53 protein-coding genes and 2 riboswitches (2 of these 55 cut by a window edge) are annotated in these 57,671 nt (G+C 58.0%); of the genes, 23 read left to right on the top strand and 30 right to left on the bottom strand.

The features are described 5' to 3' along the window. A protein-coding gene (locus KO499_RS06415; RefSeq protein WP_215982867.1) for a metallophosphoesterase crosses the window boundary here: on the top strand, positions 1-799 show its 3' portion. 176 nt of this gene lie to the left of the window's left edge; only the last 799 of its 975 coding nucleotides appear in the window; its start codon lies beyond the left edge, outside the window; its stop codon occupies positions 797-799. On the opposite strand, the gene KO499_RS06410 is transcribed toward KO499_RS06415, so the two are convergent. The 11 genes from KO499_RS06410 to pqqA form a co-directional block, all read right to left on the bottom strand. Further along, on the bottom strand, positions 796-1,272 hold the full coding sequence (locus tag KO499_RS06410; RefSeq protein ID WP_228339838.1) for a CDP-archaeol synthase: 477 nt from the start codon (positions 1,270-1,272) through the stop codon (positions 796-798). The two genes, KO499_RS06415 and KO499_RS06410, sit on opposite strands and share 4 nt — an antisense overlap. A gap of 33 nt (positions 1,273-1,305) precedes the next feature. Continuing rightward, on the bottom strand, positions 1,306-2,682 hold the full coding sequence (locus tag KO499_RS06405) for a class II fumarate hydratase (RefSeq protein WP_215982865.1): 1,377 nt from the start codon (positions 2,680-2,682) through the stop codon (positions 1,306-1,308). A 66-nt stretch (positions 2,683-2,748) separates the two neighbouring features. Next, on the bottom strand, positions 2,749-3,033 hold the full coding sequence (locus KO499_RS06400; RefSeq protein ID WP_215982864.1) for a hypothetical protein: 285 nt from the start codon (positions 3,031-3,033) through the stop codon (positions 2,749-2,751). Between the two features lie 93 nt (positions 3,034-3,126). Continuing rightward, entirely contained in the window at positions 3,127-4,893 is a 1,767-nt protein-coding gene (locus KO499_RS06395) for a NahK/ErcS family hybrid sensor histidine kinase/response regulator (RefSeq protein ID WP_215982863.1), read from the bottom strand. Further along, positions 4,877-6,040, bottom strand: a complete 1,164-nt coding sequence (gene ercA, locus KO499_RS06390) for an alcohol dehydrogenase-like regulatory protein ErcA (RefSeq protein ID WP_215982862.1) — start codon at positions 6,038-6,040, stop codon at positions 4,877-4,879. Before ercA ends, KO499_RS06395 begins: the two co-directional genes overlap by 17 nt. A 44-nt stretch (positions 6,041-6,084) precedes the next feature. After that, positions 6,085-7,929 carry a prolyl oligopeptidase family serine peptidase gene (locus tag KO499_RS06385; protein WP_228339769.1) on the bottom strand — a complete coding sequence of 615 codons (1,845 nt, stop codon included), beginning with the start codon at positions 7,927-7,929 and terminating at the stop codon, positions 6,085-6,087. 49 nt (positions 7,930-7,978) lie between these two features. Continuing rightward, positions 7,979-9,142, bottom strand: coding sequence for a pyrroloquinoline quinone biosynthesis protein PqqE (pqqE, locus tag KO499_RS06380; RefSeq protein ID WP_215982860.1), 1,164 nt, complete (start codon positions 9,140-9,142; stop codon positions 7,979-7,981). Next, on the bottom strand, positions 9,139-9,414 hold the full coding sequence (pqqD, locus tag KO499_RS06375; RefSeq protein WP_215982859.1) for a pyrroloquinoline quinone biosynthesis peptide chaperone PqqD: 276 nt from the start codon (positions 9,412-9,414) through the stop codon (positions 9,139-9,141). The genes pqqE and pqqD overlap by 4 nt, the downstream gene beginning before the upstream one ends. Then, complete coding sequence (gene pqqC, locus KO499_RS06370) at positions 9,414-10,169, bottom strand: pyrroloquinoline-quinone synthase PqqC (protein WP_215982858.1); 756 nt, start codon at positions 10,167-10,169, stop codon at positions 9,414-9,416. Before pqqC ends, pqqD begins: the two co-directional genes overlap by 1 nt. Further along, positions 10,166-11,095: a pyrroloquinoline quinone biosynthesis protein PqqB gene (gene pqqB, locus KO499_RS06365; RefSeq protein WP_215982857.1), complete on the bottom strand. Its 930-nt coding sequence runs from the start codon at positions 11,093-11,095 to the stop codon at positions 10,166-10,168. Before pqqB ends, pqqC begins: the two co-directional genes overlap by 4 nt. Before the next feature lie 53 nt (positions 11,096-11,148). Then, on the bottom strand, positions 11,149-11,220 hold the full coding sequence (gene pqqA, locus KO499_RS06360; RefSeq protein ID WP_007153157.1) for a pyrroloquinoline quinone precursor peptide PqqA: 72 nt from the start codon (positions 11,218-11,220) through the stop codon (positions 11,149-11,151). A gap of 261 nt (positions 11,221-11,481) precedes the next feature. Here pqqA and KO499_RS06355 point away from each other — a divergent pair, with 261 nt between their 5' ends. From KO499_RS06355 to KO499_RS06345, 3 genes are read left to right on the top strand one after another with little or no spacing between them, the layout of a single operon-like run. Then, a complete protein-coding gene (locus KO499_RS06355) occupies positions 11,482-12,123 on the top strand; it encodes a TetR/AcrR family transcriptional regulator (RefSeq protein ID WP_215982856.1) in 642 nt (213 codons plus the stop codon). Positions 12,124-12,173: 50 nt separating this feature from the next. Next, positions 12,174-13,157, top strand: a complete 984-nt coding sequence (locus KO499_RS06350) for an MDR family oxidoreductase (RefSeq protein WP_215982855.1) — start codon at positions 12,174-12,176, stop codon at positions 13,155-13,157. Between the two features lie 43 nt (positions 13,158-13,200). Next, complete coding sequence (locus tag KO499_RS06345; protein WP_215982854.1) at positions 13,201-13,779, top strand: peroxidase-related enzyme; 579 nt, start codon at positions 13,201-13,203, stop codon at positions 13,777-13,779. 200 nt (positions 13,780-13,979) lie between these two features. Here the strand turns inward: KO499_RS06345 and KO499_RS06340 are convergent, their stop codons facing one another. Then, complete coding sequence (locus tag KO499_RS06340) at positions 13,980-15,500, bottom strand: aldehyde dehydrogenase family protein (RefSeq protein WP_215982853.1); 1,521 nt, start codon at positions 15,498-15,500, stop codon at positions 13,980-13,982. 375 nt (positions 15,501-15,875) lie between these two features. Beyond that, positions 15,876-15,982, top strand: a riboswitch (guanidine-I (ykkC/yxkD leader). Between the two features lie 58 nt (positions 15,983-16,040). Between KO499_RS06340 and KO499_RS06335 the strand changes: the two genes are divergently transcribed. The 5 genes from KO499_RS06335 (at position 16,041) to KO499_RS06315 (ending at position 22,978) form a co-directional block, all read left to right on the top strand. Beyond that, positions 16,041-16,766: an urea amidolyase associated protein UAAP1 gene (locus KO499_RS06335; RefSeq protein ID WP_215982852.1), complete on the top strand. Its 726-nt coding sequence runs from the start codon at positions 16,041-16,043 to the stop codon at positions 16,764-16,766. A 12-nt stretch (positions 16,767-16,778) separates the two neighbouring features. Beyond that, positions 16,779-17,417: an urea amidolyase associated protein UAAP2 gene (locus KO499_RS06330; protein ID WP_215982851.1), complete on the top strand. Its 639-nt coding sequence runs from the start codon at positions 16,779-16,781 to the stop codon at positions 17,415-17,417. Then, a complete protein-coding gene (uca, locus tag KO499_RS06325; protein WP_215982850.1) occupies positions 17,408-21,034 on the top strand; it encodes an urea carboxylase in 3,627 nt (1,208 codons plus the stop codon). The genes KO499_RS06330 and uca overlap by 10 nt, the downstream gene beginning before the upstream one ends. Before the next feature lie 67 nt (positions 21,035-21,101). After that, complete coding sequence (locus tag KO499_RS06320; protein WP_215982849.1) at positions 21,102-22,169, top strand: putative urea ABC transporter substrate-binding protein; 1,068 nt, start codon at positions 21,102-21,104, stop codon at positions 22,167-22,169. 197 nt (positions 22,170-22,366) lie between these two features. Further along, positions 22,367-22,978, top strand: coding sequence for a TetR family transcriptional regulator (locus KO499_RS06315; RefSeq protein ID WP_215982848.1), 612 nt, complete (start codon positions 22,367-22,369; stop codon positions 22,976-22,978). On the opposite strand, the gene KO499_RS06310 is transcribed toward KO499_RS06315, so the two are convergent. After that, complete coding sequence (locus tag KO499_RS06310) at positions 22,961-23,851, bottom strand: bifunctional transcriptional activator/DNA repair enzyme AdaA (RefSeq protein ID WP_215982847.1); 891 nt, start codon at positions 23,849-23,851, stop codon at positions 22,961-22,963. The genes KO499_RS06315 and KO499_RS06310 overlap by 18 nt on opposite strands. A 94-nt stretch (positions 23,852-23,945) precedes the next feature. Continuing rightward, entirely contained in the window at positions 23,946-24,638 is a 693-nt protein-coding gene (locus KO499_RS06305; RefSeq protein ID WP_215982846.1) for a Crp/Fnr family transcriptional regulator, read from the bottom strand. A 127-nt stretch (positions 24,639-24,765) separates the two neighbouring features. On the opposite strand from KO499_RS06305, the gene KO499_RS06300 reads away from it, so the two are divergent. Then, a complete protein-coding gene (locus KO499_RS06300) occupies positions 24,766-25,536 on the top strand; it encodes a class II aldolase/adducin family protein (protein ID WP_215982845.1) in 771 nt (256 codons plus the stop codon). Between the two features lie 18 nt (positions 25,537-25,554). Then, entirely contained in the window at positions 25,555-26,151 is a 597-nt protein-coding gene (locus KO499_RS06295) for an HD domain-containing protein (protein ID WP_215982844.1), read from the top strand. A gap of 16 nt (positions 26,152-26,167) precedes the next feature. Here KO499_RS06295 and glnT read toward each other — a convergent pair whose 3' ends face one another. Further along, positions 26,168-27,526 carry a type III glutamate--ammonia ligase gene (glnT, locus tag KO499_RS06290; RefSeq protein WP_215982843.1) on the bottom strand — a complete coding sequence of 453 codons (1,359 nt, stop codon included), beginning with the start codon at positions 27,524-27,526 and terminating at the stop codon, positions 26,168-26,170. A 161-nt stretch (positions 27,527-27,687) separates the two neighbouring features. On the opposite strand from glnT, the gene KO499_RS06285 reads away from it, so the two are divergent. From KO499_RS06285 to KO499_RS06275, 3 genes are all read left to right on the top strand, one after another. Next, positions 27,688-28,716: an alpha/beta fold hydrolase gene (locus tag KO499_RS06285; protein WP_215982842.1), complete on the top strand. Its 1,029-nt coding sequence runs from the start codon at positions 27,688-27,690 to the stop codon at positions 28,714-28,716. 193 nt (positions 28,717-28,909) lie between these two features. Further along, a riboswitch (guanidine-I (ykkC/yxkD leader) is annotated at positions 28,910-29,023 on the top strand. 66 nt (positions 29,024-29,089) lie between these two features. Further along, positions 29,090-29,905 carry an ABC transporter permease gene (locus KO499_RS06280; protein ID WP_215982841.1) on the top strand — a complete coding sequence of 272 codons (816 nt, stop codon included), beginning with the start codon at positions 29,090-29,092 and terminating at the stop codon, positions 29,903-29,905. Beyond that, positions 29,905-30,690, top strand: a complete 786-nt coding sequence (locus KO499_RS06275; RefSeq protein WP_215982840.1) for an ABC transporter ATP-binding protein — start codon at positions 29,905-29,907, stop codon at positions 30,688-30,690. The genes KO499_RS06280 and KO499_RS06275 overlap by 1 nt, the downstream gene beginning before the upstream one ends. 60 nt (positions 30,691-30,750) lie before the next feature. On the opposite strand, the gene KO499_RS06270 is transcribed toward KO499_RS06275, so the two are convergent. The 3 genes from KO499_RS06270 to pedF form a co-directional block, all read right to left on the bottom strand. Beyond that, on the bottom strand, positions 30,751-32,526 hold the full coding sequence (locus KO499_RS06270; protein WP_215982839.1) for a PQQ-dependent methanol/ethanol family dehydrogenase: 1,776 nt from the start codon (positions 32,524-32,526) through the stop codon (positions 30,751-30,753). A gap of 193 nt (positions 32,527-32,719) precedes the next feature. Beyond that, the gene (locus tag KO499_RS06265) at positions 32,720-33,676 is read right to left on the bottom strand and encodes a substrate-binding periplasmic protein (RefSeq protein WP_215982838.1); all 957 of its coding nucleotides are present in this window, start codon (positions 33,674-33,676) and stop codon (positions 32,720-32,722) included. 77 nt (positions 33,677-33,753) lie between these two features. Further along, positions 33,754-34,182, bottom strand: coding sequence for a cytochrome c-550 PedF (gene pedF / locus KO499_RS06260; protein ID WP_215982837.1), 429 nt, complete (start codon positions 34,180-34,182; stop codon positions 33,754-33,756). 366 nt (positions 34,183-34,548) lie between these two features. Here pedF and KO499_RS06255 point away from each other — a divergent pair, with 366 nt between their 5' ends. Then, a complete protein-coding gene (locus KO499_RS06255; protein WP_215982836.1) occupies positions 34,549-36,402 on the top strand; it encodes a methanol/ethanol family PQQ-dependent dehydrogenase in 1,854 nt (617 codons plus the stop codon). Positions 36,403-36,470: 68 nt separating this feature from the next. After that, positions 36,471-37,124: a pentapeptide repeat-containing protein gene (locus KO499_RS06250; protein ID WP_215982835.1), complete on the top strand. Its 654-nt coding sequence runs from the start codon at positions 36,471-36,473 to the stop codon at positions 37,122-37,124. A 13-nt stretch (positions 37,125-37,137) separates the two neighbouring features. Here the strand turns inward: KO499_RS06250 and KO499_RS06245 are convergent, their stop codons facing one another. Both KO499_RS06245 and KO499_RS06240 read right to left on the bottom strand, forming a co-directional pair. Then, the gene (locus tag KO499_RS06245; RefSeq protein WP_215982834.1) at positions 37,138-37,794 is read right to left on the bottom strand and encodes a response regulator; all 657 of its coding nucleotides are present in this window, start codon (positions 37,792-37,794) and stop codon (positions 37,138-37,140) included. Further along, positions 37,791-39,023 (bottom strand): histidine kinase, encoded by a 1,233-nt coding sequence (locus tag KO499_RS06240; protein WP_215982833.1) that lies wholly within the window; start codon positions 39,021-39,023, stop codon positions 37,791-37,793. The genes KO499_RS06245 and KO499_RS06240 overlap by 4 nt, the downstream gene beginning before the upstream one ends. 163 nt (positions 39,024-39,186) lie before the next feature. Between KO499_RS06240 and KO499_RS06235 the strand changes: the two genes are divergently transcribed. Genes KO499_RS06235 through KO499_RS06220 form a run of 4 tightly spaced genes read left to right on the top strand, consistent with a single transcriptional unit; the run spans position 39,187 to position 42,900 of the window. Continuing rightward, entirely contained in the window at positions 39,187-40,359 is a 1,173-nt protein-coding gene (locus KO499_RS06235) for an ABC transporter substrate-binding protein (RefSeq protein ID WP_215982832.1), read from the top strand. A gap of 42 nt (positions 40,360-40,401) precedes the next feature. Continuing rightward, positions 40,402-41,376 (top strand): YVTN family beta-propeller repeat protein, encoded by a 975-nt coding sequence (locus KO499_RS06230; RefSeq protein ID WP_215982831.1) that lies wholly within the window; start codon positions 40,402-40,404, stop codon positions 41,374-41,376. Further along, positions 41,373-42,095, top strand: coding sequence for an ABC transporter ATP-binding protein (locus tag KO499_RS06225; protein ID WP_215982830.1), 723 nt, complete (start codon positions 41,373-41,375; stop codon positions 42,093-42,095). Before KO499_RS06230 ends, KO499_RS06225 begins: the two co-directional genes overlap by 4 nt. A gap of 1 nt (position 42,096) precedes the next feature. Next, positions 42,097-42,900, top strand: coding sequence for an ABC transporter permease (locus KO499_RS06220; protein WP_215982829.1), 804 nt, complete (start codon positions 42,097-42,099; stop codon positions 42,898-42,900). 33 nt (positions 42,901-42,933) lie between these two features. Here KO499_RS06220 and KO499_RS06215 read toward each other — a convergent pair whose 3' ends face one another. From KO499_RS06215 to KO499_RS06180, 8 genes are all read right to left on the bottom strand, one after another. Beyond that, positions 42,934-44,181 (bottom strand): hypothetical protein, encoded by a 1,248-nt coding sequence (locus tag KO499_RS06215; protein ID WP_215982828.1) that lies wholly within the window; start codon positions 44,179-44,181, stop codon positions 42,934-42,936. Further along, positions 44,178-45,332: an MbnH family di-heme enzyme gene (locus KO499_RS06210; RefSeq protein WP_323133324.1), complete on the bottom strand. Its 1,155-nt coding sequence runs from the start codon at positions 45,330-45,332 to the stop codon at positions 44,178-44,180. The genes KO499_RS06215 and KO499_RS06210 overlap by 4 nt, the downstream gene beginning before the upstream one ends. Before the next feature lie 50 nt (positions 45,333-45,382). After that, on the bottom strand, positions 45,383-46,381 hold the full coding sequence (locus tag KO499_RS06205; protein WP_215982826.1) for an MbnP family copper-binding protein: 999 nt from the start codon (positions 46,379-46,381) through the stop codon (positions 45,383-45,385). 128 nt (positions 46,382-46,509) lie between these two features. Beyond that, on the bottom strand, positions 46,510-47,283 hold the full coding sequence (locus KO499_RS06200; RefSeq protein ID WP_215982825.1) for a metal ABC transporter permease: 774 nt from the start codon (positions 47,281-47,283) through the stop codon (positions 46,510-46,512). Next, a complete protein-coding gene (locus KO499_RS06195) occupies positions 47,270-48,190 on the bottom strand; it encodes a metal ABC transporter substrate-binding protein (RefSeq protein WP_215982824.1) in 921 nt (306 codons plus the stop codon). The genes KO499_RS06200 and KO499_RS06195 overlap by 14 nt, the downstream gene beginning before the upstream one ends. Position 48,191: 1 nt before the next feature. Beyond that, positions 48,192-49,310 (bottom strand): hypothetical protein, encoded by a 1,119-nt coding sequence (locus KO499_RS06190; RefSeq protein ID WP_215982823.1) that lies wholly within the window; start codon positions 49,308-49,310, stop codon positions 48,192-48,194. 90 nt (positions 49,311-49,400) lie between these two features. Then, positions 49,401-50,696, bottom strand: a complete 1,296-nt coding sequence (locus tag KO499_RS06185) for a hypothetical protein (protein ID WP_228339768.1) — start codon at positions 50,694-50,696, stop codon at positions 49,401-49,403. A 42-nt stretch (positions 50,697-50,738) separates the two neighbouring features. Then, complete coding sequence (locus KO499_RS06180) at positions 50,739-51,374, bottom strand: DUF1826 domain-containing protein (RefSeq protein ID WP_215982822.1); 636 nt, start codon at positions 51,372-51,374, stop codon at positions 50,739-50,741. 140 nt (positions 51,375-51,514) lie between these two features. Between KO499_RS06180 and zigA the strand changes: the two genes are divergently transcribed. From zigA to KO499_RS06165, 3 genes are all read left to right on the top strand, one after another. Further along, on the top strand, positions 51,515-52,717 hold the full coding sequence (gene zigA / locus KO499_RS06175) for a zinc metallochaperone GTPase ZigA (RefSeq protein WP_215982821.1): 1,203 nt from the start codon (positions 51,515-51,517) through the stop codon (positions 52,715-52,717). 200 nt (positions 52,718-52,917) lie between these two features. After that, positions 52,918-54,246, top strand: coding sequence for a peptidoglycan DD-metalloendopeptidase family protein (locus tag KO499_RS06170; protein WP_215982820.1), 1,329 nt, complete (start codon positions 52,918-52,920; stop codon positions 54,244-54,246). Between the two features lie 278 nt (positions 54,247-54,524). Continuing rightward, the gene (locus KO499_RS06165) at positions 54,525-55,202 is read left to right on the top strand and encodes a response regulator (protein WP_228339836.1); all 678 of its coding nucleotides are present in this window, start codon (positions 54,525-54,527) and stop codon (positions 55,200-55,202) included. 65 nt (positions 55,203-55,267) lie between these two features. Here the strand turns inward: KO499_RS06165 and KO499_RS06160 are convergent, their stop codons facing one another. Both KO499_RS06160 and nosP read right to left on the bottom strand, forming a co-directional pair. Then, the gene (locus KO499_RS06160; RefSeq protein WP_215982818.1) at positions 55,268-57,529 is read right to left on the bottom strand and encodes a hybrid sensor histidine kinase/response regulator; all 2,262 of its coding nucleotides are present in this window, start codon (positions 57,527-57,529) and stop codon (positions 55,268-55,270) included. Further along, positions 57,507-57,671, bottom strand: the final stretch of a protein-coding gene (gene nosP, locus KO499_RS06155) for a nitric oxide-sensing protein NosP (protein ID WP_416240386.1). 1,005 nt of this gene lie beyond the right edge of the window; the window shows 165 of its 1,170 coding nt (coding positions 1,006-1,170); its start codon lies beyond the right edge, outside the window — the gene reads right to left on this strand; its stop codon occupies positions 57,507-57,509. The genes KO499_RS06160 and nosP overlap by 23 nt, the downstream gene beginning before the upstream one ends.

Below are 57,671 nucleotides of genomic sequence, written 5' to 3'. Positions count from 1 at the left end.
CGGTTTTATCCGCACATGCCTGCGCGCGGTGGGTCTTTGGGGCCGGGGCCAGAGCAACAGCCGATGCCTGAACACCACATACAACCGGTTTCATCTCCCGAATCTGCCCGCGGCCTTTGAAGGCTATCGCATTCTGCACCTGACCGATCTGCACGTGGACATGGACGAAGCCAACCTGCAAGCGCTACTTCGTCAGATCGAGCCGCTGGACTATGACCTGTGTGTGTTGACCGGCGATTACCGCAAGCTCACCTGGGGCCCCATAGAGGGGGCGCTGGACGGCATGTCACGGTTGCGGGACGGAATAAAAGGCCAACCCTATGCTGTGCTCGGGAACCACGACAGCGTTCGCATGCTGCCAGCACTGGAGGACATGGGCTATCAGTTGCTAATGAATGAAATGGCTCCCCTCGAACGGGAGGGTGAGAGCCTGTATCTGGCGGGGGTGGACGATGCTCACTTCTTCAAGGTTCATAACCTGCATCAGGCGGGCGACAAGATTCCTGTCGGGGGAACCAGCATCCTGCTCAGCCACACGCCAGAGATCTGGCGCGAAGCCGCCCATGCCGGCTACGACGTCTTTCTGTGCGGTCACACGCACGGGGGGCAGATCTGTCTGCCCGGCGGTATTCCGGTGACCCTGGATGCTGACTGTCCGCGCACGCTCGGGCGAGGTTACTGGCGGATGAATGGCATGCAGGGCTACACCTCGCCCGGCTCAGGCACCTCAGTGGTGAATGTTCGGCTGAACTGCCCACCTGAGGTAACCCTCCACACCCTGACCCGGGGGCCGGATTAATGGGGCTGTCGGCGAATACCCAGACGGTAAAGCAGTGGTGAGCCCACAATATTCGACAGGGTAAAAAGCACCACCACAACCAGAACAGTCCAGAGACTGATGGGCACCCACCACATCGCCAGCAGCATGGGTAGAAGAGCTTCCGGAATCTGATCCAGGCCAACGGCCCTGGCGCTGGCATCAAGACCAAGACGCCGCTTGGTAAAGCTGCTCAGAAGATCCCCGGCCAGTGCCAGCAGACCGAAGCAGAGCCCGAAAACAAACCCTGACCCGGTCGCCACGGCAAACAAGGCGCAAGCCAGCGCGCCAGACACCACTCCCCGCCAGGTTTTGCTTTCACCAAGAACGGGGCGGCCGTCGCGCCATAACCGCCCGCCATCGACCGGAGCCATCCAACGATGTTTCAGCACGCCGGCGGCAACCACCGGCATACCGTTGGCCATTACCAGCATCACAAACAGCTCCAGGGTCATCAACAAGGATTACCCCCCTTCTGAAACAGCCCGTCAGGCAATTCCGCCCCGGGTCAGTTTGAGCGGATCCATCAACTCCTCAAGTCTTTCGCGGCCAAGACCGCTGCGCTCTTCTGCCACATCAATGACCGGACGCCCTGTTTTATAGGCCTCTTTGGCGATATCTGCCGCCAGACTGTAGCCGATTTCCGGGTTCAGGGCGGTTACCAGCACCGGATTCCGGCCCACGCCAGCATTGAGGTTATCGGCATTGGCCGTAAAGCCCTTGATCGCCTTGTCCGCCAGCATGACGGTCGCATTTGAAAGCAAATCGGTCATGTCCAGCAGGTTACCTCCCACCAGGGGCAGCATGACGTTGAGCTGGAAATTACCGGACTGACCCGCAATCGCTACCGCACTGTCCAGCCCCATCACCTGGGCACCGACCATGGCAACGGATTCCGGGATAACCGGATTGACCTTACCCGGCATGATGCTGCTACCCGGCTGCAATGCCGGGAGACTGATTTCAGCCAGGCCATGAATCGGACCACTGTTCATCCAGCGAAGATCGTTGGCAATCTTGGTAAGAACAATGGCCACACCACGCAATTGTGCGGAGAGCGCGACCGGCGCATCGACCGCACTCTGGCCGGTAAATTTGTGGTCGAGCGTTGTGAATGGATAGCCGGTATTGGCGCGCAGGAACTTGACGAACTGGCCTTCAAATTCGGGCAGCGCGTTTATGCCTGTGCCCACCGCCGTTCCGCCCTGAGGCACCGCGAGCAGCTCCTCCGCGGCGGCCTCCACCCGTTTTTCCACGGCCAGAAGCTGTTCCCGCCAGGTTCTAAGCTCCTGCCCCAGGGTAACGGGCATGGCATCCATCAGGTGAGTACGACCGGTTTTGACCTGACTCGAAAACGCCGCCTCCTGTTCATAGATCACACCACAAAGGTGCGACAACGCCGGCAGCAGCTTTTCCCGGATCGCGATCACAGAGCTTACATGGATGGCTGTCGGGATCACGTCGTTGGAGCTCTGGCTCATATTGACGTGATCGTTCGGGTGCACCTCGAAGCCTGAGTTACGGGCGATACTGGCAATCACCTCGTTGACGTTCATATTGGTGCTGGTACCGGAGCCGGTCTGGTAACGGTCAACCGGAAACTGGTCCGCATAGTCGCCCTTCACAAGGCTCTCACAGGCCTCGGCGATTGCGTCCCGGAGCTCGTTCCCCATCAGGCCCAGGCTGGTATTGGCCTCTGCCGCGGCGCGTTTGATCTGGGCAACGGCAGCAATGAATGCCTGAGGCATTGGCTGACCGCTGACCGGAAAGTTCTCCACGGCTCGCTGGGTTTGCGCGCCCCAGAGCGCATCAGCAGGTACCTGTATGTCTCCGAGGCTGTCGGTTTCCGTTCTGAATTCGCTCATCTTCCCTCCTGTCCGTCCGTTAACACTTTGACTCCCTGGACTGAACGTCACGGGCACGGCCAGACGTCAGCCGCCATCCTGGGATTTCAGCCGGACATGGTCGCAGATGCCGGTAACCTGATCAAAATTCAGGATCAGGGTATGGACAGTATTGGTATAGGTATCATGGAGATGGAATTTATAGCGGTGTTGCTTTTCACCCTGCAGAAACCCGTCGTACTCACGCACCAGTTCCCGTACGTCGCCCCCGGAATCCTGGCTCCAGGTGGCATTGAACGGGCCCAGGACCGCTCCGCCGGACAGGCAGATGGTGACCTCATGATTGGTTAATCCGTTGTCAGGCACGACCATGGCATTCTCCCCTTTCGATGAGCCTGCATTCAGTGTAGTCCTGCGTCGGCATTTCTGTATCGGGGTTGCAAGGATTGAATCAGAAAGAGCACATCAATCGGATTGCGAGGCCAGAAGGCTGGTCATCAGGGCTCTGAGCCGGTTGGGCTTGACTGGTTTATTCAGAATCGGCAGATACTGGGCTCGCAGCAGCTTGCGGGTTTCATCACTGCGATCCGCGGTGATGATGGCAGCCGGAATATCCTTGCCAAGATGGCGGCGAACCCCGTGAACCGCATCATAACCGGTTCGCTCGTTGTTCAGGTGATAGTCTGCCAGGATGATCTCCGGTATTTGCCCGGTCTGCGCCAGCAACTCCAGCGCCTCGGATTTGCTGGCAGTCGTCAGCACCGCACATCCCCACCGTTCGAGCAGCAGCTGCATACTCTCGAGGACCGCTGGCTCGTTATCGATGACCAACACCGGGATGCCGTCAAAGCCATCGACAAAGTTCTGTGATGCATCGGTGCGAGGCAGTTCCGGTCGCGTTTGTACCTGCTCCAGTGGCAAGGTCAGAACGAATCGGGAACCACGACCGGGCCGTGAAGACACATCGATATCGTACCCCAGCACCCGCACCATCCGTTCCACGATGGCCAGCCCGAGCCCCACACCCTGTCGACCACCGGTACCCTGCGGCAACAGCTGATGAAACTCGGTAAAAATATCCCGAAGCTTGTCTTCTTCTATGCCCACGCCGGTGTCCCAGACTTCGATCCGGAGCTGGTCGCCCCTTGATCTCACGGCCATCACAACACCACCTTGCCGGGTATAGCGGAAGGCATTGCTGAGCAGATTGCGCAGGATCCGGGTCAACATGCGCTGATCGGTCCGGACCACCGCCGGAACGGTGCGGACCCGAAATCCGAGCCCCGCATTGGCGGCAACCGCCTCGAACTCCTCACCCAGGGATCTGGCTAGGGCAGCCACATCGGTATACAGCAGGTCTGGCTTCATCGCCTGCTGATCAAGTTTGGAAATATCCAGCAGATCCGCCAGCAAATCCTCGGCACCTTCCAGAGCCCGGTGTACCTGATGCACCATGCGGGTTTCCTGCTCCGGAAGCTGACTGTCCTGAAGCGCTGAAATCATCAGCCGGGCGGCGTTCAGCGGCTGAAGCAGATCATGACTGGCTGCGGCAAGGTATTTGTCCTTACTGCGATTGGCCTCTTTGGCAGCTTCCATGGCAATGAACAGCTCCTGCTCAACCTTCTCGCGTTCCTCGATCTGGTAGCGCAGGCCCACGTTGGCGTTCTGCAGAGCTTCGGTGCGTTCTTCAACACGCCGCTCAAGGGTGGCATTGAGTTGTTCCAGCTTCTGTCTGGCCAGAACCCGTTCGGTAATGTCAGCCACGAAGGCTTCTACCACTTCCGGTCCCAGGTCAGGCCGCCGTAACAGGGTGACGGCCACGTGGACCGGGGTGCGATTGGCCCTTTGAAAACGTGTCTCACGGGCGTTCAGGCTTCCTTCATCAAGCAGTTCCTGGCGGATAGCATCAAATTCACTGGCACTGCAGAACAGCTGCTCACGGAGCCGGATCACCTTTCCTGTCAGGTGCTCTGAGCTGTCGTAGCCGCAGATCCTGGCCATCGCCGGATTGCAGGCCAGAAAACCACCCCGGAGATTGGCCTGAAAAACCCCGTGCAAGGCGTTCTCAAACAACCATTTGTAACGGTTACGTTCTCGCTCCAGTTCGTCAATACGCGCCTGCAGAGCGGGATAATAGTTCTTGCGGACGGATTGGCTGCCGAGCCCGAGAAGGTCACCAATTCCGTAGCCACTGTCGTGCTCGCCATCCTGGATGTCAGAGGGCTTCTTCATAGACAACCTGAACATCCCGCAATGAGGATTTGCGGGGATTGGTAAGAATGCAGGGGTCCTGCAGGGCGAAGCCGGACAAATGGGGAATATCGGACACCGAAACACCAAGCTGGGCAAGACGTGCCTCAAGACCAACTCGTCGCTTGAGTTCCACAATCCGGTTCATCAGACGCTTTTTGATCTCAGGCTTACCCATGCCACGGGTATCAATATCCATGGCTTCGGCAACCCGGCGGAAACGGTCTTCTGCTGACGGGAAGTTGTATGCCACCACGTGTTCCAGCAGTAAGGCATTGCACAGGCCATGAGGTAAGTCCAAAAAGCCCCCGAGACTGTGTGACATCGCATGCACGGCTCCCAGAATGGCATTGGAGAACGCCAGCCCCGCCTGCATGGAGGCCAGCATAATCTGCTCCCGGAGATAGGCATCAGCGGTGTTATTCACCAGCGGTTCCAGATTCCGGTTGATCAGCCGGATCGCCTCCAGGGCGTGGGTATCTGTCAACGGTCCGCTGCCAGTGGAAACGAAGGCCTCAATGGCATGCACCAGGGCATCGACGCCCGTGCAAGCGGTAAGGTAGGCATCCATGGTCTCGGTGACTTCCGGATCAATCAGGGACACGTCCGGCACCACAGCCTTGCTGATGATCGAGAACTTGAAACGGCGATTGGGGTCGGAAATGATCGCAAACTGGGAAACGTCCGCCGAGGTGCCTGCGGTGGTCGGAATCAGAATCAGAGGTGGTGACGGGGTGGTGATCGTGTCCACACCCTCGAACTCCAGAATGTTGCGTCCGTGAGTGGCAACAATGCCGATGCCTTTGGCACAGTCCATGGGGCTGCCACCACCGATGGCGACGATAACGTCGCATTCACTGGATTTGTACAGTTCGGCACCGGTCATCACCTCATCCACCCTGGGATTGGGCGACACCCCGGTATAGACGGTCGAGCGGATGCCTGCATCGGTCAGCAATGTCACCACTTCGTCAACCCAGCCTGCTGCCGCCACGCCCGGATCTGACACCAGGAAGACATGCCGGGCGCCAAAATTACTGGCAAAGTTAGCTACCGACTTCCTTGAGCCGGCACCGAACACTATTTCCGGCGACACAAACTTTCGCAGGGTGGAGATATCGTGACTCATCAGACTGCTTCAGACCACTTGTTGTTATAGGAATAGTCGAGAGTTTACCCCAAGTTCCCCGCCTCTTCATTGGCCTTTTGGCTATGCTCTCGGTAGAAGCGGAACATCCACTCGAGCATGCCCGCCTGGTTGGCCTGATGACGAAAACCGTGACCTTCGTCTTCAAACCAGTGTAATTCCGGCGCTCTGCCCGCAGCTTTCATGGCATCAATCATGGCACGGGTCTGCTCCGGCACCACGACCCGGTCCTGGCCACCCTGGAAAAAGATCAGGGGTGCGGTTATCCGATCGGCATGATACAGCGGCGTTCGTTCTCGCCAGCGCTCCGGATAGTGCTCTGGCGAACCCAGAAGCCAGTCCAGATACCCTGACTCGAAACGATGGGTCATGGCGCGCAGGCGCAATGGATCCGTGACACCGAACATGCTGGCACCGGCGGTGAAGCGCCGGCTTCGGATCATCGACATCAGTGCTGTGTAGCCACCCGAACTGCGTCCCTGGATAAACACCCGGGAGCGATCGACCAGACCAAGTGAGGACAGATGATCTGCGGCCCTCTCCATATCCTCCACATCAAACTCGCCCCAATGCCCCGCCAGAGACAGCCGGAAAGCCCGTCCAAAGCCACTGCTGCCCCGGTAGTTGATTTCAGCAACCGCAAAGCCTCGCTGACACCAATACTGAATCTGGGGATTGAATACAGGATAGGCTGCCGATGTCGGGCCGCCATGGGCTATCAGGATCAGCGGCGGCACGTCCGCCAGGACAGACTTCGGGGTGTAGAAAAAGCCGTGAATGGAAGCCGTACCAGAACCGAGAGCAGGCACCTCGATATCCAGCGGCAACGCAATCCGCCCCCCTGGCATCGCCTCCTCGCCACCGGCGATCGTCCGGACCTGCCCGTCATGCAGCTGAATCGCAAGAACAGCATCCAGGCGGCTCGCGGATCGTCCAATACAGTACAGAACGCCGTCTGAGGCCTGAAGGCACCGAAAATCGCCGAAGTCCCGGGCAACGCGGATTTCATCTTCGGAGTCACCGGAGGTCAGCCAGAGCTCACCGGTTCCGTTGCAATACCGCACTCTGGCCCATCTGCCTTCGCCTATCGGACAATGATGAGACTCTCCCAGCTGCCAGGGCGCATTGGCATGATCCCGGTCCGGTGATCTGCCCGAATGCCAGTTGCCTTCCCCTGACGCATCAAACCGCCAGGGTTGCCACCAGCCAGCATGATCAGACAACACCCAGAGTTCGCTGTCATCGAATACCGGCTGCTGAACCGAAGCGTCAGAGGGAGTTGGCCAGTCCCGACATTGATCCAGGCGTCCATCGCCCGACACCTCTGCCGTCCACAGGCGTGTTCGCACCCAGGGCATGTCCGGCAGCTGCCAGCTGGCCCAGGCCACCTTCTGGCCATCGGCCGAGACAGCCGGTGCGCTATAGAAGTCCTGACCGGCGTGGAGCACCGTCAGCTCTCCCCGCCCCGAGACAGCCACCAGTTGCTGTTGACCTCCGGCTTCCCGGACCGCCAATACCCGCTGGCGAGCTTTATCGGCAACCAGCCCGCCAAACACCGCTCCGGGATCATCCGTCAACCGGGAGAATTCGCCATTCGCAAGGCTGAAAAAATGGATTTGCTGATCCTCGCCAACGACGAAGAGTCCCGTATCTGAAGCGGCCAGGGCCCCACCACCATAGCCGTTGACCCGGCTTCGGATGCCCGGCTGGTCCGTTTTCGTTCCGAGTGGGGCTGGCCCCTGCGCCGACAGGTGCCAGAGGTGATTGCTGCCCTTCGCGGGATCTGTCTGCAACCAGAAGACACCGGCTGAAGAAACCGCGAGTTCACCGCGCTGGATGTGCGCTGCACAGGCCTCATAGGCACTCAGCAAGCTTTTCCCCCCGAAAAATGAGGGGGGCACAGTGGCCGTAATCAGGCCGTCAGCTCCTGAAGAATAGTCTCGAGTTATCCGCATTTCGGTACACCAGTCCAGTCAGGCCGGCCGTGGCGTGATCAGCAGCTCTCCTGGCCGCCAGAATTCGGTCATGGTACTCCGATTTGCTGCATACCGGGTCTGCATTATCGGCATTACCGGTTAAAAGATAGGCCTGACAGCGGCAACCGCCAAAATCTTTTTCTTTCTCGTCACAGGATCGGCATGGCTCAGGCATCCAGCTGTCGCCCCGGTAGTGGTTAAATCCGGGACTGTCATACCAGATACGCTGCAGTTCCATATCCCGGACATTGGGAAAATCAATCGGCAGCAACCGCGCACTATGACACGGCAACGCGGTGCCATCCGGCGCAACGGTCAGAAACAGATTGCCCCAGCCGTTCATGCAGGCTTTCGGACGTTCCTCGTAGTAGTCCGGGGTAACAAAGATCAGCTTCATGGCCGACCCGGAATCCTGCAAACGCTTGCGGTATTCGTTGACTTCGTGCTCGGCCTGCACCAGCTGGGCTTTGGACGGCATCAGCCCCTCGCGATTCTCGAAGGCCCAGCCATAGTACTGACAGGTGGCCAGCTCCACGTAGTCTGCCTCCAGCCGTTCACACAACGTCATGATGTCATTCATCTGATGGATATTGTGACGGTGAATCACGAAGTTGAGCACCATGGGGTAGCCTGCTTCTTTCACCGCCCGCGCCATGGCCAGCTTCTGGTCGAAGGCTTTTCGGGATCCCGCCACAGCGTTGTTCAGCTCGGGATCGGAGGCCTGGAAGCTAACCTGGATGTGATCAAGACCCGCTTCGGCGAACGCATCCACCTTGGTCTCTGTCAGGCCCAGACCAGAGGTAATCAGGTTAGTGTAGTAGCCCAGGTTCCGGGCTTCTGCGATCAGTTCTGGCAGATCCTGTCGCACCAGGGGCTCCCCTCCGGAGAAACCCAGCTGGGCAGCACCCATTTTGCGCCCCTGCCGCAGTACGCTCACCCACTCCTCGGTGGTCAGCTCCCGTTCCGTCTGGGCAAAGTCCAGCGGGTTGGAGCAATACGGACATTGCAGCGGACAGCGGTAGGTAAGCTCAGCCAGCAGCCAGAGAGGTGGCCCGGCATCATGGGGATTGGCCGGTGTGTTCTCTGTAGACGGATTGGGGTAAGTCATGACAATTCGATCCAGTGATGGTGCTGCGCGTCCTGCAGAAAATCACCCACATCCTTGCCGAGCGATCCGGCCTCCGGGAATTGCTGTTCCAGGCTGGCGATGATGTCACCCACACTGCGCTGGCCATCCACCTCGTTGAGTATGGCTCCGGCGCTGCCGTTCAGCTTCACCATGCCTTCGGGATACAACAGCACATAACTTTCCTGGGCCGGTTCCCACTGGAAACGGAATCCTCGGCGAAAACGCGGTACCTGATGCATGGCAATCTCCATTACAGCCCCCGATGCCAGACCGGGTCATCAGTCACCGTATGGTAGGGCGGGGTCCGATGACTGTAAGCCATGGTCATGGCATCCAGCATGCTCCACAGGATATCCAGTTTGAACTGCAGGATTTCCAGGGCCCGGGCCTGCTGGCTCTCGGTGGTGAAGTGATCCAGGGTGATCGTCAGACCATGCTCTACATCCCGGCGGGCTTCCGATAGTCGCTTGCGAAAGTAACTGTAGCCATCGGTTTCAATCCAGGGATAGTGGGCCGGCCAGCTGTCCAGCCTGGACTGGTGAATCTCCGGCGCGAACAACTCGGTCAGGGAAGAACACGCCGCCTCCTGCCAGGTCGCTCGCCGTGCAAAATTCAGATAGGCATCCACCGCAAAGCGGACCCCCGGCAACACATGACGCTGGTCGATCACTTCTTCCCGGCTCAGCCCCACCGCTTCGGCCAGAGATAACCAGGCTTCAATGCCACCCACGTCACCCTCGTGGCCGTCGTGGTCAAGAATCCTCTGCAGCCAGAGCCGGCGCACACCGGCGTCCGGGCAATTCGCCATGATCGCCGCATCTTTCTGGGGAATCTTGATTTGATAGTAGTATCGGTTAGCCACCCAGCCACGGATCTGTTCCGCCGTGCACTGCCCCCCGTACATGGCTTTATGGTACGGGTGGTGAATGTGATAGAACTGCCCCTTGTCCCGGAGCGCGCGCTCGAAGTCCGTTCTGTTCATAGCAGTGGTGGCTTTGGCGTTCATGGCTGCCCCGACAGATCAATGTGCATTCCGTCCCAGGACACCTCGATACCATGGCGGGTCAATTCCGCCCGTTCCGGGGAGTCCTCGTTCAGGATGGGGTTGGTGTTGTTGATGTGAATCAGGATCTTGCGACTGGCCGGCATGCTGTCAAGCAACTCAATCATGCCGCCCGGGCCGCTCTGGGCCAGATGCCCCATGGCCTGACCGGTCTTGGTTCCCACTTCCTGTCGAATCATTTCATCATCGTGCCAGACGGTACCGTCCACAAGCAGTACGTCCGCAAGCGTCATCCAGTCAAAAATGCGCTGGTCCGGCGCGCCAAGACCCGGGGCATAAAGAACGTTATGTCCGGTACGGGTGTCTTTCAGGAACAGGCCTATGTTGTCGCCCGGGTGCGGATTGTCACGACGCGGAGAATACGGAGGCGCATTGCTCAGCAGCGGAATGGCCGTTAACTCGATGGACGGGGCACAGGGTATGGTGAAACAGGTCTGCTCGGACGCGGGAATCTCCTGCCAGTTCAGCCCGCCGTTCCAGTGTTTGAGCATGTTGAAGAGCGGGAAACCACCGCTGAGGTCTTCATGCACCTGATGGGTACACCAGACGTCCATCGGCATGCCTTCGCGCAAGGAAAGCAGACCGGTTGTATGGTCCACCTGGCTGTCCATCAACACAACGGCATCAATGCCGGTATCCCTCAGCGCCCTGGCCGGCTGCATGGCATCAAAGGAGGCCAGTTGGGCGCGTATATCTGGAGAGGCGTTGATCAGAATCCAGCGCTCACCGTCTTCACTGACGGCTATTGAGGACTGGGTTCGAGCCCGGGCGTTCAACGTGCCCTTTCGAAAGCCGTCGCAATTTGCGCAATTACAATTCCATTGGGGAAACCCTCCGCCTGCGGCGGAGCCCAGTACGTGGATAAACATGAGGGGTCACTCCAAAAGCAAAACGGCCAGCTCAAGGCTGGCCGCTTCCGCTCTCAACGGTTGGCGAAGTACATGGTAACTTCGAAACCGATGCGGAGATCTTCGTAGGCTGGTTTGGTCCACATAATGCTCACCTCTATTGTCATGATTGTTAGCGCATTGGGTGTCAGTACCGGCAATCCCGAGTACACAAACTCATCCTAGCGACAGTCGAACGCACCCCATATGGTACTTTAGCACCGTTTTTTGGCACCACAAGTAGCATCGTCCAGCCTTCGACGTTCGGCCGGAATCGACGGACACATCTCATCTTTTGATTTTAATAGACACCTGGTCTATATTTGCTCTTAATTTAATAGACGACTGGTCTAAATTGAGCAGAGACTATGACCCAGACAGAAAACGTCAAGCGCAAACGGGGCCGCCCCCCAAAGACCGCGAACAACGATTTCCGGGATACCCGCCAGGAACTGATAAAGGTAGGTCTGTCGGTTTTAACTGAACGAGGCTACTCATACACGGGTATCGACGAAATCCTGCGTAAAGCGGGCGTACCAAAGGGCTCGTTCTACCACTACTTCGACAACAAGGAATCTTTTGGCAGGATTCTGATCGAGGCCTACGGCCGGTATTTCGCCGGCAAACTTGATCGCTGGTTTCAAGACCGCACCCTCACTCCCCTTCAGCGCCTCGACGCCTTTGTCGAGGACGCCAAAGCCGGCATGAAGAGGTTCGAGTATCGCCGTGGTTGTCTGATCGGCAATCTCGGACAGGAAATGACCGCCCTCCCCGAAGGTTTCCGGGCACTGCTGCAGGATGTGTTCAGGGACTGGGAGCGCAGGACCGAAGAACTGTTGGCGGAGGCACAGGAAGCCGGCGAGATCTCCCCGGATGTTCAGTGCGAACAGATGTCGCACTTCTTCTGGATTGGCTGGGAAGGCGCGGTGTTGCGCGCAAAGCTGGACCAGTCACCAAAACCACTGGATCGGTTCGCAGAGGGCTTCAGGTCACTGCTGCGTGGCGTCTGATCCGGACCCCAAAACGGCATTTTTCATTACCCCAAGAAATCGGAGGCAATATGTTCAAAGGCATACTCATTGAAGGCGCTCGCGGCGACCAGAAGGTGTCCCTGACATCAATCGAAGAATCCAACCTGCCGGATGGCGATGTCACCGTCGATGTGGCCTTCTCAACCCTGAACTACAAGGATGCTCTGGCCATCACCGGGAAGTCCCCGATCGTAAAACAGTACCCGATGGTTCCCGGGGTCGACTTTGCGGGCACCGTATCCAGCTCCGACCACGCTGACTTCCAGGTCGGTGACAAGGTGGTTCTGAATGGCTGGGGTGTGGGCGAGAAACACTGCGGCGGTCTGGCAGAGAAAGCCCGTGTTTCCGGCGACTGGCTGATTCCTCTACCCGAGGCGTTTTCCCCGAAGCAGGCCATGGCTATCGGAACCGCCGGCTACACCGCCATGCTGTGTGTCATGGCTCTGGAGAAACACGGAGTAACCCCTGATTCCGGAGACATTCTGGTAACCGGGGCAACTGGTGGCGTCGGAAGCGTTGCAGTCGCGTTGCTGGCCAAGCTGGGTTATTCCGTAACCGCAGTGACGGGTCGTTTGGACGAGTCGGATTACCTGAAATCGCTCGGTGCCAACAAGATTCTCGATCGCGCTGACCTGAGTGAACCGGGCAAGCCCCTGGTCCGTGAAACCTGGGCGGGTGCCATTGATGTCGCTGGCGGTCAGGTGCTGGCGAACGTGTGTGCCGGCATGAAATACCGGGGTGTTGTTGCAGCCTGTGGTCTTGCCGCCGGCATGGATTTTCCCGCAACCGTTGCACCGTTCATTCTCCGCGGTGTCACCCTGTGCGGTGTGGACAGTGTGATGGCACCCAAGCAGGAGCGACTCGAAGCCTGGAAGCGCCTGTCGGAAGATCTCGACACCGGTCTGCTCGACAGCATGATCACGGAAATTCCCTTTGAAGATGCCATCGAGGGTGCCAGCCAACTGCTGGACGGCAAGGTTCGTGGGCGCATCGTCGTGCCGGTCGCCGGCTGAACCGAAACTTCTTGAACCATAAAAACGCAGCAAAGGAATTGTTATGAGCTCATCCACCGAACAACCGATAAGCCGCTTCCCGGTTCCGTCACTTGAATCTCTCCCGGATGATATCCGGGAGAAAATTCTCGCGGTTCAGGAAAAGTCGGGATTTATACCGAATGTGTTCCTGGTTCTGGCGAACCGTCCCGCCGAATTCCGGGCATTTTTTGACTATCACGATGCCCTGATGGAGAAAGACAGCAATCTCACCAAAGGTGAGCGTGAGATGATTGTCGTTGCCACCAGCAATCTGAACCAGTGTCAGTACTGCGTGATCGCTCACGGCGCCATCCTTCGCATACGTGAAAAGAATCCACAGATTGCAGATCAGGTGGCCGTAAATTACCGCAAGGCCGATATCACCGAGCGCCAGAAAGCCATGCTCGATTTCGCGGTAAAAGTCTCACAGAACGCTCACGAAGTGGGGGACGCCGACTTCAACGAACTCAAGCGCCACGGCTTCAATGATGAGGATATCTGGGATATCTCCGGCATTGCCTCATTCTTCGGGCTTTCCAACCGGATGGCAAACGTAACAAACATGCGTCCGAACGCCGAGTTCTACGCTCTGGGTCGCTAAAGCCTGAGGACGGGACAGCTGCGTTTTCCGCGCCTGTCGCCATAAAAAAAGGCCCTGGGAAGGGCCGAAAGAGAGTGACAGAAAAACCCGAACTCTCGTCAGAGAGTCGCCCCGGCAACACGCCGGGGCATGAAGGTGCACATCCACTGTGCTGACTCACAGGCGGGCCCGTGTGGGAGGCCCGCCTACCGCTCACCGATTCAGAAGAAACCCAGCGGGTTGGTGTCGTAGCTGGTCAGCATGCACTTGGTCTGCTGATAATGCTCGAGCGCCATTTTGTGGGTTTCACGACCAACGCCAGACTTCTTGTAGCCACCGAAGGCCGCGTGTGCCGGGTAGGCGTGGTAGCAGTTCATCCAGACCCGACCGGCCTGAATGTTCCGACCCATGCGATAGGCTAGATTGGTGTCACGGGTCCAGACGCCCGCACCCAGACCAAACTCGGTGTCGTTGGCGATGGCCAGGGCCTCTTCCTCGGTCTTGAAGGTGGTAACACCCACGACCGGCCCGAAGATTTCTTCCTGGAATACGCGCATCTTGTTGTCGCCCTTGAACAGGGTCGGCTGGATGTAGAAGCCGTTGTTGAATTCTTCATCCAGATGCTCACGGTCGCCACCGGTAAGAACCACGGCGCCCTCTTCCTTACCAATGGCAAGGTAGGACATGATCTTGTCGAATTGCTCCTTGGACGCCTGGGCGCCTACCTGAACGTCGGTATCCAGCGGGTTACCACGCTTGATGGCCTTGGTACGCTCAACCACTTTCTGCATGAATTCTTCGAACATGTCTTCCTGAACCAGCGCCCGTGACGGACAGGTGCAGACTTCACCCTGGTTGAAGAACGCCAGAACCAGACCTTCAACACACTTGTCCACGAATTCCGGCTCGGCCTTCATGACGTCAGAGAAGTAGATGTTCGGTGATTTTCCGCCCAGCTCAACAGTAGACGGAATGATATTCTCGGCAGCGCACTTCAGGATGTGGGAGCCAACCGGCGTGGAGCCGGTGAAGGCAATCTTGGCGATGCGCTTGCTGGTGGCCAGTGCCTGACCAGCCTCAATGCCATAACCGTTGACGATGTTCAGCACGCCCGGTGGCAGCAGGTCGCCAATGATTTCCATCAGCACCAGGATGCTGGCAGGCGTCTGCTCGGCCGGCTTGAGCACGGTGCAGTTACCGGCTGCCAGGCAAGGCCCCAGTTTCCAGGCCGCCATCAGGATCGGGAAGTTCCAGGGAATGATCTGGCCAACCACGCCCAGCGGCTCGTGGAAATGATACGCCACGGTATTGTGGTCGATCTCACCCATATGGCCTTCCTGGGAACGGAGACAGCCGGCAAAGTAACGGAAATGATCCGCCGCCAGAGGGATGTCGGCGTTCAGGGTTTCACGAACAGCCTTGCCGTTATCCCAGGTTTCGGCAACCGCGATTTTCTCGAGATTGGCTTCGATGCGATCAGCAATCTTCAGCAGGATGTTGGAACGCTCGGTGGGAGAGGTCTTGCCCCAGGCAGGTGCTGCCTTGTGGGCGGCATCCAGAGCGAGCTCGATATCTTCGGCGCTGGAACGCGGAATCTCACAGATAACGTCACCGGTTACCGGCGTGATGTTCTCAAAATACTGACCCTTTACCGGTGCAACCCACTCGCCACCGATGTAGTTCTCGTAACGGGATTTGAAAGAAACGACGGAGCCATCCTTTCCTGGTTGTGCGTAGATCATGATCTCGACCTCTTGTTGTGTTTGTCGCAGGGCAACGCGGCCTTTCGCGCTTACCCAATCAATGTAGACCCCAATCCGCGATCTTTGAATGATGCGATGGAGGCGAAAAACTCCTCCCTTGGTAGTAGATGGCCGGAAGGCTGTATCAGCCCTGCCCTCGTGCCGAAACGGCCCCCGACAAATAAATGCACAGAAAAGCCTCTGATCAACGCACCAGGATAGTGCGGCCGCCCGAAAAAGAAGCACCTCTATTCAGGGCGATCAACAAAAACCTAATAAAAACAGACGTCTGAAAATTGGCATGGTCTCTGCAGATACCCACCTACGCAGCGAGAAGTCGGTTACTGAAACCACAATCAAAGCGCCACAATCTGACCAATGGTCAACTAGGGTTCCGGTCTGCCATCAACCAATGCAGACGACTGGTCCGAGAGTTGACGACCTTTTCCAAGGTTACACGGCGGGACAAAAGCCCGGGAGGATCGCTCAGTTACTGACGCCTCTCGCTTTTTTTATGTCTCAAACCAAGAGGAAAAGGTCATGTTGCAAACCGCAGCCCCCCTTTACGACGATCTGATTCCCGGCGGATCCCACTGGTCCTTTGTCATGCGCCGCGGCAACGTGCTGCGCCTGATTGACGAAACCGGCGGCGCCAACGCCGGCATGCTGATGTACAACCCCGAGAACCCGCTCGAACGCTACAACATGCCGGACACCCTGAAAAATCAGCATACGTTCCTGCTGACCAAAGGCCATGTGCTGCTCTCGGACATGGGCCGCGTCTTCGCCTCCATCATTCGCGATGACCTGGGCTGGCACGACACCGTTGCCGGTACCTGCAACGCTGATCTGGTAGAGCAGCGCTGGGGCAAAAAGACCTATCAAGAAGCCCATAACCACTACCATCGCAACGGCATCACCAGTTTCCTGAACGAACTTGCCAAGTATGGTCTGGGCAAGAAAGACCTGACCGCCAACCTGAACTGGTTCAGCAAGGTAAAAACCGATGACGACGGCAACATGGCCTTCGATCAGGGCCACTCCCATGCCGGTGCCACTGTGGACCTTCGCTTCGAGATGGACACGATTGTAGTGCTGCATACCTGTCCGCACCCGATGAACCCGGCCAGCGAGTACCCGGGTCACCCTGTCCGTTACCAGCTCTTCAAGGCGGCGCCGCTAACCGACGCCGATCCCTGCAAGACCTCGTCACCGGAGGCCACCCGGGCCTTCGCCAATACAGCCCTGTACCACCAATTCCAGTAACGGAGGCCGGATATGATCAAGCAAAGCACACTGAACCCCGAACATGCCGCCTTCCGTGAAACCGTGCCGGCCGGCGAATATTTCCTGAAAGTGGTGAAAGCCGGCGAGACCATTCGCATCCTGGATCTGGAAGGCAACCAGGCCGCCGACACCCTGTTCTACAACGCCCATAACCCCACCGAGCGTTACAGCGTCACAGACACCATCCGTGAGCAGGGCAACGTTTACCTGACGGCCGGCTCAAAGCTGATGTCCTCGGAAAACAACGTAATGCTGGAAATCACCGCCGACACCTGCGGCCGCCACGATACTCTCGGCGGCGCCTGTGCAGCGGAGAGCAACACCACCCGTTATGCCCTCGAGAAAAAGTGCATGCATGCCTGCCGCGACAGCTGGCTGGTGGCCGTCGCCGAGCACGATGAACTCGGCATGACCAAACGGGACATCACCCCCAACATCAACTTCTTTATGAACGTGCCGGTAACCGCCAACGGCGGCCTGACCTTTGCCGATGGTATTTCCGATGCCGGCAAGTACGTGGAACTGGAAGCCCGGATGGATGTGCTGGTGATGATTTCCAACTGTCCGCAACTCAACAACCCCTGCAACGGCTGGGATCCGACACCCATTGAGGTGCTGGTATGGAGCTGAGCGGCAAGTTCGACAAAGTCCTGATCGCCAACCGGGGAGCCATTGCCTGCCGGGTGATCCGCACCCTGCGGGCCATGGGCCTGACCTCGGTGGTGGTTTACGCTGAAGCGGATGCCGACTCCCTCCATGTGCGCCAGGCCGACGAAGCCTGGCCTCTGGGCGAAGGTCCGGCAGCCACAACCTATCTGGACCAGGACAAGCTGTTTGACGTAATCCGCAAGAGCGGTGCCGGCGCTATCCATCCTGGTTACGGCTTCCTGAGCGAGAACGCCGACTTTGCCCGCCGCTGCGACGCCGAAGGCGTGGTGTTTCTGGGCCCCACGCCCGAACAGATGGAGCAGTTCGGCCTCAAGCATACCGCCCGGGCCCTGGCAGAGAGTGCCGGCGTGCCCCTGCTGCCCGGCACGGGATTGCTGACAGACCTGGATCAGGCCCTGGAGGCTGCCGGGACCATCGGCTACCCGGTGATGCTGAAAAGCACGGCCGGCGGCGGAGGCATTGGCATGTCCCGCTGCTACAGCGATGAGGATCTGCTCAAAAGCTTTGAATCTGTCCAGCGTCTGAGCCAGAACAATTTCAGCAACAATGGCGTGTTCCTGGAGAAATTCGTGGAACACGCCCGGCACATCGAAGTTCAGTTGTTCGGCGATGGCAAAGGCCAGGTGGTGGCTCTGGGCGAGCGTGACTGTTCAGCCCAGCGCCGCAACCAGAAAGTAATTGAAGAAGCCCCGGCCCCGGGCCTGACCGACGACGTCCGGACCCGCATGCACGCCACTGCCCGCCAACTGGGAGAGCGCATCGCATACCGCAGTGCCGGCACCGTGGAATTCATCTACGATCCGGACACCACCGAGTTCTATTTCCTGGAAGTGAATACCCGCTTGCAGGTGGAGCATGGTGTGACAGAGCAGGTATACGATGTCGACCTGGTGCGCTGGATGGTGGAACTGGGCGCCGGTACCCTGGCGAACCTGGCTGAGCTGGGCGACAGCCTGACCGCCTCCGGTCATGCCATTCAGGCCCGGATTTATGCCGAGGACCCCAATAAAGACTTCCAGCCCGGTGCCGGATTGCTGACGAACGTGGCCTGGCCTGAGGAAGACGGTCTCCGGATTGACACCTGGATCCAGCCCGGCACCGAAGTGTCGCCACTGTATGATCCCATGCTTGCCAAGGTGATCGTGCACGAACAGGATCGTGAATCGGCCCGCCAGCGCCTGATACAGGCTCTGGATGCCAGCCAGCTCTACGGCATTGAAACCAACCTGATGTATGTTCGTCAGGTACTGGACGATTCCCGTTTTGCCGAAGGCCGTCTGTTCACCCGCACCCTCAACGAATTCGATTATCGACCGGCGACGGTGGACGTCGTTACCGGTGGCACCCTGACCACCATTCAGGATTACCCCGGCCGCATTGGCTATTGGGAAATCGGTGTACCGCCATCCGGCCCTTTTGACAGTTACTCATTCCGGCTGGGGAACCGCTTGCTGGGCAATCCGGAGGGCGCGCCCGGCCTGGAAATCACCCTGAAAGGGCCCGTTCTCCGCTTCAATCGCGCCGCCCAGATTTGCCTGACCGGAGCAGCCCTGGAAGCCACACTGGACGACGAGCCGATCGAATTCTGGCAGGTCATCGACGTGCCCGCCGGCGCCACCCTGAAACTGGGCGCCACGACCGCCGACGGCGCCCGCGCCTATGTGCTGTTCCGGGGCGGCCTGGACTGCCCGGAATACCTGACGTCCTGCAGCACCTTTACGCTCGGACAGTTTGGTGGCCATTGTGGCCGGGCCCTTCGGGCCGGTGATGTGCTGGCTCTGGCCGACGCTGAACCGACGCACTCGACGATCCTGCCCGCCGAGCTGAAACCGGCCATCGGGAAAACCTGGAAGCTGCATGTTACCTATGGGCCCCATGGCGCGCCGGACTATTTCACCGGTGAAGATATCCGTACTTTCTTCGCCAGCGAGTGGGAAATCCATTACAACTCCAGCCGCACCGGGGTGCGACTGATCGGGCCGAAACCGGAGTGGGCTCGCAGCGACGGCGGTGAGGCCGGCATGCACCCCTCGAACATCCACGACAATGCCTACGCTGTCGGCACCGTGGACTTCACCGGCGATATGCCGGTGATTCTGGGACCCGATGGTCCCAGTCTGGGCGGCTTTGTCTGTCCGGTAACGGTCATCAGTGCCGACCTCTGGAAACTGGGCCAGCTGAAGGCCGGTGACAAGGTGCAGTTTGTGCCGGTCAGCCAGGAGCAGGCAGTTGCCCTGAGGGCATCCCTGGATAACACCGTAGCCACGCTGACCACAGCGTCCACGAATGTCACACCCATTGAACCGAACACCCCGATTCTGGAGTCGCTGAGCCCCGCCGACCACGAAACCGGCGTGGTGTATCGGGCCGCCGGAGACAACTATGTGCTGGTGGAATACGGCCCCATGGAGCTGGATATCCGCCTGCGTTTCCGGGCCCATGCCCTGATGCTGTGGCTGCGCGAGCAGGCACATGACGCCATTCTGGAACTGACCCCCGGCATCCGCTCCCTGCAGGTGCACTACGACAGCCAGAAACTGACCCAGCGAGCGCTCCTGGACCTGCTGATCAGTGCCGAGACAGCGCTGGAAAAGCAACCGGAATGGGATGTACCCGCACGCATCGTGCACCTGCCGCTGTCCTGGGATGACGAGGCCTGCCAGACCGCCATCGCCAAATACATGCAGTCCGTGCGCAAGGACGCCCCCTGGTGCCCGAGCAACCTGGAATTTATTCGCCGCATCAACGGCCTGGATAGCATCGACGACGTCAAACAGACCGTCTTTGACGCGAGCTACCTGGTCATGGGGCTGGGCGACGTCTATCTCGGTGCGCCGGTGGCAACCCCCCTGGATCCCCGCCATCGGCTGGTGACCACCAAGTACAATCCGGCCCGCACCTGGACCGCAGAAAACTCGGTGGGTATCGGCGGCGCCTACTTGTGCATCTACGGTATGGAAGGGCCTGGCGGTTATCAGTTTGTTGGCCGAACCCTGCAGATGTGGAACCGCTACCGCACGACCGATGTCTTCGAAGCCGGCAAGCCCTGGCTGCTGCGATTCTTCGATCAGGTTCGTTTCTATGAAGTCAGCGCTGACGAACTGCAACAGATTCGCCGGGACTTTCCGAACGGCGACTACCCGATCCGTATTGAGGAAACCCGTTTCAACCTGAAGGACTACGAACGGTTCCTGGAGAACAACAACGACGAGATACAGACCTTCACAGACAAGCGCAAACAGGCCTTCGATGAGGAACTGCAACGCTGGATCGAGTCGGGCCAGATCAACTTCAGTTCCGAGGCGCCAATTGAAGCGACCGGCGAGGACGATACGGCCACCCTGCCTGCGGGCCAGCATGCGGTAGAAAGCCATGTCGCCGGTAACCTCTGGGAGTGTCTGGTGAAGTCCGGCGATACCATCGAGGCGCAGCGCCCGGTGGCCATTATTGAATCCATGAAAATGGAAATCGAGCTGTTGAGCCCGGTGAGCGGCCGCGTGGTCGAGGTGCGCCGGGAAGCAGGTCAGGCGGTCGCCCCGGGAACACCTGTGGTGGTTGTCGAAGAGATCAACGAATAATACAAGTAACCGTAAAACCTTGAACGAACACAACGGTAAACACGGGCAAGGCCCGAGGAGAGACACCATGAAAACACGCAACTTCAGTAAAAAACTTGCGGCTGGTCTGCTCACGGCCTCCCTGTCCATGGGTGCAATGGCCGAGGAGAAGGATTCCTTCAGCATCGCCTGGACCATCTACGCAGGCTGGGTGCCCTGGCAGTACGCTGAAGACTTCGGAATCATGAAAAAGTGGGCAGACAAGTACGATATCGACGTGGACATCGTGCAGGTCAACGACTACATCGAGTCCATCAACCAGTTCACCGCCGGCCAGTTTGACGGCGTGGTCGCCACCAGCATGGACGGTCTGTCGATCCCGGCGGCTTCCGGAGTGGACACCACTGCCCTGATCGTCGGGGATTACTCGAATGCCAACGATGGCATGGTATCCAAAGATGCGAAATCCATTGCCGACCTCGAAGGCGAGACCGTGCACCTGGTCGAGCTCTCGGTTTCCCATTATCTGCTGGTTCGCGCGCTGAACACCGTGGGTCTGGAAGAGCGTGACATCAATATTGTGAACATCTCGGACGCCGACCTGGTCTCTGCCTTCCAGACCGACGACGTGCGTCACGTTGCCACCTGGAACCCGCTGTTGGCCGAAGTGGAAGCCTATCCCGGCGCCACCAAGCTGTTCGATTCCAGCCAGATCCCGGGCCACATCAAAGATCTGACACTGGTCAATACGGAAACACTGGCCGACAACCCGAAACTGGGTAAGGCCCTTGCTGGAGCCTGGTACGAGACCATGAGCATTCTTGAGTCCGACACCCCTGAAGGTGCCGAGGCCCGTGCGTTCCTTGGTGAACTGTCAGGCACTGACCAGGAAGGTTATGAGGCCCAGCTGGCCGGTATGAAGATGTTCTGGAAGCCGCAGATGTCTGTGGACTTCATCAACAGCGACGAAGCCCACAAGGCGATGGACAGCGTCCGTCAGTTCTCCTTTGACAAGGGTCTGCTGGGCCAGGGTGCCATGAGCCCGGACTTTGTCGGCATCGAGTTCCCGGATGGTTCTGTCATGGGTGACGAAGCCAACGTTAAGCTCCGGTTCAACGACAGCTACATGCAGATGGCGGCGGATGGCGAGATCTGACCAGGCCGCAACGCAATCCTTGCAACAGCGGGCACGAACATTCGTGCCCGTTTTTGTTTAAAATTCGCGGGTAGGTGTGGGTTGGTTTTCAAAAACTGTGCAGAACCCAGGCGTCACAGGGATGTGCCATAAGGAGCCCGCTTTGAAAGCCTCACACACCGCCCCCAAACACCCAGGTCAGACGGAAGAAAGTAACAATGCGCCGTACCAAGGAAGATGCCGAGAAAACCCGCCAAACTGTTCTGGAGGCGGCGTTAAAGCTGTTCAGTCGGGATGGTTACTCCCTGACAACCTTGAGCCGAATCGCCAAAGAAGCAGGTTGCAGTCGTGGGCCTATTTACTGGCATTTTGAGAACAAGGACGATTTATACGAGGCCGTTATGGCCTACTCCTCGGAACCGCTGGAAGCACTGGTCGCCGAATGCGCCTCGATGCGTGACACCCCGATAGAGGCCATGGATCTTTTCCTTGATCGCTGGCTGGGATTGCTGGCCAATGACCGGAAGTATCGACAATCGTTCGAGATTCTCCTGAATAAAACCGAACTGACCGACGCCATGAGCCGGACGCTGAAGCGAGAGCGGGCGTTGACCGGGTCTATCATTGCCATGTTCAGAGATCTGGTTGGCCAGGCCGGCCAGCTGGATCTGATAAACACCCCGGAAGATCCCGATGATCTGGGGCTGCTCAGTTATACCTACCTGATGGGCATTACCCAGACCTGGCTGTTTGCCCCCAAGCTGTTCTCTCTGAAGCAGGAAGCCGCTTTTTTCAAGCGACAGTTCTGGGTGTTACTCGGACGGAGCTGAGCGTTCTTTCTCGAGCAATCGCTGTTTTCGTTCCAGGCCCCAGCGGTAGCCACCGAGAGAGCCGTCACTTCGCAAAACCCTGTGACAGGGAATCAGTACGGCGATACGGTTGCGTCCGCACGCGGAGGCCACAGCGCGTACGGCTTTCGGTTCCCCCAGTCGCCTTGCCAGTTCCGTGTAGCTCACCACTTCGCCTTCCCGAACGCTTAACAGGAGTTTCCAGACTCGGGTCTGGAACGCCGTGCCGCGAATATCGAGAGGCACGTCAGGGCGGGGCATATTTGCACACAGGTGTTGATCCAGCGCCATCATCCAGCTGTCCAGTTCCACCGATTCGCTGGCCCGGGAGGGGGCAAGGCTGGCTTTCGGGAACTCTTTCTTCAGCTGCTCAAGCAAGGCCTCCTCATGCTCACCAAACTCGGCGAAACAAACCCCCTGATCGGTGGCCGCCATCATCAATAAACCGAAGATGGTTTCCCGGCAGGCATAGGCAATGATCTCGCCTTCACCGCCTTTGCCATAACGCGAGGGAGCCATGCCGACCTGTCGTTCCGGCTTGCCGTATACCCGGCTGACCGAACCAAAACCGGCATCGTATATGGCATCGGTCACCGTTTGACCATGTGTGAGAGCCTGCTTGAACGTTCTGAAGCGCAACGCATCCTGATAAGCCTTTGGCGAAACGCCGAAGGTTTTCTTGAACGCCCTTTGCACATGGGATGTCGAAAGCCCGATAAAGTCTGCCAGGTCTTCTAGTCTGAGGTTGTCATGCGGGCGGCTTTCTATATACCGGGCCAGTGCAACCATTCGGTCTGCCACACTGGCAGACAGCTCCGGTTCAGGTGCCACCGTCAAACGTTCACTCTGAGCCATCTGAGGATTCCTTTATCCGCATCCGAACATTCCGTGAAAGGATGCGCGTTCACTGCCGGCGCCGCCATCCGTTTCTTGTTGTCATCAAACCTGATCAATCCAGCGATTGAATATGAGCCTGCAACTCACGGGGGCTGCAAACCGTGATCTGTCCGTAGCTGAGCGCCAGTAGACCAAGATGCTCCAGATCCTTGATGCGACTGTGCACCCCTTGCCGGGTCATGCCCATCATGTTGGCCAACTGTTCCCGTGTCAGTTTCAGAATAACCGGTTCCGAGGATGCCGTAGGCACACCCTGGATTTCGGCCAGAAACAGCAAGCGCCGACCAATCCGTGCAGTCACGCCTCGCAGGGCGTCGTCCTCAATGATCGACATGGCGGACCAAAGTCGCCGGCTGACAAGATCCAGTGCAACCGAATAACTTTCGGGGTACCTTGCCATGAGTTTGCGAAACCCCTCACCCGGCAGCTCAACGATAACCGCATCGTCGTGAGCCGTGGCGCCATAGACTCTCGGCATACCTGGCGAGAACACGGTGTCCCCGAACCAGGATCCGGAATCGAAAATAATCAGTGTCGCCTCGCGACCCGCCGCATTGACCGAATTGATTCGCACAGTCCCACTGGCAATTACGCAGAGTGTTGACTGCATGGACCCCCGGTCATAAATGGGATCTCCTGCACTGAAATGTCGGATTCTGGCCATGGCAGCCCCTTCGAGGAAGGCCTCCTCCGGGAACCCCGCCAACAATGGACAGGAACGCATCACAACCTCAACGTCTGGCATCGACGACTTCAATCTCCTGGTGACTCATTCCAAGAATGTAAACTAATTGACAGTCTGTTGGCCATCAATCGGCCTAGACTCGGACAAGTCCATTCCAACAACAACCGGATTCCCGGAGGCCATAAGCATGTCTGAACCCTTGTCGATTCCATCCAAAAAAGAACGGGTAAGCGCCGAAGAGTGGCAACTGCGCGTCGATCTGGCCGCCGCCTACCGCCTGATTGCCCTCTACGGCTGGGACGATCTGATTTTCACCCATATTTCCCTTCGGATTCCTGGTGACGAGCACCATTTTCTGATCAACCCTTACGGCATGATGTTCGAGGAGATCACCGCCTCCAGCCTGGTCCGCATCGATCAGGAAGGGAACAAGGTCGATCCTGATGATTTCGATATAAACCCGGCCGGATTCACCATTCACAGCGCCATCCATGCCGTTCGTGAGGATGCAGCCTGTGTGATGCACACCCACACCACCGCGGGTGTGGCGGTCTCAGCGCAGAAAGAGGGGTTGCTGCCGCTGTCCCAGCAGAGCCTGTTTCCGCTGTCCGGATTGGCATACCACGACTACGAAGGCGTGGCACTGAGGGAAGATGAGAAGGCTCGCCTGCAGGCAGATCTCGGCCACAGCCAGTTTATGATCCTGCGGAACCACGGCCTGTTGACCACAGGCTCCACTGTGGCCGACGCCTTCCTGGGAATGTACATCCTTCAGCGCGCGTGCGAGGTTCAGATCCAGGCCATGTCCGGTGGGCAGCCGTTGGTCCGGATCCCTGACGGCATTCTCAGTTCAATCCGGGAACAGGCAAAGAAAGTCACCAGGGGCATGGGGGGCAATCTCGCCTGGCCAGGACTGCTGCGAAAACTGGATCGGATTGATCCGGGATTCAGAGAGTAATGAGGGAGAACAGACAGCATGACTGACATCAACGCCCCGCAGGCGCAGTTCAAGCATATGAAAGATGGTACCGCCGAGGACTGGCAGACCATTGCACAGTCATTCGGACAGTTTGCAAAAGGACTTCCAGACCGGATTCTGGGACATCTGAAGCTACTGGAAGGCGACTTCGGCGGCTTCCCGATTGACCGGCTCTCTCATTGCCTCCAGACCGCCACCCTTGCCTATAGAGATGGCAAGGACGACGAGTACGTGGTTTGCGCCTTGCTGCACGATATTGGCGATACGCTTGGTAGCTACAACCATGCAGATGTGGCCGCCGTGCTTCTGGAGCCTTTTGTCAGTGAAGCCAACCACTGGATGGTGAAACACCACGCGATCTTCCAGGGCTATTACTTCTTTCATTACCTGGGCATGGACCGGGACATGCGTAATCAGTACCGGGACCATCCCCACTTCAGACGTACCATTGAATTTGTCAGCAAATACGACTCCCCGGCTTTTGATCCGGAGGGCGAGACCCTGCCACTGGAATTCTTCGAACCCATGGTGCGCAGGGTCTTGGCCAGGCCGGTCAAGTCGATCTACAAGGACGCAGAGGTCGCCACCGAATAAGCAATCGGCCAGGCTATCAGAACATTTTCAGATAACGGTCAACCTCCCAGGATGACACGTGGTTCTGGTAGCTCTCCCATTCGCCTTTCTTGTACTCAATGAAGCTGTTGAACATGGCTTCACCGAAGACCTCTTTCGCCAAAGGATCGGCCTCGAACGCCTCAACCGCCTCACCCAGGTGACGGGGCAGGTATTCAATACCCTGTTCGGCGATGTCTGCGTCGCTGTAGTTGTACATGTTTTCATGGTGGGGTGCGCCAGCATCCAGGCCTTCACGAATCCCCTCCAGGCCGGCTGCCAGGATCAGGGCACTGCCGAGGTAGGGGTTGCAGGCAATGTCTGCTGCACGACATTCAATTCGGCCACCCATGCCGGGGATCCGGATCATGTTGGTGCGGTTGTTGGAGCCGTAACACATGAACACCGGCGCCCAGGTAGAGCCGGACATGCTGCCCTGACGCACAAGACGCTTGTAACTGTTTACCGTCGGAGCAATCACCGCACTGATGGCGGCGCCGTGCTTCAATACGCCGGCAATAAAGTGGTAGGCGATCTTGCTGATGCCACAGTTGTGCTGGTCATCGCCTTTCGGCTCGAACAGATTCTCGCCGGTTTTGATGTCTGCCAGAGACATATTGTAGTGCGCGCCGCTACCGGTGCGGTCGGCAAACGGCTTGGGCATGAAGCTGGCAAAGGCCCCGTGTTTGCGGGCGATCTCGTTGGCCATCATGCGGAAGAATACCAGCCGGTCCGCCATGGTCAGGCCATCGGCGTATTTGAAGTCGGTTTCGAACTGGCCATTGGCGTCTTCGTGGTCGAAAGAATACACATCCCACCCCAGTTCGTTCATCGCGTCGACCAACTCTTCAATGATAGGCAGGTTGTCCATCAGTGTGCGCGGGTCGTAGCAGGGCTTGCCCAGATCATCCCGATCACTCAGGGGGGCGAAACCGCCATCTTCGGTATCACGGAACAGAAAGAACTCGGTTTCAATACCCAGATTGAAGCGGTAACCCATATCCGCAGCCGCGCTGAGCTGGCGACGGAAAATATTGCGTGAACAGGCTTCGAACGGTTCGCCATTGAGGTACAGGTTGCCCGGAAACCAGGCCAGCTTCCGATTCCAGGGACAAATCGCCAGCGCGTCCGCATCCGGCATCGAGGCAACTTCATTATCAGCGATGTCCTGGGGCACACCATCAAGGGCCGCGCCTGTGTATAGCTCGGAGCCCTCCATCATCTGCCCGAGGTGGGCAACGGGCACGAATTTCCCTTTGGTAACACCGTGAATATCGACGTAGCTGGCAATCGCGTATTTGACGCCGGCATCCGTGAGCTTTTCTTTCAAGGCCTGAGTATTGGTCAGTTCAGTCATCGTTTTCCTCTCTTCAGTCCGGACATTCGGACCGTCGGTTTATGTTCTGGCACGTTTCTTCCTTTGCTTTAACCATTCAACTTACATGCCAGCATGTATGTAAAGGCAAAAATACATAGTGCAAAAAGATACCGAAGCAAGAAAATGACGGAGAGAAAATCATGAAATTACAATGGACTGAGGCCGATTTCGAGGCTGGGGACCTGGCACTCTCCAACGGTGACACACTGCACTCAGCACGCTTGCACTACCATCAGATCGGCACGCTGAATGCACCAAAAGATAACCTGATTCTGCTACCCACGTACTATGGTGGTGCAGCCGCAGGCAATCACCCCTGGGTGGGTAGCAACAGTCCCCTGGATCCGAACAGGTACTGCATCGTGATCCCGTCGCTGCTGGGAGCCGGGGAGTCCTCCTCGCCATCGAACACCAGCGGAGAACAGCACGGCCCCGGCTTTCCTGAAATCAGACTCTACGACAACGTCATGATTCAGAAACGTCTGGTGGATGAAGTGTTCGGGGGCGCCAGCCTGGCCCTGGTAATGGGATGGTCCATGGGCGGCATGCAGGCACTGCAGTGGGGCTGCCTGTTTCCGGATAAGGTCCGCTCCGTGCTGGCCACCTGCTGTACCGCACGCTGCTACCCGCATAACCGGGTATTTCTGGAGGGCGTGAAAGCCGCCCTGACCTGTGATCAGGCGTTCCGGGGCGGTCACTATGACGCGCCTCCCGAACACGGTCTTCGCGCATTTGGCCGGGTGTACGCCGGCTGGGCCTATTCCCAGGCATTCTTCCGCCATGAGCGTTGGCGGGACCTTGGTTTCGACTCGATCAAGTCTCTGCTGGCGTTCTGGGAGGACGATCACCTGGGCCAGGACGCCAACAACCTGCTCACCGTGCTGAACACCTGGCAGCGGGGAGACATCAGCGACAATCCGGTATTCCGGGGCGATTACGAGGCAGCCCTGGACGCGATAACCATGCCCACGCGGATCATGCCCGGCAGCACGGACCTTTACTTTACCGAAGAGGACGCAGCCGGGGATGCCGACGGCATGCCCGGAGCCATCCTGGAGCCACTACCCTCCGAGTGGGGACACATTGCCGGAGGCGCTGGCCGGGAGCGCAACAGCCACGACCGGATTCTGGCGGCCGCCGGCTCCCTGCTTAACCAGAGAGATCAATAATGGTGCACCCAAACCCATAGCGCACCTTTATGGAGCGCCGGCGTGCCCGAAATTTCGCCTGTCTCTCCCGTTTTCACGTGTTTTAAGGATCTGGCACGTCATCTGCACTATTTCGGGCAGACGGCATTCAAAAGCCCGATCCGTTCACGGCACTGTTTAGAAACTCGCAGACTGAACGGCGAACACGAAAGACAAAATGGGTGACTAGGGTTCCGGTCCGGGCAGGTACGCATCAACCACCCGGATGGCTGGTCCGAGAGTTACCGACCTCTGGGAGGTTACACGGCGGGACAAAAGCCCGGGAGACTGAATCGCAAGGGATGCTGTTGCCCGCGATAACTTTGCCGTGTTGTGTGACCAGAGGAGACACTTTATGCGACTGATCAATCGCCACCCCGGGCGGGTTTCAGCCACCCTGCTGGGGCTTCTTCCCTTCCTGTTGATCATGCTGATATACAGCCTGGCCTCCCAGGAGCGCCTCGCCGATAATCCCAATGACAAACTTCTTCCCGGCCTTGAACAGATGACCGCCGCCGTAGACCGCATGGCCTTTCAGGAGGATCGCCGCAGCGGCGACTACCTGATGTGGCAGGACACCACCGCCAGCCTGGCACGCCTGGGCCTCGGCGTTGGCATCGCGGCCTTGCTGGCCCTGGTGGTAGGCATCCTCAACGGGGTGCTACCGCTGGTGAGATCCAACCTCGCTCCGCTGGTGTCCGCAGCGTCTATGGTGCCCCCCCTGGCCATACTACCCATCCTCTTTATCGTATTTGGTCTCGGTGAACTCTCCAAGGTCATGCTGATTGTGATCGGTACGGCGCCGATCATGATGCGGGATGTGGCACAGCGGGTCCGTGAGCTTCCCGGCGAACAGCTGATCAAGATTCAGACCCTGGGAGCCAGCTCCTGGCAGGTAATCACCCGCATGGCACTGCCCCAGGTCCTGCCGCGCCTGATCGATGCTGTCCGCCTGAGTCTCGGCCCGGCCTGGCTCTTTCTGATTGCCGCTGAAGCCATTGCCTCCACCGAAGGTCTTGGTTACCGGATCTTCCTCGTACGGCGCTATCTGGCCATGGATGTCATCCTGCCCTACGTGATCTGGATTACCATTCTCGCCATTGTTATTGACCAATGCCTGCGGTTGGCCAACCGCAGGCTGTTCCCCTGGTACAACGCAGGAGGCCACTGATGAGCTTCATTACCGTCAACAATCTGTGGAAGGAATATGGAGATCAGGTGGTTCTGGAGAACCTGAACCTGAACGTAAAGCAGGGCGAATTCTGCACCCTGGTTGGCGCCTCTGGCTGCGGCAAATCCACCTTCCTGAAGATGCTGCTGGGCCAGGAAACCCAGACCCGGGGCGAGCTGTTGCTGGAAGGCAAGGCCTTCCCCGGTGAACCGGACCGCAACCGGGGCATCGTGTTCCAGCGTTACTCGGTATTTCCGCATCTGACCGTGCGTCAGAACGTGCTGATGGGTCTGGAGCTGGAGCAGAAGCCCTGGCTGGGCAAGCTGTTCGGCAGCGCCCGCAGGGAAGCACTGGAGAAAGTGGATGCCATGCTGGAATCCGTGGGATTGACCCCGTCTGCCAACAAGTGGCCCCACGAACTCTCCGGCGGCATGCAGCAGCGCCTAGCCATTGCCCAGTCCCTGATCATGCGGCCCCGGGTACTCTTGCTGGACGAGCCCTTCGGAGCACTGGATCCGGGTATCCGTGGCGACATGCATGATCTGCTGCTGAAACTCTGGCAGGAAACCGGCACCACCATCTTTATGGTCACGCACGATCTCAAAGAAGGTTTCTATCTGGGCACTCGATTGCTGGTATTCGACAAGGTGCGTAACGATCCTCACAACCCTCAGGCATTCGGCGCCACCATCACCTATGATCTGCCAATCGGCCAGACCGATCGCAAACTGTTCGAGGACATCAACGAGTCCGTCAACGAAACGGCCAGGAATCAGGCAGCCTGATCGTGCAACCCGCACAATAAAAAGGTCGCCCGAAGGCGACCTTTTTTGTTCCAGTCCGGATCAGTTGCTGGCAACCCGATCCTTGGGCAGTCTGAACGTCCAGACCATGCCGCCCTGATTGAAGTTCTTCACGACCTTGGCCACTTCGCCACCCCAGAGCGGAACCGCGCCGCCCCAGCCGGATGAGACAGAGACGTACTGCTCACCATCCATGGTCCAGGTGACCGGAGTACCTACCACACCGGAACCGGTGTTGAAGCGGTAAAGCTCTTCGCCGGTTTTGGCGTCAAAAGCCTTGAGGAAGCCTTCCGGCGTGCCGGTGAACACCAGATTGCCAGCTGTGGTCATAACGCCACCCCACAAGGGAGCGGGGTTTTCATAGCGCCAGACTTCTTTGCCAGTCTTTGGATCCATGGCCCGCAGCACGCCGATATACTCATCGTTGGCTGGCTTGATCGTAAAGCCTGCGCCGAGGAAAGCCGCACCCTTCTTGTAGGAGACTGGCTCGTTCCAGATATCCATCGACCATTCATTGGATGGTACATAGAACAGACCTGTGTCCTGGCTGTACGCCATCGGCATCCAGTTCTTGCCGCCCAGGAACGCAGGTTGGGCCAGAACCGTTTCGCCTTTGCCACCTTCCATGTCAGCCGGATTGCCTGGCCGTCCGCCATCGGCGTAAATCGGTCGACCGGTTTTCGGATCCAGACCTTCGGCCCAGGTAATCTTGTCCACAAACGGGAAGCCCCGGATGAAGTCGCCGTTCTCACGGTTCAGAACGTAGAAAAACCCGTTACGGTCTGCGGTTGCCGCAGCTTTAACGGTCTTGCCGTTTTCCTCGTAGTCAAAGGAAATCAGTTCGTTGACACCATCATAATCCCAGCCATCGTTGGGAGTGGTCTGGAAGTGCCACTTGATGCTGCCATCGTCCGGATCAATGGCCAGACGAGATGACGAGAACAGGTTGTCTCCGGGGCGCAGGTGTGAATTCCAGGGCGCCGGGTTACCGGTACCAAAGAACAGGGAGTTGGTGTCCGGATCGTAGGTTCCGCCCAGCCAGGTCGCGGCCCCGCCGTTCTTCCACATTTCCCCGGGCCAGGTAACGCCAGCCTTGCCACCGGAAATGCCATTTTCGATCTTCTTGCCATCCTTGTAGACATAGCCCATGTGGCCTTCGACCGTCGGACGGGTCCACACCAGATCCCCGGTGTTGGCGTCATAGGCTTCCACCTTGCCAACAATACCGAATTCACCACCGGAAACGCCGGTGATCACCTTGCCTTTCACAACCAAGGGCGCAGCGGTGATGGCGTATCCGGCCTGATAATCTGCAACCTTCTTGATCCACATCGGCTTGCCGGTGTCTTTGTTCAGGGCAACCAGCTTGGCATCCAGGGTACCGAAGATGACTTTGTCGCCGTATATGGCGGCGCCACGGTTGACCACGTCACAGCATGGCATGATGCCATCGGGCAAACGAGCATCGTACTGCCAGATTTCTTCACCGGTTCTGGCGTTAATCGCATAGATCCGGGAGTAGGACGCGGTCACATACATGACCCCATCCTTGACCAGCGGCTGGGATTCCTGACCGCGCATTTTCTCGCTGCCGAAAGAGAACGCCCAGGCGGGTTGCAGGTGCTGGACGTTGCTGGTGTTCAGGTCTTCCAGAATGCTGTAGCGCTGCCCCTGGGTACCCATGCCATAGCTGACAATGTCTTCCGGGGTCTTGTGGTCGTTGATGATGTCTTCGTCGGTTACCGCATGGGCTCCGTAGGAAACAGCCATGGCCAGGGCGCTGGCCGCAATGCGAATCCCGAACTTGTTGGTTCTCATGGTTGCGCTCTCCAAGTCTCTTGTTGTCAGTTCTCTTGCGTTCGAGTCAGGGCGAACCGGGAACTTTTCCCGCCTCTGATACGATTCTTCGCTTTGTAGAAAAAACCAACAATTACCCCCCGGAACAGGTTTTCTCATCACTTGGTAGTACGACCACCCCGAATCGTCGACTCCGGGCGCATCACAAGCACTGTCAGAGCTCCCCTTCGGCCCTGGCGATCGCCTGTTCATCCAGAAAATCCCGGTAGTAGCCCGGCACGCTGTACCGAAGTGTCTGACTGGCCATCAACTCGCTCATCTGCCCGGTTTTTACAAGCCTGTCGACGATGGCTTCAAGGGCATAACCGAGTTGTCGGTGGGTATGTTTGATCGCCATGCCGACATCCCAGACCTGCTTACCAATACCCGGAAAGCCATTGCCGGCGGCCTTGAAGCCGTCGTTCCCGGGCATGGCCAGCTCATGATCAATCTCTGAGCGCATGCCCATGACAGCACTGACCTCGCCCGCACGCATTGCCTCGAATGCATCGGCCACATTGGTATAGTGCCTCACCTGCTCGCGCATGCGCCCGCCGAACGCGGACGTCAGATAAAAATCAGGAAGGGTATCGATCTCGACGCCAATACGGTTGTATTGAAAGACCGCGACGGTGTCGACGGAATCAAGCTGTTCGGGGTCATAGGCAACCTGCCAGGTTTCCTGCTGATAGGGTCCGAACAGGACAACCTGCTCGTTGATGTACTCACCGGTCGAATCCTGCATATAGGCGTAAGTCTTGTCGTAGGGTACCCGCAGCATGACATCCGCGAGCCGCTGCTTGGCCAGATAGTGCCCTTTCCAGACGTTATTCCGCAGATCGTCTCCGAGGTTTTCATCCGGGATGATCCAGTGCACTTTGAATTCAAGGCCCATTTCCTCGGCAATCCGGCGGCCCAGCTCAATGTCGATTCCTCTGGGCTCACCATCAACCTGGTAGGAATACGGTGGAAAATTCTCATAAACGCCGACTTTCAGGTAACCGGAATCCAGAATGATGTCGTAGGTGCGCTCCGCAGGTCGGTTGAGGAGTTCGTTTCCGTCGTTAACCTCCTGAGCCAGGACAACCTGGGCGAACAGCAACAGAGCAAGAATTCGAGACAGTATTTTCATTATTTTCTCCCAACGACGAAGGGCCGGCACTAGGCCGGCCCGAATTCAGGCGCTTTTTCTGACTGTGGCCGTGTTCATTACTCCGGCTTGGGCAGAGATTCCACATAGGTGCGGATCGCCCACATGGCGTTCTGGTCCATACTCTTTTTCCAGGAAGGCATGCCACGATCGGTACCGTTCATGACCCGGCCGATATAGTACTCGTCGTCCCACTCGGTCAATTCGCGAAGGTCCGGCGTCAGACCACCGGACATCGCCCGGATTCCATGGCAGGCGGCACAGTTACCGGCATAGGCACTCTCGCCAATTTTGGCCGCCTGGGCGTTGAACTCACCAAATTCGTTGCCGTCGCGAAACGGATTCTCGACGCGGACATCATCGCCCAGCTCCGGCAGATTGCCCGTGTCCACTTCCTGTGGTGTGACATTGCCGTGCGCCATTGCGAAGCCGGCCAGACCAAACATGGCCGCAGCCACGATTGTTTTGAGTGAAAAGGACATTGCCATTGGTCTTACCTCTGTTATTGGATTCCCCGTGATTGGCGATTGGATTTATCAGTTGCCAACTTGCTGACTCCCAGTCTAGGAAGCGCCCGGCACAATCCGAATGCCACTTTGGGGGATTTGGCTTAGTTCCTTGGTAGTAGACGCTGAGAGCGAAGGCGAAAGCACGAGATGCCAGCCAGCCCCGTCAAAACCCACCACTTTTCATGAAGAAGCACTGACTTCGGGAACTTTTCCCGGCTTTTATTGCGGTTTTCCCGGTTCCGGGATGGGTTATTCCGTCGCCACAGCCAACCACCCGGGCCAATACTCGAGGCGTCGATGCCATGAGCAGGACGATGGTTACAACAAAAACCAAGGGGAAACACTATGAACATCGAAACACGCAAACGCCCGCTGCTCCGCGGGATTGGTCTGGCCCTGGCGCTGGGTTCAGCGGCCGGCCTCGCCAGCCAGGTGATTGCCAAAGAGGTTACCTGGGAGGACATCGCCAACGATGCCGAAACACCGGAAAACGTACTGGGCTACGGCATTGGCCCGAAGGCACAACGATACAGCCCCATGACCACCATCAATCGGGATAACGTAGAACGCCTGGTGCCGGCGTGGTCATTCTCGTTCGGCGATGAAAAGCAGCGTGGACAGGAGTCCCAGGCACTGGTGCATGACGGCGTAATCTATGTCACCGGGTCCTACTCACGCCTTTGGGCCCTGGACGCCAAAAGCGGCGAGAGGCTGTGGGAATACAATCATCGTCTGCCTGAGGGCATTCGCCCCTGCTGTGACGTGGTCAACCGGGGGGCTGCCATTTTCGGAGACAAGGTTTTCTTCGGCACCCTGGATGCCGGCATCGTTGCCCTGAACAAGGACACCGGCAAAGTGGTCTGGCGGGAGAAATTCGCTGATCACGAGGCCGGCTACACCATGACCGGCGCGCCAACCCTCGTAAAGGATCAGAAGACCGGCAAGGTCCTGCTGATTCACGGTTCCTCCGGTGATGAGTTCGGTGTTGTCGGCAAGCTGTTTGCCAGGGATCCCGATACCGGTGAAGAAGTCTGGATGCGCCCGTTCGTTGAAGGCCACTATGGCCGGCTCAACGGTGAAAAGAGCACCCCGACAGGCGATCCTCGCGCGCCCAGCTGGCCCGATGACCCCAACACCGAGACCGGCAAGGTGGAAGCCTGGAGTCACGGCGGCGGCGCACCCTGGCAAAGCGCCAGCTTTGATGCACAAACCAACACTATCATTATCGGCGCCGGCAACCCGGCTCCCTGGAATACCTGGAAACGCACCTCCCCCGGTGGCGATCCCGCCGACTATGACAATCTGTATACCTCCGGCCAGGTGGGCGTAGATCCTACGACCGGTGAGGTGAAGTGGTTCTATCAGCATACCCCGAACGACGCCTGGGACTTCTCCGGCAACAATGAGCTGGTGCTGTTTGAATACGACGAAGACGGCGAAACCGTCAAGGCAACCGCCCATGCCGACCGCAACGGCTTCTTCTACGTGGTTGACCGTGAGACGGGCGAATTCAAGAAAGGCTTCCCGTTTGTCGACAACATCACCTGGGCCGAGCGCATTGGCGATGATGGCCGTCCTGTGGAAAGAAAAGGTCAGCGCCCGCCACCTGTCGCCGAAGGTGAAACCCGTGGCGAGGCCGTGGAAGTATCTCCCCCCTTCCTCGGTGGCAAAAACTGGAACCCCATGGCGTACAGCCAGGACACTGGCCTGTTCTATGTTCCCGCCAACCACTGGAAAGAGGATTACTGGACCGAAGAAGTCACCTATAAGAAAGGGGCTGCCTATCTGGGCCAGGGTTTCCGGATCAAGCGCATGTATGACGACCACGTAGGTATCCTGCGCGCCATGAATCCGCTCACCGGCGACATCGAGTGGGAGCACAAGGAACGGTTACCACTCTGGGCCGGCGTGCTGACAACCAAGGGCGGCCTGGTATTCACCGGCACCGGTGACGGCTTCCTGAAAGCGTTCGATGCGGAAACCGGGGAAGAACTCTGGAAGTTCCAGACCGGCTCCGGAATCATCTCCTCTCCGATCACCTGGGAGATGGACGGCGAGCAGTACATCGGCGTTGCCTCCGGCTACGGTGGTGCGGTTCCACTCTGGGGCGGCGACATGGCCGAACTCACCAAGCCTGTATCCCAGGGCGGGTCATTCTGGGTCTTCAAGATGCCTTCCTGGGCACAGGCCTCCCGCTAACTGTCCTCCGGCCGGGGCCTGGCAATTTGCCAGGCCCCTTTTTTCGCCCAAGACTCAGGAGTGAAATCATGAGACCTGTTATTACCGCCTCGCTTTTGTTCGTCATAACACCGGCACTGGCCGGCGATTACATGGCGAATCTGGATCAAGCCCCTGTCATCAACGGTTGCAAGCTGGAACGGGAAGCCAGTTGCGCCGGCGCCGACCTCCAGGGAGCAGATCTGTCGAATATGGATCTTCGCTCCGCCAATTTTCGCGGCGCCAACCTGTCTGGCGCCAAACTGAGCCATACCAGCCTGCGAGGTGCCAACCTTGATGGCGCGAACCTCGACAATGTCACTGGATACCGCGTTCAGCTCTACCGGGCCAGCATGCGGGGAGCGTCGGTTAAGAGTGCCCAGTTGCAGGGAATGCAGGGCGAATATCTGTTCGCACAGGGAGCGGACTTTACGGGGTCTGATCTGTCCGGAGCCAATTTCGACTTCTCCCGGTTCTCGGGAGCAACGCTGAAAAATACCAATCTGCCCTACAGCAGCTTCGAGATTTCCTGGCTGCCGAAGGCAGATCTGGAAGGTGCCAACATGAAGGGCGCCAACCTTCAGGAAGCCAAGCTGGGACTGGCCAACCTGGCTTATGCGGACCTGACCGGAACGCGAATCCACTACGCCACATTCGAGGGCACCTACATGGAAGGCTGCACCGCGTGCCCATTTGACTGGTGAACCCCGGGCGGGCTCAGACCCGCCTTGCTTCTTCCAGTTGGCCATAACGAATCAGGCCTGCATCCACCGCCAGATGAATGAGCTCAACCGACGAAGAGACCTGCAGTTTGCCTTTGAGGCCAGCCAGGTGATTGGAAACTGTCTTGCTACTGACGCACAACCGCTCAGCGATTCCGCCAACACTTTCACCCCGGGCATACATCAGCAACACCTCCATTTCCCGCTGGGTCATGTCCTTCAATCGGTGATCCACAGGTCGCTCCTGGTTCATCGCCAACCGGGTAGCAATCGGATGTTCAATGTAGGGCTGACCGGAAGCTACCCGCTTCACCGCTTCGGCCAGTTCCTCCGGTGCACAGCTCTTGGAAACAAAGCCCAGCCCTCCAACGCCCAGGGCCTGCCTTACCATCGGCAGTTCATCATGCATGGTAAAAAACAGGATGGCCGCTCCACGCCAGCGCTGGCGCAGCCGACGCCCCACTTCCAGCCCGGAAATATCGGGCAGCCCCATATCCAGCAGCACCACGTCTGGTTTCAGCTCGCCATACCGGGCAACCGCGTCCTGGCCGTTGTCAACTTCGGTAATGGCCACCGCGGGTAACATCGAGCGCAAGAGATTGGCAATCCCCTGACGGACTACCTGGTGGTCATCCACAATCATCAGTTTCACAAGGCACCTCCTGGATTTGGATAGAGACGGGCAAGGGGCACGGCCAGCCGAACTCGGGTTCCCTCACCCATTCGGCTCAGAAACTTCACCTCGCCGCCGAGGCATTTGGCCCGCTCACACATGGAGCGCACGCCCAGGCCCGCATTGTCGGGTAGCTGATCATTGCCAACACCGTCATCGCGCACCTCAATGCTCAGCTCGTTGTTGTTGCGAGCTACCGCCAGCATGGCGCAGGACGCATTGGCATGACGGGATACATTGTTCAGGGCTTCCTGAAGAAACCGATAAAGGTGGGTCTGCTGCTCTCCGGTGAAGTCGGGCAAGCGGTCGTCCATGGCCAGGCGACATTCCAGCCCGCTGAGTTGCTGCCATTGTTCGGTCAGATGGCGGATCGCACTACCAAGGCCCAACTGCTCCATTACCAACGGATGCAGGTCCTGTAACAGGTGCCGGAAGTGTTTCTGGACGGTCTCACAGTGCTCCGCCAGATCCCTGGCCTGCTGTTTCTGTCGGTCACTGAGGTCCGGATCGTAGAGCAGACTGCGGGCCTGGGCACGAATGCCGGTCAGGTACTGGCCAAGATCATCGTGCAGCACCCGGGCAATGTGTTCCCGCTCCCGGTCCTGCAATTGCAGCAGTTCATTGAGCAGGCGGCTGACGGTCTGTTGTTCCGACTCAAGCGCACCTGCCATGGCATTGAACCGGCACACCAGGGAGTCCAGTTCCTGCTCTCCCTGACGCGGCAGCCGGGAGGTCAACTGGCCTGATGATACCGCGCCCATGGCCTCAGACAGACTGGTGAGGGTGCGCATACCTCGCTGGACCATCAAGAACAGCGCGAGGAAGCAAACACACATGCCGATCGCATAGGCCCCGGAAATCAGAAGAAAACCTTCCCAGATTTCCTCAACCTCGTCGGCGGGATCAACCTGCCAGCCGTTCACCACTGGGCGCGAGGATTCTCCGGCAACCAGCGCAAAAAACCAGGCCGGCACCTCGCCAGAGGAATCGGCTCCGGCGTCACCCGCCGGAGTCAGATGACGCATGCTGCCGACCACGGTTTCCGGAAGACTGACAGGGCTTTGCAGGCTGAGCGCCAGACCGGCAACACCGTCGAGTTCCCGCTGGACATCATGACGGGACTGCTGCGTGTAGAGCAGCGCGCCAAACAGATAGATGACAAGGAAAACCGCCAGCATCAAGAGGGAAATCTTCCGGTATACGGTCATTATTTTTATCCATTGCATGTAAGCCGTCTGTCTACCTCCATGCTACGGCCCCCAGTTTTCACAGGAATAGTTCTTTAGTACCGCCACTTTCCTACTTTCTGAATATTTCCGGGAGTTTTTCCCTTCTCTAAGCTGGTATCACAACAAAAAACCGGAGAATTCCATGTCTTTGCTATCCCGGACAGTGGCTGTAACCCTGATCACCGTAGCTGGCACAGCACCTCTCCAGGCCGACTCTCTGGACGTGCGCATTGGCTACCTGCAGTGGATTCCTGATCAGGGCCCGGTGCTCTCCAACGTCATTCCCGAGCCGGAGGACGCCGGTCTGAGAGGCGCAGAACTGGCCATTGGCGATAACAGCACCACGGGCAAATTCCTGGGTCAGAGCTATTCGCTGCAGAGCGAGGTGGCGGAATCCGAGGAAGCCGCTATTGCTGCTTTTGACGCCATGCGCAGTAGCGGGATCGAGCTGTTCGTGGTCAACGCTCCGTCCGGAACACTGGCGGCCATCACGGAAAACGCCGGCGAGAGCACCCTGATTTTCAATGCGGGCGCCAAAGACGACGCCCTGCGCACAGGTCAGTGCCACGTCAATCTTCTGCACACCCTGCCCAGTTATTCCATGCTCACCGATGCCCTGGGACAGTGGCTGAACCAGCGGCGCTGGAACGAGGTTTTCCTGATCACCGGGCCCACCGAAGCCGACAAGGGCTGGGCCGATGCCTTCCGCCGTTCTGCCAAGCGGTTCGGGCTGGAAATCGTTGAGGACAAACCCTGGACCTTTGATGCCGACCTGCGTCGCACTGCCTCCAAAGAGCTTCCCCTGTTTACTCAGGCCAGCGATTACGACGCCGTGGTTGTCGCCGATGTGCGTGGGGATTTTGGCGAATACGTGCCGTTCAACACCTGGCTACCCCGGCCTGTGGTAGGCACCCAGGGCATGTCACCAGTCACCTGGCACCGGGTGGTGGAAAGCTGGGGCGCCGCCCAGCTGCAGAACCGTTTCCGTGATCTGGCCGGGCGGGATATGAACAGTGAAGACTACGCAGCCTGGGCGGCCATTCGGGCAATAGGCACGGCGGTGACCGATCTGAACTCTGACAGCCCCGCTGACATCCGGAACTTCCTGTTCAGCGACAAATTTCAGCTGGCCGCCTTCAAGGGCCGGAAACTCACTTTCCGGAACTGGAACGGACAACTCAGGCAACCCATCCCGCTGATTCACCCCAGAGGTCTGGTGGCGCGAGCCCCGTTCGAGGGTTTCCTGCATCCCAATACCGAAATGGACACCCTGGGCTATGACCGGCCTGAAAGTGAGTGTCGGATCAACGGCTGAACGAGTTAGCCCTATCAATCAGAACAAAAAAGGAGCCACACCATGAAGACATTGCTCAAGCAGTCCGCCCTGGCGGCCATGATCGGCCTGTCGACACCAGCCCTGGCCAGCGTAGCCTACGTGTCCAACGAGAAGGACAACACTCTGTCGGTGATTGATACCGAGACCCGGGAGGTTATTGAAACCATCGATGTCGGCCAGCGGCCTCGGGGCATCCTGCTTTCGAAGGACTTCACCAAGCTGTACATCTGCGCCAGTGATGACGACACCGTGCAGGTACTGGATCTGGCCACCCGCAAGATCATTGACACCCTGCCCTCCGGTGAGGATCCGGAGCAGTTCTCCCTGCACCCCAACAACAGGCACCTGTACATCGCCAATGAAGACGATGCCATCGTGACCGTGGTGGATGTGGAGACCAAAGACGTACTTGCCCAGATCGATGTCGGCATCGAGCCCGAGGGTATGGCGGTCAGCCCGGATGGCAAGTGGGCAGTGAATACCTCCGAAACCACCAGTATGCTGCACTGGATCAATACCGAGACCTTCGAAATCGAGAAGAACATCGTTATCGGTCAGCGCCCACGCCATGTGGAGTTCAGCAAGGACAGCAAGATCGCCTGGGCGTCTGCGGAAATCGGAGGCACGGTGCATATCATCGATGTGGATAATCTGGAGCAGGTCCACGAAATGACCTTCAAGGTACCCGGCGTGAACCAGGACAGGGTTCAGCCTGTGGGTATCGAGCTGACCTCAGACGGCAACTATGCTTTCGTGGCACTCGGCCCTTCCAACCATGTCGCGGTGGTGGATGCCAGAACCTATGAAGTGCTGGATTATCTGCTGGTGGGTGCCCGGGTCTGGCAACTGGACCTGGACAAGGACGAGAAACACCTCTATACCACCAATGGCGTGTCTGGCGATGTGTCCGTGATCGATGTGGAGGCTATGAAAGTGATCAAATCCATCAAGGTGGGCCGCTACCCTTGGGGTGTGGTGATCGATCCGACTTCATGACCATTGAAGCACGCAGTCTGGGCTTCCGCTACGGCGACAAGCCGATACTCCGGGAGGTCAGTTTCACACTGACCCCTGGCCGCTTCCATGCCCTGCTTGGCCCCAACGGGGCCGGCAAGTCCACCCTGTTCGGCCTGCTTACGCGCCTGCTGGCACTCCAGCAGGGAGACATCCTGATGGCCGGACAATCCCTGAAAAAACAGCCGGCCGATGCCATGCGCCAGATCGGCGTGGTGTTCCAGCAGAACGCGCTGGATCTGGATCTGACCGTGCGCCAGAACCTGCAATATCACGCCGCCCTGCACGGACTGTCCCGCAAGGAGGCACGAAAACGAGGCGACCGGGAGCTGGAGCGTTTCCATTTGCTGGAACGCGCCAATGATGTGGTCCGCCAACTCAATGGCGGCCACCGCCGGCGAGTGGAAATCGCCCGCGCCCTGCTCCATGAACCGACCCTGCTTTTACTGGATGAACCAACGGTTGGCCTTGATGTCGCCAGCCGCAAGGCTCTCAATGATCATGTGCGGACTCTCTGTGAACACGACCGCCTGACCGTGCTCTGGGCCACCCACCTGATTGAGGAAGTTCGCGAAGACGATCAGGTGCTGATCCTGCATCAGGGCCAGTTGCTGGCCAACGGCGCCGGCCACGCCATCTGCGAGGCCGAAGGCACCCGGGATCTGGCTGAAACCTTCCATTCCCTGACCGGAGCCGGCTGAAATGAAAGCCTCTCACTACTGGCACTGTTTTGTAGGTATCCAGACCCGGGAATGGCTGCGATTCTGGCAGCAGCGTACCCGCTTCGCCAGTGCCCTGGTCCGGCCTTTGCTATGGCTGGTGGTCTTTGCCGCAGGCTTCCGCGCGGTGCTCGGCATTTCCATCATTCCGCCCTATGAAACCTACATCACCTACGAGACCTACATTGCCCCCGGCCTCTGCGGCATGATCATTCTGTTCAACAGTATGCAGGGTGCCCTGTCCATGGTGTATGACCGGGAACTGGGCAGTATGCGGGTGCTGCTGATGAGCCCCCTGCCCCGACCATTCCTGCTGGTTACCAAACTGCTGGCCATGGGCGTGGTGTCCATCGGACAGGTTTACGTGTTCCTGGTGCTTGCGTTGCTGGTAGACGTGGAGCCACCACTGTGGGGCTACCTGGCGGTGCTGCCCGCCCTGATTCTCACCAGCCTGATGCTGGGCGCCCTGGGATTGCTGATTGCCACCTGGATCAAGCAACTGGAGAACTTTGCCGGGGTGATGAACTTTGTCATCTTTCCGATGTTCTTCATGTCCTCGGCACTGTATCCGCTCTGGCGCATGAACGAAGCCAGCCCATGGCTGTACTGGGTCTGCCAGTTCAACCCTTTTACCCATGCAGTGGAAGCGATCCGGTTCTCGCTGTACCTGGAGTGGAATCCCGTGGCTTACGGGATTACTGCGGGAGTGACTGTCGCCCTGGCTCTAATGGCAACGGCTGGATTCCGCCCCCAGCGAACCCGGATACTCGGCGGTAAACCGGCCTGACGGCCAATGAGCCTGGCATTCATGGCTATCACCTCAATGCTGGTGCCCACTATCGCCACCCTGTGGCCATAACTGGCCTTGCCAGACGACTCCGACCGCAAACCGGAGCTCGTCACGACTCAGGGTTTCATCCTGTATCACTTCTGCCCGCAACGCGAGGTCCGGCCGCCATTGATAGCGCCACATGGCGGTATATCGCATGGGATCAACCTCATCCGGGTTGAGCAGTCCTGAATCCTCCGCAAGAACCGGCGCAGCGGACCCGGTGATACGATTATCGGTCGTCAGCAACTCACCACGCAGGCCGAACGTATGCCGACGCCATGTGATGGAGGGCTGCACCCAGAAACCCTGCTGATCGGCATCCAGCTGGGCCTGCCGACCGACGGCGTCATGAACAATGCCGTCCATCGCAAGCTGCATCCACTCACCCTCCAGGCCCAGGGACCAATCCTGAGAAAGCCGGTATTCAAGGTTGGCGTGCAGTCCGTAAATATCCACATCACCGGTAAAGCGGGTGTCGGCAAAGGCTTCTGCCGTTTCCCCTGGCGGTGCAACCGGCGTATGGGTGTGCCCTCCCCCATAACGGTGATCCGCCCGGGCACTCGCGGATGCCTGATAGTACCATCCGCCCAATGTAGTCCTGACGTTATCCGAGCCCCACTCGTGCCTTGCGAACACGTCCCAGGCACCGTCACCATCAGAGTTCGCCGGAAACGCCTGGCCACGCCAGTACTCTACGCCGGCTGACCACCCTGCCGTTTCGTGCCACCACAGGCGAGCACCTTCATCGTGAAAATCCCGACCAAAGAACACGTCGTCCACCAGAGGAGATTCGGTGGCAAGGCGGTCTCCGGCGTGTGCAGAGAGTGATGGCGAAAACGCCGCACTCATTCGGCCCGCCTCAAACACCCAGGGGTTATCCTGGCCGCAACACTCGAAACCCACATAGGCATGCTGGACTTCCACACTGTCACCATGATCCTCACCGCCACCATGGGAGCCAATCTCGACAACAGCAAAGGTACGTTCGCTGATTCTCGCCCCCAGTCCCAGAGAGACTTCGTCAACGACGACTCCCTCCTCGTAAGGCCATGCGTGCCCCCCCATCAGGGTACCGGGGATTTGCCAGTATTGGTTCTGACCCACAAGATCGTCGGAGCGCCAGGTCGCGACGGCACTGGCATTCAATTCAACAGGGCCATCACCGGGAATATAGTGACCAAACGTCGGCGTGGAGAAAATCAGGCCGGACAGTGTGAACATTGCGAATCGTGTCATGGTGTTTCCTGAGAGGTACCGGGCCAGGGATTACTGAAACGGGGGTTGGTTACAAAGCTCTCGTCAGTGAGAGACTCAAGGAACTCGACAACCTCGTCGATTTCTTCCTCGCTGATGGCGAACGAGGTGATGAAGCCATCTTTATAAGGGTTCATTCGTCCATCGCCAGGGGTCGCCCCGCCGGTGAGAAGTCGCCCGCCGGCGGCATAATTGCGTATCACATCACCCAGCGTTTCCACTGATCCATCATGGTTATAAGGTGCCGTCAGAGCGATGTTGCGCAGGGTTGGCGCACGAAACTGCCCCATGTGATCCGGAACTCCCGTCACTTCATGACGACCGGTGTTAGGCTCCGGATACCCGCCCATTCCATCTATGTTGTAGAGCCCTGTGTTGTGAAACATCAGTTGATTGACCGTGGTCAGACGGTCCACTGTTGCGTCTGAAAAGTTGTAGCCGGCATGACAGTGAAAACACTCCAGTCGTTCACTGTTGAACAGGCGCTCCCCCCGCAGTGCCGCTGGCGACAGCTCGCCCCGGTCAAACGGAGAATCAAACGACACCAGGCCACGCACAAAGGATGCAAGGGCTTTCACCACATTGTCCCAGGCGAGGTCGCCAAACAGAGGGTCGTTCTGTTCAGGGAAGGCCGCCAGGAAAAGCGAGGCATAGGTGGGGTCACCCTGCAAAGCCCGGAGCACCTGCTCGGAATTTGCCTCATTCAGGCCGTGTTCCACCGGATCGTCACCAAACAGAGGCAGGAGAATCTGGCGTTCAATGGAACCGAGACTTGGGTTGCCCCAGGTCACTGTGGCCGCCCAGGCCACGTTCACAAGTGGCTGGCTGTTTCTGGAATGTTGCTCTCCGGTGGCACCGAATGGCCTTGCGACACCGTCACTGAAGGCCTTGTCCTGATGATGGCAACTGGCACAACTGACCGTACCATTCGTGGACAACCGGCTATCGTAGAAAAGGTGACGACCCAGCTGGAACTTTTCTTCGGTCATCGGGTTATCGTCCGGTTCCCGCGGCAGGGGAATGGACTCGGGTAACCCCCAGTCAAAAGACGACACCCTCGCTCCCTGATCATCCACTGTGGTAGAGCTGGATTCCGGGCAGCCGGCCAGCAAAAGCGTGAATGCACCAAGCACGAGCGCGGGCCATACAGGCCCCGCGCAAAACCGTTTACCATGCATAGTGCCTAGCGCTCAACGATCGAGAACACTTGAGCGTTGGGGTTGCCCCCATCGTTTGAGTTCCCGCCCCAGGGCAAAGCCAGACGCTCAAAAATCGCATCACATTCCGGGTCCGTCTGGCCGGACATACAACCAGGCGCCCCGCCGTCATCCTGACCGAGGTTTGACCCTGACACCAACGCCGCGTAATCGATCTGGATAGCCAGTTCCTCAAGAGCAAAAGCACCTACAGGCAGCGTAACCGTTCGACGGTTTTCATCGGCGCAGGTCTCAGGCTCCACACCCTGCTCCAGCTCAGACGCAGATACCTCACAGCCGGTGCTACCCAGATGAATATTCCAGCGCGTATTGCTCCAGGTCGGATCCGAAGCACGAGTGACCCCGCCAATCGGGAACACATCCGCAGCGAGGAACTTATAACCGTTTTGCCAATTCCAGGTCATGCCGGCCGCCTGACCCGGGCTCCGAAGAGGCTCTTCAGCACTGGTCTGACTGGCATGATTAAGTTCGAAGGGCACACCAATCGTAAACTGCACGGACTGGACCGTGACCGATGGATCGAGGGTGACCGAGGCCTGAACCGCATCCTTGAACCCCGGATTTGCCGCTGTCTCGGTGCCCAGTTCACAGACACTTACCAGGGCTCCCGTTTCGTTTATCTCTGCTTTATCCCGAAAATCCAGCAGGGCAACGTCGGCATTCTGCCCGTCCGCATCCGCGTCCAGGGAAACCGGAATCACCTCACCCTGATCGGTAACCAGGGCCAGATCATGAACAAAAACCCGGAAATCACGGAACCTGGCATCCGTACCGGCGGTGCCGAGCCCACTGTAGGTTGTGCCACAAGCTACCGGCTCAGAACCAACAACCGCCTTGAACGGGATGTTCAGCTGCACGTCACTCGTTGATTCCTGACCCGTGTCGGTAGTGGACGAGGACGATCCCCCACAACCCGCAAGAGCCAGAACTCCAGACACCAGTCCCGCTACCCCGAATTTGTTCATCACATTCTCCCTGTCGCCATAAGTTGTTATTTCGGTTTGCAATTATGGTTCAGGCATACGCGACGGGATATGCGACACAGTGTCGCATCAACACAATGACAAGGTGGAAATACACAGAGTTCTTCTGGCTAGTCAGCCGGGATGTCTGACAGAGATCGGGCCTCAAACCCGCGCATGATGATCAACCAGAACAGAGAAATAGCGAGGATCGACACCACGATAGCGGGCCCGACCGGGACATCAAAGGTAACCGAGACAACGATTGCCATCAGTTGCCCCGCAATCGCACAGCAGGCAGCCAGGAAGGGCGCCTTACCCAAAAGCGCGCCCAGGATCAGGGGCGTCATGATCAGCGTTGCAAACACCACATAGATTCCGGCCAACGAGACCGAATAGGTAACTGCTACCGCAAACACCGGCATAAAGGCCGCTCCGGTCATCCATGTGGGGCGCCACCATTGCAATAACCAGATCAGCCCTGTGAGTGTGGCTACCGCCATCACCAGTGACCAACTGGCCCAGAGCAGATCGCCTGAAGCCGCCCGATGGAGCGCCTGGGCGCCATGGGGGTCGCCGCTGACCAGCAACACCGCAAGACTTGCACCGACCACATAGAGAATGCCGATCCACGCCTCTTTGGCCTGGTCCAGCCGTTGCAGGATCAGGTGCACGGCAATCGCCGCCAGCAGCGCGAATATCAGGCTGCTGACCGGTGTACCGGCCAGCGTATGGTTGGGCAGAAAATACAACCCCGCCAGGGTTCCCAGAGCCGCCCATTGGGCAATCGCCAGATCCGCAAAAATGACACCACGGGCAATAACCTGGTACCCCAACGGAACCAGCAGCAGGCAGAGCATGGCGCTGCCCAGTGCTGGCAACAGCAGCCACTCATAAGCTGCCATGAGTGGCTCCGGACCTCACCGACTCAAGCTGGCCGATGATTTCACCGATCAGTCCGCCAAGGGTCTCGGTAGAGGCGTCTCCCGTAACCGTCCCGGGCACCACGATTACCGGCAAACCGGTTTGCTCTGCCAGCCATTCTGCAGGCTGAGGGTCTTGATAGCTGGCAACCAGGATGGCACTTGCATCAGCGAGGCCAGGCTCCGCCAATAGCCCGCTCAGGTGGCTGGCACTGGGTGGCAATCCCGGCTTGGGCTCCAGATCCGCTGCCACATCCACGCCCAGCCAGCGCAACAGATAGAGGTAGTTTGAGTGCTGTACCACTACAGACTGCCCTTCAATTGCCTCAGCCCTGTCCCGCCACTCTGAACGCAGGCGGTTCCAGTCGCCACGCCAGCGAATGTACCGTCCCTGGATCGCTGCCGCAGCTTCCGGATCAACGTCTCCCAGCTGCCTGGCCAGCGCCCGGGCAATCTCCGGCAACTGATCCGGCGACAGATGCACATGGGGATTACCCTCCGGATGAACATCGCCCATGCTGCGATCCACATGGTCATGAGGCGCATGCAGTTGCGCGTGGTCAGCGGCAAAGAACAATCCAGGACGCCCGGACTGTATGTCCGGATTGGAGGCCCTCTCCAGTAACATCGGCAGCCAGCCAGCTTCCAGGGAAGCACCGGTGCAGACCGCAATATCCGCTCTTCGCACCGCTGCAATCAGGCTTGGCCTCGCCTCAATATAATGAGGGTCCTGGAGGTGACTGGTCGCGGTAGTAAGCTGGGCATCGGGCACCAGCTCCTGAACCAACGCGGCCCATTCCGGCTCACAGGCAAACACTTTGAGCTGTGCCTGCACTGGTAGCGCCGTCACCAGCATTAGTGCCGCGGCGAATGCACTTCGGAGTGTCATATCAGTACCCATGGGAGCCGTGGGCACCAAGGGACATGACGTACTGCACCATCACAGTATTGTCAGCATTGCTGAAACCTGTGGCTTCCTGGTGAGTGTACTGCAGTCTTACCGTCGAGAAGTGTGAACGGTACCAGGACAGCGCCACCTCGGTTTCTTCCAGAGTCTGGCTGTGAAAGTGATCGCCATGAGCCTCCAGCAGATCCACTTCGCCGTATCGAAGCCCCGCTGACCATTGGGGAGCAAACTGGTAAACCCCGGACACGTACCAGCCTTCGTTCGTGTCACCGGAGGCGGCAAACTGATTCGGTTCATCCGCATAAAGGTATTCACCGCTCAGGGTCAATTGCTGGTCACGGGTGTTGCCGTTGGGAGACCACTTCCAGACCAGATCAGCGATGTAAAGATCTTCACCGGTATAGGCCGCGCCATGGCTGTGATCGTGATCCTCTTCCTCTTCATGATCATGGGCGCCATCGCCTGTATCAGCGTTTTTCGCATGTCGGTTGCGAAGCCAGGAGAGCCCGAGCTGCCAGCTCTGGGACAGGCTGATATCGCCACCTAACCGGGTATTAACCGTGAAAACGCCGATATCTTCCTCACCTTCACTCAACTGGTCACCGGCAAACGCCTCCGCCCCAACCTGCCAGAAAAAAGGTGTTGGCAACAGCGCATTCAGTCGTGCGCCCGTATCGTAGTAATGACTGCCAAGCAAGGCGCGATACACTGCCGGACGTTCAACGAAATCGTCTTCGTGCAGATGACGTCCATTCAGGTAACCGACCTGCGACAGGAACCGGCCTGCTCTTACATTCAGTGCGAAAGGCAACCCGTTCGTCTGCAGATACGCCTCTTCGATCAGGACCTCGCTCTCACCATCATGCTCCTCGAAGACCGTCGTCAGTCGAGCGGAGAACAGGTCATCGACCGGTGCGGACAGTGACAGCTCCGTGTGCCCCAAACCGAAGCCCTGGTCCCGGTGAGATAAAGCTGTATCATTCTGTTTGTAGTAACCATCCAGGGTAACACTGACATCCGGGTTCAGTTCGTTGGCGCTGACATTCACGGCGGCCATGACTGCTAGCGGCGCCAACCAGAAAGGTAATACTCGGGAATACATAAGAACTCCAGGAAATAGCAACCGGAATAACAGGGCGAATGTCGCCCCGTTATTCGGTCTGTGATGGGATCCAGATAGTGGTGCGTCTAATCAATGATCGTGATCATGGTCGTCATCGGATTCGGCCAGACCCAGCCACACCAGCGACGAAGCCGGGAAGCCAATCTCCAGGGTACGAACAACCGCCCCGTCTGTGGTATCCACTTCGATAACCGCGTTATTCTCGGCGTCTGTAACGAACAGGCGGTCCTGACTGGCGGACAGGGTAACCGCCGGTGTCGGTGAGCCTTCAGTCAGGGGCTCGACCACAGATACCGTTGCCAGGAATGCCCAGTCTGCGGACGGATCAAACAGTCTCAGATCGCCATCATCGCCCAGCACATAAAACACCTCACCATGGGTGGTAAAGCCCTGGACAACCGGATCCACCGATTCACCCAGGTCGAGTTCAGTGTAAATCCCGGTTTGTGACTCGGCGTCAATGACAAACAGCTGATCACCGGCAACACCCACCAGCTCTTCCACATCGTGGTTTCCGACCAGGGTTGCGATACGTGAGCCCTCTGGAAGCCCTGCAGGATTATCAAGTTTGATAGCGGGATAGCCGGCGTCATGAAGATCGACGATCAATACCCCGTCGCTGCAACCAAAACCGAGAACATGGTCATTGCCGGCTGCACCGTGAAGGAGCGGGCATGCCTCGCTGTAGCGCTCCTCAAATTCGAAACCGGCACCGTCAAAGTGATATCGCTCGATTGCCGCAGGCAAGGTGGTGTCAGTGATCGAAGCGTCGCGATAGGTCACGAAGAGGTGGTCATCGATCAGTTTGGCAACGCCATGCATGTTGTTTTCAAGGTCCAGAGAGGCGACGACTTCACCATTGCCCAGACTGGCGTCCGACAACGCCGTAATCTTGGAACTGGCCGCATCGCCGCCATCAAAAAAGACCACTGCGGCATCTTCACTGAGCACGTAATGTGTCGGAAGATGGTCGTTCAGCGTAAGTGCCAGCATGCTGGGCGTCTCCGCATAATCGTGCATGTGGTCGCCATGATCTTCGGTGTACAAACCGCTATCGACAAAGGACACCAGATCTTCAGAACGCTGAATAACCACGGCATAACGATAGCCCGGAGAAACTCCCAGGGCAGGTTCGGAGCCGGTCAGCGACAGGGTAGTCAGCAAATCGCCGCTATCCAGATCCACCACCTTGATGGCGGACGCATCAGAATCAAATAACGCCAGGCGTCCCGCCGTATCGATCTCGGTGTGTTCGTGGGCCTCGTCGTCAGAACTGCTTGAGCCACCGCAGGCGGTCATCAGCCCTGCAGAAGCGAGCAAAGTGGAAGCCAGCAGCGGGCGCAGGGATCGTGAGGGGGTAATCATGAACATCTCCTTTTTAATGTTATAACGTTGCTTTCTCAAAAATCAGGCAAGCCAGTCGAGGCCGAGAACCAGCCTTGGCGTATCACCTGGCGCTGGTGACCGATGCACCAGGCCTCGCCCTTCATTGCCAATCCAGGCCTCACCCTTCAATAGCGCAACCGCGCCCGTCGGTACTACCTGTACCTGGGCCCCCGTCGCCTGCTGATCCGGCAACGGCCCCGGGGCTTCCGCCCGAATGACTTCACTCTCTGCAAGCCATTCCGTGCCTTGGCCAAAATAGGTCACCAACAACCGGGCCGGCACCCGGTCGGTATGAAAGCGCGGACACATGGTGTCAGCCAATACATGCAAGCGAACGCCAACGGCTGCCGGCTCGAACAGGCACCGATACATTGCAATCACTTCCCTGACATCCGCCAGCCAGGCTTCCGCGCCCGGCAGCTTCAAAGCCCAGGCAGGAAGAAGCTCCTCGATAGCCCCGTCCTTCTCTTGCACCAAAAAGCGCTCGAATTTGCCAATTTCGCAGGCGAAATGACGCGCGAACGCCATGCAGTCGGATGACGGTTCTCGCTGCCAGACCGACAGGTTGACCTCGTCCCGGAATATTTCCGTCAGACACTCTGGCTTACTGCCGTGAACGGCCAAAGGGCCTGCAACCGCGTTTAACTCCAGCGTCATGGGTGACCTCCAGAAACTTCCGGGTTAGGCATAAGATGAGAAACTTTTAACGTTTAGAGGTTTGAAATGTTATGTTATAACATAACTATTGTAAAGCAATCGCCACAGCGATCATCAGGCTTTGAATCAGGAGTGTACGCATGAATCATCTTGAGTCCCGACTACCGGTTACGGTGCTGTCAGGCTTCCTGGGCGCCGGAAAGACTACGGTCCTCAACCACATACTCAATAATCGGAGCGGTAAACGGGTCGCTGTGATCGTGAATGATATGAGTGAGGTAAACATCGATGCCGCTCAGGTCCAGCAGGAGGTAACCCTTAACCGCTCGGAAGAAAAGCTGGTGGAAATGAGCAATGGGTGTATCTGCTGCACGCTCCGTGAAGACCTGCTGATTGAGGTTCGCAAGCTGGCTTCAGAGGGCCGTTTTGACTGTCTCGTTATCGAATCCACCGGTATATCGGAGCCTTTACCGGTGGCAGAAACCTTTACTTTCGCCGACGAAGACGGCGTCAGCCTGTCCGATATTGCCCGGCTGGACACCATGGTAACAGTGGTCGATGCCGTGAACTTCCTGAAAGACTATGATGAAGCCCAGTCGCTGCAGGAAGCCGGAGAAAGCCTGGGTGAAGAAGACGAGCGAAGCGTTGCCGATCTTCTTGTGGACCAGATTGAATTCAGTGATATTTTGCTGATCAGCAAAACCGACCTGGTCACTCAGGAGCAACTGACCCGACTGCACGGCGTGCTTCGTAGCCTGAATACCGAGGCCGAGATTCTGCCCATCCAACAGGGAGCTGTGCCGCTGGACAAGGTTCTTGAGACTGGCCGCTTCAGCTTTGAACGCGCCCAGCAGGCACCAGGCTGGCTGAAAGAAATGCGAGGCGAACACATACCGGAAACCGAAGAATACGGCATTTCCAGCTTCGTCTACCGCGCACGCCGTCCTTTTCATCCTGCGAAGTTTTATGATTTCCTGCATCAGGGTATTTCCACAGGCAAACTCATCCGCTCCAAAGGCTACTTCTGGCTCGCCACAAGGCCGGAGTTCGCCGGCCAATGGAGCCAGGCCGGCGGCATTGCCCGACACGGTTTCGCGGGAATGTTCTGGAAAGCCGTACCTGAGACAAACTGGCCCGAAGACCCTGAATACCGTCAGTCCATTATGCAAAGCTGGGAAGAGCCATTCGGAGATATGCGCCAGGAGCTGGTTTTTATTGGTCAGAACCTGGACGAAGAACACATCCGGGGTGAACTCGACCAATGCCTCCTGGACGACGACCAGTTACTCGCCGGCAAATCGTTCTGGCAGACACTGAACGATCCTTTTCCGCAATGGGAGTGAACTAACCCAAGCGTGACGGAGGGCTGAACCGTGTTTTGCAGATGGAGCCAGGCTAACATAATGGATAAGGACGGTCCGATACTTTTATGCTATACCATTGCTGGCTGCGGGGCCCCAATGCCCGAGCAGCAAAGCAATCCTGGCCCCGCCGACGGTTAAGCCCTGTTTTTTCAAGCAAACACACAGGAGACGTACTGACGATGAGCGCAATCCGGACATTTTCACCACTGCATAAAGTTTCTCTCGCAGTCTCCGGGCTCATCATTCTTGCCATCTGCCTGGCGTCGTTCCCTACGTCATCCGCTCTGACGGAAACACCTGCGCCTGCGCAGGCAATCCCGCTGGCTGCTGACGCTGACGAAGCACAAGACAGCAACATCTCAGCCACCGACAAGGTTCCGGTGCCCGACCATTCCGAGACCAGAATACTGACACGACGTGTGCAGCCCGGTGACACACTGATCGGGATTTTCAATGACAGTAAGGCCCCCCTGGCCGACCTGCGCAACATCATGGAAGCCGACGCAGACTACCTGTCTCTGGATCCGCTGGTACCTGGTACCGAACTGGCACTGACGTTCGATACCGAAAACCGCTTCTCGGCATTGACGCTGCAACTGGACCCCGCAAGGAAAGTCATCTTTAGCCGACAAGAAGATGGCTCGTTCATCTATGAGAAACGTGAACAAGACACGTCCTGGGTCTCAGAGGTGCTCAGAGGTACGATCCAGGGCAGCTTGTATGCCTCGGCGCTTCGTTCGGGACTCACTCGCGCACAGGTACTCTTGGTCGATCAACTGCTGGGAGGCCGCGTGAATTTCCGAAAGGACCTTCGTGCCGGTGATGAATTCGCCGTGATTATCGGCCATGAGATGGCCGGCAAACAATCGACGGGGAGCACCCGCATTGAAGCCATTGCCTTAACACGCGGACCGAAAACGCACTATGCGTTCCGGTTTGATGATGGCAACTACTACGATACAAACGGTGAAAGCGTGACTCCGGCCTTTCTTCGCTGGCCGACCCGGAAGCACTTTCGCGTAAGCTCCAGATTCAACCACAACAGGATACACCCGATCACCGGGCGTCCGGCTCCCCACAACGGCGTCGACCTGGCCACCCCGGTTGGCACTCCGGTTCTGAGCACCGGCGACGGCGTAATCAGGCACATTGGCAATCACCCCTATGCCGGCAAATACATCGACATTGATCATGGGGGGACTCACACAACCCGTTACCTGCACCTGAACAAAATCCTGGTCAAAAAAGGTGCCCAGGTACAACGAGGCCAGCAAATCGCGCTGTCTGGCAATACCGGACGCAGCACCGGCCCACACCTGCATTTTGAATTCCACATCAACGGCCGTCCCGTTGACCCGATGACCGCTGATATTCCAACCGCTACTGCCATACCCGAGGCAGACATTGCACGCTTCAATCGAAAGCTGGAGGATCAGCTGGCGGTCATGGAGTACGCAACCAGCCGGTCCGACCTGGTCGTCGCCAAGGCGCCGTCTTTGTTTGATTGACCTTCCGGTCCATCGCACCAAAATACGAAGTCCCGGACCAGGCAAAAATAGTACTTTAGTGCCTGTTTTTTGGTGCGATAGTCGCATTCAACCGGGGACCAGGATCGCGTGTAATGCAATCATCACAATAATAAACAGAGGATCGGCTCCGACTCCGGCGATTCTCTGCACAGGAGGCCGCCATGCTGAACGAGCCAGATGCCGTACTCTCTTCCGAAAACAGCTATGATGATTCGGAAGCCATTCCCGACCATGAAAACAAACAGGTAGAACCATCCATGGAGCCGGCCTACAAGATCCTGATTGCCGACGACCACCCACTGTTCCGGGAAGCTATCAGCAGCGTCATTGCCTCTGGTTTCGAAGGCAGCGAGATCATTGAAACCGATGATCTGGACAGCGCACTGGAAATCACCCGGGAGAATGACGACCTGGACCTGATTCTGCTGGATCTGAACATGCCGGGCATGCACGGTCTGAACGGCCTGATTACCCTTCGTAACGAAGCCCCTACCATTCCGGTAGTCATTGTGTCTGCGGAAGAAGACAAACAGGTGGTACTGCAAGCCATCACGTACGGCGCCTGCGGCTTTATCACCAAATCCTCCCCGCGCGCACAGATGACCGAGGCCATCCAGCAGATCCTGAACGGCAACGTATACCTGCCCTCGGACATCATCCGCACCGGCAAGGAGAGCAATACCCGCCGCAGCCGCCATGAGGACAACCCGATTTCCCCGGAGCTGCTGAACTCCCTGACCCGCCGCCAGCTGCTGGTACTGGAACGCATGTCCAAGGGCGAATCCAACAAGCAGATTGCCTATAACCTGAACATTGCCGAAACCACCGTGAAGGCCCATGTATCTGCGATTCTTCGCAAGCTCGGAGTCCACAACCGGGTTCAGGCGATTCTGTCTGCCAGTGACGTGGATTTCAGTCAGTACCTGAAACGATAACACCCGACCAGATTAAAAAAGGGGCAGATGAAACATTCATCTGCCCCTTTTTTTTCGGGTTCAACTTAACGTCTCAACAGGTGGCACAAAGCACTGCGCAGCTTCAGGGGCTTCACCGGCTTATTCATCAGCAAATGCCCGAGTTCACGAATGTGCTGTTTGAGTTCATTGGTGTAATTCGCGGTTATCATCACCACCGGCGCAGGACAGCGGCGTCGGCCATTGATCTCGGCGACCACATCCACACCGTTTTCGTCATTATCCAGATGGTAGTCCGCCAGTATCAAATCCACCGTGCAGCTGCCCGGATCAAGCTGGCGTTCCAGATCTTCCAGGGAGACTGCGGTAACCACCCGGCAGTCCCATCCCTCAAGCAGTGTCTTCATGCCCTCGCAAATGGACTGATCATTGTCGATCACCCAGATACGGGCACCGCCAAGACCGCTCTCGAACGACACAGCACGGTTCTGATCTGCCACCGTCCGCCTTGGCTTCAACTGGCCAACGGGCACCCGGACGCTGAATACCGAGCCCTTGCCCTCAACGGAGGAAACCGTCACTTCGTGACCCAGCATTCGGGATATCTTGTCGACGATCGCCAACCCCAGCCCCAAGCCCTTATCGGCTTGCGAGCCACTCGGACGAATACGCTTGAACTCCTGAAAAATCTCGGTGAGCTTGTCTTCAGGTATGCCCGGGCCGGTATCCCACACCTGCAGCAGAACATGCCCGCCCTGGCGCCGGCAGCCCAGCAGAATACGTCCCTGGCCGGTATAGCGAATGGCATTGGAAAGGAAGTTCCGGAGAATCCTCGCCAGCAATTGAGAATCCGATTCCACAATTGCCGAACTGGCGACAAAGTCCAGTCGCAGCCCTTCAGCCATGGCCATCTGCCGAAATTCCCGTGCAATGTTATTAAGCAGATCCCGCAGATCAAAGGCAGTGACATCCGGCTTGATCACCCCGGCATCGAGCTTGGAAATATCAACCAGAGTGCCCAGAAGGTTTTCCACATCATCCAGGGAGGTGCTGACCGAACGAACCAGTCCTTCGGCCTTGGGCCCGAACGACTGCTCCAGCAGTGCACTGGTAAACAGCCGGGCAGCATTCAACGGTTGCAACAAATCGTGACTGACCGCAGCCAGAAACTTGGTTTTCGAAAGGTTGGCCCGCTCCGCCTCCAGTTTGGCATCGCGAAGTCTTGCCTCCACGGCGGCACGCTCGGTAATTTCATCGCGCAGCTGGCTATTCAATCCGGTCAACGCGGCGGTACGCTCTTTCACCCGCCGCTCCAGGTTGTCGTAGGCCTGTTCCAGAGCCAGCGCGGTCTTGCGGCGGTCAGTGATATCGCGGATCAACACAAAGAAGCCAATAATATCGCCCTGCTCATCGAAATTGGGAACATAGGAACGGAGCATATAACGCATCTCGCCCCGTTCCCCGGCTTCTTCAAATTCAAACGTCACATTATGGCCATCCATGACCTCAAGAATCTGCGGAAGCAGCCGCTGGTACAGCTCGGGTGAGTGCACATGATCCAGACGTTTACCCAGGGGAGACTCACCCTTGCGGCCATACCAGGCCTCGTAGACCTTGTTGCAGAACTGGATGGTCATGTCGGCACCGATATAGGCAATCAGGGCCGGCACATGGTCAGTGACTACGCGGATCCAGCGTTCACTTTCCTCCAGTGCCTTGATCCGTCGCGCCATCTCGCTGTTCTTGACGTCCGTGATGTCGGAGTAGAGCACCACCAACCCACCTTCCCGGGTGGGTCTTTCGGTCATCTGGACCCAGCGACCATTGCACAGCAGAAAGACGACACCCTCTGCATCCGGATGACTGTGCTCCTCGACAATCAATCCGGAACTGACCGCCTGCGACTTCACATCGGCAATGGAGGTTCCCGCCTCCGGATCTTTCAGACCCGCGTGGCGCCAGTAACCCCGGAACCGGCTATTGCTCTGGATCAGGCGATGCCGGTTATCGAACAGCACAAAGCCGTCGGCAATACTCTCGATCGCATCGCTCAGTCGCTGGCGTGTGGTTTCGGCTTCTTCCCGGGCCCGGTTGAGTGCCTTGTTGCTGCCCTTCAACTCTTCCATTGCCTGGTTGAGGGCTTCGGTACGCTCGCGCACCTGCTCGGCAAGCACCACCGAATGCTCGAAGGCGGCGTATGGCTCCGGTTTATGGGCTGAGCCGGACTCAACCCGGACAATCAGGGCATCACGAATCCGCCTGAGTCGTTCATTTTCTGACTCCAGCTCGGCAATACGCCGGTCCCGCTCATCCTCGACGGGTCGTTCAGTCTTGTCCGTGATGGACATCAGGCTGGCCAATGACCACCCCCGTAAACGTCTGGTTGATATGCATACCGTCGAACTGCTCGCCGTACGTGTTAAAGCCGATCACCTTGTGATGGCGCAGGAATTCGGAAACCGCCTCCACTTCCCCGGTCAGCTCAGCCTC

The organism is Marinobacter sp. F3R08 (assembly GCF_018860425.1).
GTDB lineage: Bacteria > Pseudomonadota > Gammaproteobacteria > Pseudomonadales > Oleiphilaceae > Marinobacter.
The sequence above is the reverse complement of the archived record's forward strand: the minus strand, read 5'-3'. Positions and strand labels throughout refer to the sequence as shown.

What these genes read in the sequence shown, in the direction of transcription:
- KO499_RS06410 (WP_228339838.1), bottom strand. Translation starts at nt 1,272, where the DNA reads ATGACCCTGGAGCTGTTTGTGATGCTGGTAATGGCCAACGGTATGCCG.
- KO499_RS06405 (WP_215982865.1), bottom strand. Translation starts at nt 2,682, where the DNA reads ATGAGCGAATTCAGAACGGAAACCGACAGCCTCGGAGACATACAGGTA.
- KO499_RS06400 (WP_215982864.1), bottom strand. Translation starts at nt 3,033, where the DNA reads ATGGTCGTGCCTGACAACGGATTAACCAATCATGAGGTCACCATCTGC.
- KO499_RS06395 (WP_215982863.1), bottom strand. Translation starts at nt 4,893, where the DNA reads ATGAAGAAGCCCTCTGACATCCAGGATGGCGAGCACGACAGTGGCTAC.
- ercA (WP_215982862.1), bottom strand. Translation starts at nt 6,040, where the DNA reads ATGAGTCACGATATCTCCACCCTGCGAAAGTTTGTGTCGCCGGAAATA.
- pqqE (WP_215982860.1), bottom strand. Translation starts at nt 9,142, where the DNA reads ATGACTTACCCCAATCCGTCTACAGAGAACACACCGGCCAATCCCCAT.
- pqqD (WP_215982859.1), bottom strand. Translation starts at nt 9,414, where the DNA reads ATGGAGATTGCCATGCATCAGGTACCGCGTTTTCGCCGAGGATTCCGT.
- pqqC (WP_215982858.1), bottom strand. Translation starts at nt 10,169, where the DNA reads ATGAACGCCAAAGCCACCACTGCTATGAACAGAACGGACTTCGAGCGC.
- pqqB (WP_215982857.1), bottom strand. Translation starts at nt 11,095, where the DNA reads ATGTTTATCCACGTACTGGGCTCCGCCGCAGGCGGAGGGTTTCCCCAA.
- KO499_RS06355 (WP_215982856.1), top strand. Translation starts at nt 11,482, where the DNA reads ATGACCCAGACAGAAAACGTCAAGCGCAAACGGGGCCGCCCCCCAAAG.
- KO499_RS06350 (WP_215982855.1), top strand. Translation starts at nt 12,174, where the DNA reads ATGTTCAAAGGCATACTCATTGAAGGCGCTCGCGGCGACCAGAAGGTG.
- KO499_RS06345 (WP_215982854.1), top strand. Translation starts at nt 13,201, where the DNA reads ATGAGCTCATCCACCGAACAACCGATAAGCCGCTTCCCGGTTCCGTCA.
- KO499_RS06340 (WP_215982853.1), bottom strand. Translation starts at nt 15,500, where the DNA reads ATGATCTACGCACAACCAGGAAAGGATGGCTCCGTCGTTTCTTTCAAA.
- KO499_RS06335 (WP_215982852.1), top strand. Translation starts at nt 16,041, where the DNA reads ATGTTGCAAACCGCAGCCCCCCTTTACGACGATCTGATTCCCGGCGGA.
- KO499_RS06330 (WP_215982851.1), top strand. Translation starts at nt 16,779, where the DNA reads ATGATCAAGCAAAGCACACTGAACCCCGAACATGCCGCCTTCCGTGAA.
- uca (WP_215982850.1), top strand. Translation starts at nt 17,408, where the DNA reads ATGGAGCTGAGCGGCAAGTTCGACAAAGTCCTGATCGCCAACCGGGGA.
- KO499_RS06320 (WP_215982849.1), top strand. Translation starts at nt 21,102, where the DNA reads ATGAAAACACGCAACTTCAGTAAAAAACTTGCGGCTGGTCTGCTCACG.
- KO499_RS06315 (WP_215982848.1), top strand. Translation starts at nt 22,367, where the DNA reads ATGCGCCGTACCAAGGAAGATGCCGAGAAAACCCGCCAAACTGTTCTG.
- KO499_RS06310 (WP_215982847.1), bottom strand. Translation starts at nt 23,851, where the DNA reads ATGGCTCAGAGTGAACGTTTGACGGTGGCACCTGAACCGGAGCTGTCT.
- KO499_RS06305 (WP_215982846.1), bottom strand. Translation starts at nt 24,638, where the DNA reads ATGCCAGACGTTGAGGTTGTGATGCGTTCCTGTCCATTGTTGGCGGGG.
- KO499_RS06300 (WP_215982845.1), top strand. Translation starts at nt 24,766, where the DNA reads ATGTCTGAACCCTTGTCGATTCCATCCAAAAAAGAACGGGTAAGCGCC.
- KO499_RS06295 (WP_215982844.1), top strand. Translation starts at nt 25,555, where the DNA reads ATGACTGACATCAACGCCCCGCAGGCGCAGTTCAAGCATATGAAAGAT.
- glnT (WP_215982843.1), bottom strand. Translation starts at nt 27,526, where the DNA reads ATGACTGAACTGACCAATACTCAGGCCTTGAAAGAAAAGCTCACGGAT.
- KO499_RS06285 (WP_215982842.1), top strand. Translation starts at nt 27,688, where the DNA reads ATGAAATTACAATGGACTGAGGCCGATTTCGAGGCTGGGGACCTGGCA.
- KO499_RS06280 (WP_215982841.1), top strand. Translation starts at nt 29,090, where the DNA reads ATGCGACTGATCAATCGCCACCCCGGGCGGGTTTCAGCCACCCTGCTG.
- KO499_RS06275 (WP_215982840.1), top strand. Translation starts at nt 29,905, where the DNA reads ATGAGCTTCATTACCGTCAACAATCTGTGGAAGGAATATGGAGATCAG.
- KO499_RS06270 (WP_215982839.1), bottom strand. Translation starts at nt 32,526, where the DNA reads ATGAGAACCAACAAGTTCGGGATTCGCATTGCGGCCAGCGCCCTGGCC.
- KO499_RS06265 (WP_215982838.1), bottom strand. Translation starts at nt 33,676, where the DNA reads ATGAAAATACTGTCTCGAATTCTTGCTCTGTTGCTGTTCGCCCAGGTT.
- pedF (WP_215982837.1), bottom strand. Translation starts at nt 34,182, where the DNA reads ATGGCAATGTCCTTTTCACTCAAAACAATCGTGGCTGCGGCCATGTTT.
- KO499_RS06255 (WP_215982836.1), top strand. Translation starts at nt 34,549, where the DNA reads ATGAACATCGAAACACGCAAACGCCCGCTGCTCCGCGGGATTGGTCTG.
- KO499_RS06250 (WP_215982835.1), top strand. Translation starts at nt 36,471, where the DNA reads ATGAGACCTGTTATTACCGCCTCGCTTTTGTTCGTCATAACACCGGCA.
- KO499_RS06240 (WP_215982833.1), bottom strand. Translation starts at nt 39,023, where the DNA reads ATGACCGTATACCGGAAGATTTCCCTCTTGATGCTGGCGGTTTTCCTT.
- KO499_RS06235 (WP_215982832.1), top strand. Translation starts at nt 39,187, where the DNA reads ATGTCTTTGCTATCCCGGACAGTGGCTGTAACCCTGATCACCGTAGCT.
- KO499_RS06230 (WP_215982831.1), top strand. Translation starts at nt 40,402, where the DNA reads ATGAAGACATTGCTCAAGCAGTCCGCCCTGGCGGCCATGATCGGCCTG.
- KO499_RS06225 (WP_215982830.1), top strand. Translation starts at nt 41,373, where the DNA reads ATGACCATTGAAGCACGCAGTCTGGGCTTCCGCTACGGCGACAAGCCG.
- KO499_RS06220 (WP_215982829.1), top strand. Translation starts at nt 42,097, where the DNA reads ATGAAAGCCTCTCACTACTGGCACTGTTTTGTAGGTATCCAGACCCGG.
- KO499_RS06215 (WP_215982828.1), bottom strand. Translation starts at nt 44,181, where the DNA reads ATGACACGATTCGCAATGTTCACACTGTCCGGCCTGATTTTCTCCACG.
- KO499_RS06205 (WP_215982826.1), bottom strand. Translation starts at nt 46,381, where the DNA reads ATGAACAAATTCGGGGTAGCGGGACTGGTGTCTGGAGTTCTGGCTCTT.
- KO499_RS06200 (WP_215982825.1), bottom strand. Translation starts at nt 47,283, where the DNA reads ATGGCAGCTTATGAGTGGCTGCTGTTGCCAGCACTGGGCAGCGCCATG.
- KO499_RS06195 (WP_215982824.1), bottom strand. Translation starts at nt 48,190, where the DNA reads ATGACACTCCGAAGTGCATTCGCCGCGGCACTAATGCTGGTGACGGCG.
- KO499_RS06190 (WP_215982823.1), bottom strand. Translation starts at nt 49,310, where the DNA reads ATGTATTCCCGAGTATTACCTTTCTGGTTGGCGCCGCTAGCAGTCATG.
- KO499_RS06185 (WP_228339768.1), bottom strand. Translation starts at nt 50,696, where the DNA reads ATGATTACCCCCTCACGATCCCTGCGCCCGCTGCTGGCTTCCACTTTG.
- KO499_RS06180 (WP_215982822.1), bottom strand. Translation starts at nt 51,374, where the DNA reads ATGACGCTGGAGTTAAACGCGGTTGCAGGCCCTTTGGCCGTTCACGGC.
- zigA (WP_215982821.1), top strand. Translation starts at nt 51,515, where the DNA reads ATGAATCATCTTGAGTCCCGACTACCGGTTACGGTGCTGTCAGGCTTC.
- KO499_RS06170 (WP_215982820.1), top strand. Translation starts at nt 52,918, where the DNA reads ATGAGCGCAATCCGGACATTTTCACCACTGCATAAAGTTTCTCTCGCA.
- KO499_RS06165 (WP_228339836.1), top strand. Translation starts at nt 54,525, where the DNA reads ATGGAGCCGGCCTACAAGATCCTGATTGCCGACGACCACCCACTGTTC.
- KO499_RS06160 (WP_215982818.1), bottom strand. Translation starts at nt 57,529, where the DNA reads ATGTCCATCACGGACAAGACTGAACGACCCGTCGAGGATGAGCGGGAC.